Raw genomic sequence first — 57,671 nt, forward strand, 5'->3', positions numbered from 1 at the left:
AGTGACCAGTTGTGGCAGGTGTGCCAGGAACTCGGAATTGCGCAGTCTGTCGGCCGCACCGGTGTGTGCTTCGACAATGCGATGTCGGAATCATTTTGGTCGACGTTGAAGACAGAATTCTATGACCGGAAGAAGTGGGCCACCTGCAACGAAGCACGCAACGCTGTCGCGCAGTGGATCGAGGTGGTCTACAACCGGCGTCGGATTCACTCATCGCTCGGCATGAAGACCCCTGTGGCCTTCGAAAACGCCATCAACAATGATCCCACCAAGCCCAACTCGATAACCCCCAAGGCCGCTTAACTAACTGTCCACGATTTGCGGGCAACCCCATTCGTTGAAAGGTAGGTTTAGAAGCGATGTCCATTAAGGAACCTACAGGTACAGCGCTAAAAACGGGAACCAATCCATCTCAGTCAGGGACGACCCGCTTAACGGGAGAGATTCTTGCCCTGCTCGCCACGCTGGTTCTTGCTGTCTTAGCATTTCAGCTCAACGCTTCAATGGTGACGCCCGCGCTGCCACATATTGCCCGAGTGTTCGAGGTAGGTGATGGAACAGTTGGCCAAGTTTCTTCCATTTTCTTCCTCGCTGGTGCTGTGGCAGGCGTCATCTTGACCCGTTGGTCAGATTTCATTGGACGCAAAAGGACCCTGATGATTGTCCTGACTATCCTCGCGATCGGCACATTGGTATGCATTTTCGCAGTCAATTTTCCAATGCTCCTCGTAGGTCGCTTCTTACAAGGAACATCTGGCGCGATCTTCCAGCTCGTATACATGATCTTGCGGGAAGCTACGAACGAAGCGACCTTCGCGTCCGTCATCGGTGTCATCACTGCGATCAATGGCGGAGTAGCTGGCATTGACGCGTGGGTTGGTGGCTGGCTTACTGAGCACTTTGGTTTCCGTTCGCTGTTTATCGTGATCCTTTGCGCCATTGTTGCCGCAATTGTTGCAACCCAATTCGTAGTAAAAGAACGCCCACTAGAAGAAGTGACGGGCAAAATGGACTGGGCAGGCGGCGCTGTCATGGCCGTAGCACTCATCTTGATTACGTACTACTTCAATTTTGCTGGTACTGATGGCTGGTTTGCCCCTATTCCGCTGTTGCTTCTTGCAGGCACAGTTGCCACGTTCGCGTTGTTCTACTTCATCGAAAAGCGTTCTAGCTCACCGATGTTCAGCATCGATCTGTTGAAGTCACGCACTACGTGGCCGCTCATTGCGACGACCCTGTTGTGTCTTGCCTCAGTATTCGCGGTGATCAATTTCATCGTCACCATTTTGGCCCAAAACTCCAACGTCGGCTTTGGCCTGAGCGCGGACGTTGCTGCCCTGTTGTACCTAACGCCACCAGCACTTATCGGCCTTGTGGCGGCACCGGTATCCGGGTACCTCTCAGGCAAGATTGGGTGGTTCGTCGTTCTTCGCGGCGGAATTATTCTCTCGATGGTCGCCATTTTGGTCATTGCATTGTTCTCTTCCAATCAATGGATCGTTTTCGCAATGATCTGTGTCCTCGGTGTGACATACAACGGCATGATTCTGACCACCATCAACGGACTCGGTGTTGTGCTCGCCTCCCCTGAAGCACCCGGAGCTCTCCCCGCGTTCAACGGCGCTGCTTTCGGTATCGGCGCTTCCCTCGGAATCGGTATTGTTGCACCGTACGTCGGTCTCGGAACGTCCCTCGGCTTCACTGCCGCGTTGTATATCGCTCTTGGGATCGCGGGTCTAGCTCTCGTTTGTTCCTTGATTCTGAAAGCCCGGCCCGGGCAAACGATATAACTCCCCGGCACTGTCCACTAATTTTTCTAAGGAGCACACTATGACTTTGTCTACTTCGCATCGTCCCCTTTACTTCGATTGTGATGCGGGAATCGATGACTCCATGGCACTTGGTTTTCTGCTGTCCAGCCCGGAGATCTCTCTCGTGGGAGTCGGCACCGTAAGTGGAAACACATCAGCCGAGCAAGCAGCCGAAAACGTCTTGCGCATGCTCACGCTCGACGGCCGAGACGATGTTCCGACTGCACTAGGTGGGCACGATTTTCGCACCCACAGCTTTGAAGGAGGTCCCCATGAAATTCATGGGGCCAATGGGATCGGAAACGTTGAATTGCCCGAAACACACCGATCGTTAATAGATCAGTCCGCCCCAGAATTCATCGTGGAACTGTCCAAGCAATACCCTGGTGAACTCGAAATTCTTACCGTCGGTCCGATGACTAACTTGGCGGCCGCGATAGATCTCGATCCGAGCCTTCCTGAGCGAGTTAAACAGGTCACCGCCATGGGTGGCGCCGCATGGCAATCAGGAAATGTTTCCCCGGTAGCCGAGGCGAATGTGTGGAACGATCCGGAAGCCGCGCAACTCGTATTGGAACAGTCCTGGCCGTTAACTCTAGTTCCGCTCGATGTCACTCTTCGTAATGTGCTGGAAGAATCCCACCGCAAGCAACTTCTCGAATCTGATCGGCCACTAGCCCGAGCTATTGGTGAGATGCTTGACCTATATTTTGACTTTTATCTTTCCCAGTACGGACGACGCTGTTCCGCACTGCACGATCCACTGGCAGCAGCAATAGCCGTTGGAAGTGAAGTCCCCATCTACGCACCCGCTGTTCCAGTGTGCGTCGACACCACCGATGGCCCCGGTCGTGGTCAAACCATTGCGGACTTGCGAGGTCAGCTCGCAGGGCCAAAGGATGAAGAAGGTGCAACGACCCGGGTAGCGCTGGAAACCACCGGGGATTTCCCGAACCAGCTGGTTCACCGCCTGCTAGATCAGTAACTGACGTGGCTGGCTGTAACCCAGCCACGGCGTCGTAAAGCAGCGCAGGTCCTACCCCACGTGATTCACTTCTGGAATCTTGTGCACGGGCGTGTCCATCCCTAGATATCGCGCAGCCAACTGGATGGCCAGGTATCGGGAGTAGTGACGCGACTGGTGGAGATTGCCACCGTGGAACCAGAGGTTGTCTACGGTGGTTGGTTTCCACATGTTGCGCAGTTCACCTTCCCAGGGGCCGGGGTCTTTGGTGGTGTCAGAGCCAAGCCCCCAGCAACGGCCTACTTTGTGGGCGGTTTCGCGGTCGACGATCTGTTCCACCCAGCCGCTCATGGAACCGAAACCGGTAGCGAAGATGACAGCCGCACATTCAATGGCTGCACCGTCGGTGAGCACGACGCCATCGGCAGTAAAGTGGTCGATTGAGCAGTATGAATGGAGTTCGATGGAGCCGTTCGCGACGAGCTCGCAGGCACCAACGTCGATGTAGTATCCGGAGCCACGTCGTAGGTATTTAAGGAAGAGTCCGGAGTCGTCGTCACCGAAGTCCAGCATGAAACCGGCGTCTTGGAGCCGCTGGTAGTAATCGGCGTCTTCTTCCCGAATCGTGTTGAAAACCTCCCGCTGCACCTCGGGCAGGAGTTTGTACGGCCACGATGCGAACAGCATATCGGCGGTATCCGTATCGATCCCGGCTTCCACGGCGTCTTCCGAGTAGAGCGGGGCAAAGACATGCTTCATTAATGTTTCGGATCGGGAGACGTGCGTCGATGAGCGTTGCACCATGACCGGGTGCGCACCGTTTTCATACAGGTCAGCGCAAATGTCATGCGCGGAGTTGTTCGCCCCAAGCACCACTACGGTCTTACTCCGATATTTCTCACCGCCGGGGTGTTGCGAGGAGTGCACGATGTCCCCCGTGAACTGTTCCTGGCCGGGGAACGCCGGCATGTTCGGCACACCCGACATACCGGTGGCAAACACGAGTTGAGTTGGCCGCAACTCCACCACGTCACCGTCACGGTCGATCTGAACCTTCCACCCACCGTCCACTTGCTCAGCTTTGGTGCAGGTTGCACTGGACCAATAGTCAAGATCCATGATCCCCACATAGTGCTCGAGCCAATCCCCCATCTTGTCTTTCGGGGTGAAAAACGGCCAGTCGTCAGGGAATGGCAGGTAGGGCAGGTGGTCGTACCAGACCGGGTCGTGCAGGCACAGGGAGTGGTAGCGACCGCGCCACTGGTCGCCGGGGCGCGCATGCTTATCGACGACCAGTGCCGGCACCCTCAACCTCTTCAGACGCGCGGCCAGCGCGATCCCACCCTGACCACCTCCGATGATCAGCACATAAGGTTGTTCAGTGGTTCCTAGCGCTGCAACACGCTCTGCCTTCAGATCTGCCCAATTACGACGATCAGTCCTCACGCCATGCTGCGCACCCAATTCTCGATTACGCCCCCGCTTCTCTCTCCGCTCCTTCAGCTCTCGCGCGCTCGTGAGCAAAGTCCACGCCTTGCCATCACGGATGCGAACGATACCTTTGCCGAGGAAAAGTGGGGTTTCGAAATCGAAACTCACCCGGGTGACGTCCTCAGTTTCGTCAACCTCCTCCGTCACCAGGATCCGATCGACCGGAAGCATCGGCGGATTATGCGCTATCAGTTCCTCGATCTGCGGGATCCCCTCAGCGGTATGGATATTCCAGGTGAAGGTGACAAAATCCCGCCAAAACGAGTCTTCTGCAAAGACCTCCTGGGGCTGAGCGGAACCATCAAGTAGTTTCTGCCAGGCATTGAGCCAAGTCGTAGCAATTCCCACAATCACCCTCCTGTGATCTAGATCATCATTGGGGTGGAGTCTATATTGCATTGTCCTACAGCTAAGGGCGCTTTTATCCAATGGTTACCGCTGCAAAGCAGGCTAAGTTCGTTGCCCGATTCGTGACGTGTACCCTTTGGCTCCACTTAACAAGAACTGTTCAACAATCAGTGTTTCTGTCAGCCTTGCGTGCTACCACCTGTGTCGCGGCTCTTCGAATGCCAAGCATGACATCTTCGATAGCCTTGAGAGTTTCAACTTGTTAATCTTGTTTTCTTTACTCCCGGTCCAGCCGAAGAACTGCCTCATAAACAACGCGCGTCCCCAATTCCAAATCCTCCGCGCGCGACAGTTCTAAAGGAGAATGGCTCACCCCGCCGTTGAGGCTGGGGACGAACACCATGCCAGCGTCGCAGATCGAGCCGACAATCTGTGCATCATGGCTAGCACCGGAATACATGAGGGTATGGCTAGCTCCCACGCTGCGTGCTGCGTCAGCCAGCGCGGTTTGAATCTTGTTGGACAAGAAGGCAGGGGCGACGTCAGAAAGGTACTGAGTTTCCAGCCCAATTCCTCTCTGTTCGCTAATCGCACTAGCCAAATCCGCCAAACCCTGCGCTGTTTCGCGCTGCCGGACGCTATCGATGTCCCTGACATCAACTGACAGGGTGCATTTTCCTGGAATGGTTGTGATACTCCCTGGCTCCACGTTGACTTGTCCGATGGTCACTCGTGTCCCATGGCGTTCACTATCAAGTGCAATGGCTTCAGCGGCAAGGGCAAACTCCGCTGCTGCCATGAATGCGTCTTTTCTCAGGTGCATCGGCGTGCCACCGGAGTGTGAAGCTATGCCAGTAAACGTTATGGAAAAGCGGCAGGACCCAGAGATGAGGTTAACTACGCCGATGTCTAGTCCCTGCGAATCCAAAAACGGCCCTTGTTCAACGTGCAGCTCGACAAAGGAATCCCAATCAGCTGGATTCCAGAGAGCTTCAGCAAGAGCATCCGGGCGGAGTCCGCAGTCCTTCATCGCTTGATAAGCGCTCACACCGTCGTTGTCTTTCAATCGCTGCAAGTCCTGGACTGATGTGCGTCCGGTAACCAAACGGGATCCGATACATGCTTGTCCAAACCGCGCTCCTTCTTCGGTAGCGAAGGCAACGAACCGAATCGGGTGCCGAGTTGTTACATCTTCCTGGGTCAGCCTCTCCGCAACCAGCATTGCCGTCACCACGCCCGCAATGCCGTCATATTGTCCAGCCCGATAGACACTGTCGAGATGTGAACCAACACCAATTGCCGGCAACGGTTGTGCGCCAGGGTATTCAGCGATGGTATTTCCCACTGCATCGGTCCACACTGACAAACCCAGGTTTTCCATAAATTCGACGAATACCTGATGCGATTGCCGTTCTAATGCACTGAACCCGAGCCGTTGTACCCCGTCAGCGCACGCTGGATCGCTGATGGCGGCAAATGTATTAATGAGGTCTGCGAAGGAGGTGGCGGACATAGTTACGCGCCGCCTTCCTCAAGCACATCAACTAGCGAAAGCGCATTCGCACTCGACACAAAACTCACCAGAATATGACCACTTGGCACGTCAGGCTTTTCTGAAGCGACCGAAAATGGGATGCCAGTATGCAAGCTGAGCGCAACTGTCAGCGGAAGATCCTCAGGAGTGCACACAAACTTGGTCGTGCCTTGTGGCACTTGCGCTGCCAATATCCGTGCTGCTTTCCGCAGTATGTTTGGCTCACACTGTCCCTTGGTTTGAGCGCGCTCACCGAAAGAGGCGAGGTCACGGCGCAATTCCTCACTTAGCTGAGCAATCGACAGTTCAAACATCTCGTATCTCCAACTGACTACGTTGACCCCTTAGACAGGATGAAAGCGTCGCATCCATATGTTCCGTCAGGCCCATCTGGATTTGACGCTATCACTCAAAGCAAAAAGCACGCACGAAAATTAACCCCGGTATTCGAAGCGGTGCACCTTCACGTGCTCGGTTGCTGCCCGGCATTGTTCAATGAGAGGGGTCATCACGGCGTCACCTGTTGGTGTTTCTCCCTCTATGCCGAACGCCCAAATTGATGCTGCCGCACCGTATTCACCAGGATGAAATGGCAGCGGATATTCTTCTTCAGGTGGTAGAGCGTGTTCACCGCGGAGGTAGGAGAGCTCAAACTCCAGCGGTTTTCCTTTGTTCTTTCCCACGGGGAGTCGGCGATTATCTTCACGCCGTGGTGAGAAGCCTGGCCAGTCCACACCTTCGAGCCATGTGGTTTCACAATCCATTTCAAAATCGCGTGGCCCGTATGGACCCCCTCAACTCCGAAGTTGACATAGTCAACCACTGATTCCAATTGCAGGTACCACAACCCAAATCCTTCAGGCATGTCGTAGTCGACATCGAGGGTGTCGATATCCCCGGAAAACAGCACGGTGTTTCCCCACGAGCCGCAGTTAAGTTCTGGTCCGCGACAGCCGACATGGTTGATTGAGTCCTCACCAGCGAGGACAAACTTATCCTTGAAGTAATATTGGACGAACTGATTAGCGCGTTCTGGTCCCGCTTCGGGTTGTGTCCAGATAGCCTCGCGCGGAATTCCATCAGAGATAGCATATAAGCAACAACTGTAACCCATGCCACATTATTTTAACGAAAGCTATCTCTCATTGCAGGGCGAGAAAAACTTTTCAAAACTCTACCTTCACCACATACATATCCTTCCGCTCCGCTACCTGCGTGAAGGTATCGGCCACATCAGGAGGCAGTAGCTCACGCTGCCCATGCGGGAGGTAGTGCATGAAGTTGAAATCAATTTCAACGTTCGATATCGCAGGCGACCAATCCCGAACGCAGTAGGGATCCGATAGCTTAAATGGCATCGTGGCAGGCAGCCCGGCACTAGCAAGTACCTGTTCGCTACGACTGGTCACGTCTGGTGATTGAGCATCATAGATGAATTTTCCGCCCGGGAACTGGCGGCCCATGGCGTCGATAAGCGCTGTGGCCTGCTCAATTTCAAAGAGGTACATCACGCCTGCGGCGAGTGCGACGAAGCCCCCGCGGGCGTCCACCTGCTTCAACCACTCGAAATCGAATGCGCTGAAAGGTAGCTCGATGGAGTCGCTGGCGGGTAGCCACCGCTTGCGTAACTCGATGACCTCGGGAAAGTCCAGATTGTAGAGGGGACCGTGCGGAATCTCAGCCAGATCTTCTTCCAGGCGATCCAGCCCGCAGCCGAGATTGACCACCGCGGCTTCAGGATGATTGGCCAGGTAGGTTTTGATTTCCGCTATCGAAGCGATATGTCGCAAACCATAGGAGGCCTGCGAAAATAGCGGCATATCGTTAATGGCCACCCCATGACTGAGTGCGATCTCCCGAGCCTGCTCAGCCCAAGAATCTGAAAACAGTTCGGGCCAGGTCCGCGCAGCCTCCGCGCGACCAATCAGCGGATAAAACAGGGTCTGCTGGGTTTTCGTGAGAGACATATCCACGAAAATACCGCATCTCGAAACAGAACTAACTCACATCAAATGATTTATTGTTAGGTTAGGCTTGCTTTTGTTAGTGTCGCTTTAGTTGATCAAACCGCTGTTTCATTAAAAGGAACCTAAATGAACAAAACTTGCCGGGCTTTGGCGCTCGCCTTTACCGCCGCTTCCATCACCCTCACTCTGACTGCATGTGGAAACGCAGACACCGCCAACCAGAGCACCAGTAACAGCGCCAGCACGGCCGACGCCCAATCCGCCTTCCCGGTCACCATCAAGCACGCCTTTGGTGAAACCACCATCACCAAAGCCCCGCAACGCATCGCAAGCATCGGCTGGGCCAACCATGAAGTCCCCCTCGCCCTCGGTCAAACCCCAGTCGGAATCAGCAAAGCCACATTCGGCGATGACGACAACAACGGCGTTCTTCCTTGGGTCGAAGAAAAGCTGACAGAACTCGGAGCAAACTCCGGCGACAAAGCACCCGCGATATTCGACGAAACAGATGGCGTCCCTTTCGAACAGATAGCCAACACCAAACCAGACCTCATCCTGGCCACCTACTCCGGGATCACGCAGGAGGACTACGACACCCTCTCCAAGATCGCACCAGTAGTCGCATACCCCGAGATGGCCTGGGGTACGTCGCTGGAGGAGATGATCGAGATTAGCTCCCAGGCCCTCGGTAAGGCGGAGGAAGGCAAGAAACTCACGGAAGAGCTGAACAGTAAGATTGCTGCGAGCCTCGATAAGTACCCCAACCTGAAAAACAAGAAGGTCCTGTTCACTTCCTTCGGTGGCAGCTCCGATCCATCCAAGATCGGCTTCTACTCCATCAAGGATCCCCGCATGGGATTCCTCACCAGCCATGGCCTTTCGGCGCCCAACATCGTCACGGAACAATCTGCCACAGCAGAGAAATTCTGGGTTGAAGCTGCTACGGAAAAACCAGAGCAGTTCGCGGACGTCGACCTCATCATCTCCTACTCCTCCGGCGACACATCCGAAGATGAGAAAAAGGTCAAGGAGATGCAAGCCGACCCCCTACTCTCTAAAATCCCAGCTATCAAAAACGGAAACATCGTCTTCCTAGAGCAAGGGCCTCTCGGAGCTGCGGCCAATCCTTCCCCGCTCTCCATCCCATGGGCAATCGACCGTTATTTTGCCGTGCTTAACGACGGACTCAAGTAACTGTGGCAGCCACAGCACTCCGCTCGCCCCGAACCCGCGTCGCCACGGTATTTTTCATCTTGCTGACGCTCACGCTGGCCGCGACAGTATTTTCACTGATGTTCGGGGTCCGGAGTATCACGGTTGCTGAAGCCCTCTCGGCGCTGCGCGGCGCAACAGACACTGCGGGCGAAGCAGCAGCGTGGACACGCATTCCGCGCACCGTTTTGGCATTGTGTGCCGGCGCTACGCTCGCAACCTCAGGGGTGGTTTTCCAAGCGGTGACACGTAACCCGCTGGCTGACCCTGGGATTTTTGGCGTCTTGTCTGGGGCATCTCTGGCCGTGGTCATCAGTATTGCGTTTTTCAACGTCACCCGCCCTTTCCCCACCATGATCATCGCCGCCACGGGAGCCTTCGCCGCTGCAGCATTCGTCTATAGCGTGGGGTCTATCGGCCGCGGCGGAGCGACACCGCTGAAACTCGCTCTCGCCGGGGCAGCCACGGCCGCAGCGCTGTCCAGCTTGACCAGCGCCATCTTGCTACCACGCGCCGAAGTTATGGATGCATTCCGGAATTGGCAGATCGGCTCCGTCGGTGGCGCCAGGTGGGACTCCCTCTCGGTAGCTCTGCCCATGCTCGGCATTGGCTTCATCATTGTTTTTCTGAGTTGCAATGGGCTCAACGCACTTGCACTCGGTGATGATGTTGCCACCGGACTCGGTATCAACCTCACCCGTACCCGGGTATTGGCAACACTGGGCGCGGTGCTCCTGTGTGGCACGGTTACTGCTGTGACCGGCCCAATTGCGTTCGTGGGGCTGATCGTACCGCACCTAATCCGCATGGTCCTCGGCACCGATCACCGTATCTTGCTCCCAGCTAATGCCTTAGCTGGCGCCGTGTTACTCACCCTCGCAGATACCGCTGGGCGCTTGCTCCATAATCCGTCAGAGGTTGCAGTTGGCATCATCATGCCTTTCCTCGGCGCGCCACTGTTCATCTGGATTGTGCGCCAGACAAGGATCCGGGAATTATGACACCACTAGCTACCACCATTCGGCACCATCGCCGACGCGCTACCACCACGACGCTCATCAAGCTGTGCCTCATCGCACTTCTCACCATAGCGTTGTGGCTGGGAAGCCTGATGCTGGGAGATTCCTTCTACTCACTTGCTGATGTCATCGGCGTATTACGTGGCGACACCGTCCCCGGCGCGTCTTTTACGGTGGGTGAGCTACGGCTCCCGCGCGCCACCGTTGCTATCGTCGCTGGTTTTGCCTTTGGGGTTTCCGGGGTCATCTTCCAAACCATGCTGCGTAACCAGCTGGCCTCACCGGACATCATCGGAATTTCAGCTGGCGCAGCCGCTGCGGGCGCCACCATGATCGTGTTATTTCACGCGCCTCAGACTGTTGTCTCGGCAGTGGCCCTGGTGACGTCGTTAAGCGTCGCGGGACTGGTTTATTTACTCTCGATTAAATCGGGTTTCGCTGGTACGCGACTTATTTTGATGGGGATCGGTGTCGCAGCGATGTTGCAAGCGTGGACCAGCTACGTGTTGTCAAAAGCATCCGCCTGGGATTTACCCACTGCTACCCGCTGGCTGACCGGTTCACTCAACAATATGTCCTGGGAGCGAGGCCTTCCACTCATGGTTACCGTCGGGGTCGTGGTACCGCTGTTGCTCATCGGCACCCATAGACTGTCAATCCTCCGGCTGGGGGACGATGTCGCTACCTCACTCGGTTTGCGGGTCAATCTGCTCCGTGGCGCACTGCTTATCGGTGCGGTGACACTGATCTCAGTTGCCACCGCCGCTACCGGCCCAATTTCCTTCGTCGCGTTCATGGCCGGGCCCATTGCCATGCGGCTTTTCCCGCGTGGCGCAAACTTGGTTTTACCTGCTGGAATTGTCGGTGCCTTACTGATCCTGGCAGCTGATTTTGCCGGGCAGTTCCTCGTCGGCACACGCTACCCAGTCGGCGTTATCACCGGCAGCCTCGGCGCGCCGTTCCTGATCTATCTGCTCGTGAAAACTTCCCACTGACACCCCTCGCCACCGCCAAGGAGTGACCCAATTGCCTACAACGCTAACAGCCCGTGCACTGTCTGCTGGATACGGGGCTGATCCCATTGTCAAGGACCTGACTATTTCGTTCGAGCCCGGCAAAATCACCTCCATCGTCGGCCCTAACGGTTGTGGTAAATCAACATTTCTGCGCACCTTAGCCCGGCTTATTCGCCCCACGGCGGGCGTTATTGAACTCGACGGCAAGGCCCTTAATTCCTACTCCTCACGGGAACTAGCTAGGCGGCTTGGGCTGCTCCCGCAGTCTCCCATTGCCCCAGAGGGGATGACGGTGGCTGACCTGGTTGGTCGCGGCCGCACACCCTACCAGGGAATTTTAGGACGGTGGAGTGCCACCGACTACGAGATTGTCGCTGAAGCAATGGCGGCAACTGAAGTTGATGAACTTGCTACTCGCTGCCTGGAAGATCTCTCTGGTGGCCAGCGACAGCGCGCGTGGATCGCGATGGCGTTAGCGCAGCAAACTGATGTGTTGCTCCTTGATGAACCCACCACGTACCTGGATCTCAAGCACCAACTGGAAGTCCTCGATTTACTTACGGACCTCAATAGGCGCCACGGGACCACCATCATCATGGTGCTGCATGACTTAAACCTTGCTGCGCGTTACTCGGACAACCTGGTGGCGATGCGGGATGGGCACCTGCATGCTGTGGGCGCTCCCAGTGACGTACTGACCCAACGTCTTACCCGCGAGGCATTCGACTTGGAAACGCTCATCGTGACCGACCCAGTTTCGGGCCTGCCATCGGTTTCTCCCATCGGCCGACACCACACCACTTATGCAAAGGAGCTTTCATGACCTTCCGACCGTTTCGTGTGCGCGTGGCCCGTACCCAACAGATTTCCCCTCATTTCCAGCGCATCACCTTTCACGGCGTCGAGCACATGGGCCCGAAAGATACGGTCCGCGACCTGCGAATAAAACTCATCATCCCCCACGGTGGCTCCTTGCCGGAGTTGCCTGAAGAAAATTGGTATGCCACCTGGAAAGACCTGGAACCTACCACCCGTGGTGTAATGCGCACCTACTCCATACGAGCGTTACGACGCGCACCGGCAGGCAGGCTGGCAGGCACAGCACACGACGAGCTCGATGTTGACTTCGTCTTGCACCCCGAGGCCGCAGGTCCGGCCTCCTCCTGGGCGCACACCGCGCAGGTCGGCGAGGAAATCATCCTCATCGGCCCGGCGCGTGACGACGACTCTGGCACCGGCATCGAATTCACCCCGGACCCCCACAACCACGTGGTCATGCTCGGTGATGAAACTGCGCTACCAGCGATCGCAAAAACATTGGAGGAATGGCCCGTCGGCAAAACTGGGGCGGTATTCATAGAGATTCCCTGCGAGCTCGACGCGCAGGAGCTTATTGCCCCACCCGGGGTCTCTGTCCAAATGTTGCCCAGAGATTGTGCGGCCCCAGGCTCCCTGCTGTACCAACACCTGGAACAGCTGGTGGTGGAGGTGACCGCTGAGCGGCCTACGCTCCCTGAAACCGAAGACGCTGAATACGACCCGGAGCTGGTCATCTGGGAAACCCCTCGCTTTTCTCGCGCTGGACAATCCCTGGCAGCTGATGCGAGTGCCCCAAGCACGTCACCTTTTGTTGACACTTACTTCTGGATTGCGGGTGAATCTTCCGCCGTGATCCAGATGCGCAGGCTACTGGTTAACAACCAGGTGCCACGCCAACAGATTTCATTCATGGGGTACTGGAAAAGCGGGATTGCGATGCAGGGGTGATCCCCTGTGAGAGCGGGCTGACTGGTTCGTCGATAAGCGGTGTGACGCAATGGTAGTGGAGCTTATAAGGTTGAGGGCGTGCTTATTTTCCTCGTCCTCGCGCTGATCATCGGTTTTGTGGTGCTCTTCCGGAAAGAGCCTCGCTCCATTTGGCCGGGAGTGCTCTTTACTTTTACGTTTTTCATCGTCATAGCGGCGATTGCGATTGGGGTTTCCCTCGCCTTTTCCTGGCTGGCTGGGCCGCTCATTTTGGTGATGGCCGTGGTACTGATGGCCGTGTTGGCGTCCGCCCCACTTGTCTTGGGTGGGTTTTTGCTGGTCAACATGTTCATCGTGTGGCGCAAAGAGGGCAGGTCGGTCGCAGCATTGACCTCCGGCATCATCGGCGCTGCTCTGTTTATCTACACCGGAGTGTTCTATTTCTCCTTCCTTTCCTCAATGATGGAAAGAAACCTCACCCGGGTTGAACTGGTGTTTGTGGCAGCATTTCCCACGGTCGTCTACATTGGCCTGGCTTTCGTGTGCTTCATTACGTACACGATCTTCTACGAGTGGTTTTTCAACCGTTTCGGCAAACGTCCGGACGCTGTCATTGTTCTTGGCGCCCAGGTTCGCGATCCCGACCAGCTCACCCCATTGCTCCGCAGCCGAGTAGACCACGGCATTAAGGTAGCGCAGCGCGCAATCGATAGTGGCAAAGATACTGTGCTGGTATTTTCCGGTGGCCAAGGACCGGACGAGCCTTGCGCCGAAGGAGAAGCCATGGCGCGATACGCGATCTCCCAAGGTGTTGACCCGAGCCGGGTGATCGTGGAGGACAAATCGACCACCACGGAGGAAAACCTTACGTATTCTGCCGAGCTACTCCGCGACCAGGACCGGGTGCCACACGACCCGTGGATCGCGGTAGCAAGTTCCGATTACCACGCCTTCCGCGGAGCGCTGATGATGCGCAAAGCCGGCCTTGATGGCTATGCCACCGGGGCACGGACAGCCCGCTATTTCTGGCCGAGCGCAAAGGTGCGTGAATTCATCGCTATCGTCGTCGATCACAAGTGGTCAGTGATCGCCTTCGGCATCTTAAGCGTGCTGGCGGGGCTCATCATGTCCGATTTCAGCACGCCTTAGCGCCTAGGAAAATAAGGCATCGTATACCCGGGCTGCCACCTCATTGATCTTCGTGGCATAGTTGTCCCGCTGGTTGATTTGGGCACCTTTCACCCCGTCAGCGCTGGTGAGCGCCATAATGGGCGCATGCGCGTCCTGTGCTGTGGCAGGCATGGAGTGCATGTGTGGCACGTGGCCGAGCAGATCAGCCCGGGAGTAATTGCTCAGGGCCTTTTTAATCCGCTCTGCTTCGGTAGCGAACTTCCCGCGAAAGCGTTCAAAGGCGCCCACAAGTTGCTCTTGCCCATTAGACTTTCGCTTCATGTACTCCAACGTGGTGTACCCCAGGTAGCGCAGCCCCTGACCGTCGTATCCACCCAAGCGCAGGGCTTTCGTTTTTGCATCCACATCAGGGGAAAAGCGTGCCCATTCCATGAGGTTACCCTCGCACATCTCGGAATACTGGCTGACCCAATCCTTGAACCAGCGGGCAAGGTTTCCGAAGGCATGGAAGCTGAACAGATCGGTGGCTGTCGGGGTGACAAAGGCATCGCACCCGAGCAAGACAGTGCGGTTAAACGGCCCCAGGCTGGGGCCAACGTCAAAGAAGATCGCATCGTAGCGATCCTGCTCCTCCATTGCTACTGCCAGCTGACCGGCCCAATGGATACGACGAAACGGGCCGGTTTGCCGGCTCAGCGCTGACTGCCACGCGTCACTCATCAAGTCTTCAATCTGCGACAACGCCGGATGCCCGGCCAGGACATCCACCCCGAACCGCTCCGAACGAAACGGGCGAATGTTGGTATTGATCTGCGATTCACCCTCCCGCAGTGGCACGAAGATCGCATACACCGTATTAGCCAAAGAATCTCTCTCCGCAGCTTCGTTGTCCAAGCTGTTGAGGTAAATCCGCTCGGTTTGTTCCTCGCTCAGCATCAGCTGGGTAGCGTTGCACTGCGGATCACAGTCAACGTAAAGGACGCGCTTACCGCGGCTAGCAAAGTAATGGGCAACGTTGGTGGAAAGAGTTGTTTTTCCCACGCCACCTTTATTGTTGAAAAAGCTGATTGTGCGCACCGCGTCGTCCTTTGTTTTTCGTGGTTCAAAGAACCAAATATAACAAAAGTGTCACGAAAAGGCGGCATGAGGGATGCCGGGCAGGTGGACGTCGATAAGCCTGCCCAACAGCGGTGGCTTACCTCACCCCACCGAAGGCCTTCAAAACCGGCTTCACCAGCACAAACAGCACCGCGCTGACAATCAACGCTGCGGCCGACAACGCAATGAAATACGTCCGTTCGGCGGACGCGGAGGTTGGATCATAGTAGCCAGCCAGGGTGCCGGAAAGCGCAGTACCGATAGACAGCGACAACAGGTTCAAAGACATCGCGCGAGCCTTGAACGCGTCAGGCGCCACGCGAGTTGCCATGGAAAGCCCCACCGGAGAAATATGCAGTTCCGCCAAAGTGAAGAGGAACAAAACCAGAACAATCACCCAGAACGGCGTGGAAAGCTCACCGCCACCGGCAAATGGAAGGAAAACCAGCGGCGCGATGCCGATGACAAACGTACCCAGTGCATACTTCAGTGGCGCGGAAGGCTGCCGCTCTCCCATCCAAGACCACAGCCCCGCGAACACGGCGGCAAAGACGATAATGAACACCGGATTGATGGAGTGAATCCATGACGGTGGGATCTCAAACCCCCAGAACGTGTGGTCGAGCCGCTTATCGGTGTACACAGCGAGCACCGTGAACTGCTGTTTGAAGATGGTAAAGAACGTCACCGAACCGATGAACATCGGGATGTAGCCCAGCAGTCGTCGTTTCTCCTCCGGGCGGGTGAGCGGAGAAGTAAACATCTGCGCAAACAGGAACAACGAGGTGAGCACAGCGATGATGGCCACGATATTGGACAGCTGCTTTGCATGCAGGATCTTGAAGTAAAACAGCGCCACGATGATCGCGATGCCCACAACGGTCCCCACCACCAGCAGCGGCATCTTCTCCTTCGGCAGCGGGTTGACCGGGGCGTGGGTTTCTGGAGTGATGGTGTGTTTACGCATCACCGCGTACTGAATCAACCCGAGTGTCATACCGATCGCTGCGGCACCGAAGCCCCAGTGGAATCCGGACCACTTCCACAGCGCACCCGTCACCATCGGCCCGATCAGGGCGCCGATGTTGATCCCCATGTAGAAAACAGAGAAACCGGCGTCGCGACGTGGATCGTTTTTGGCGTACAAGTTGCCCAGCACGGTTCCCGCGGCAGTCTTCAGACAGCCCGCCCCCAAGGCGATGCAGATCAGGCCGATAACCATGCCCGGATACCCTGGGATTACTGCCAGGGATAGGTGACCGATGACGATCACGATGCCCGAGTAAAACACTGTTTTCTCGGCACCCAACAGGCGGTCGGCTACCCAGCCACCGATGATCGCAGACAAGTAGACCATGCCACCGTAGGCGCCGACGATAGCCGTAGCTAGTTTCTTGTCCATAGCCAGTCCACCCTCGGTGGTCTGGTAGTACATGTAGAACAAAAGGAGCGACTGGAGGCCGTAGAAGCTGAACCGCTCCCACATCTCAACTCCGAAGAGGTTGGCGAGGCCCCAGGGATGACCGAAAAACGTGCGCTCTGCGCTACGTTGCATAGCTACTTGTGACATGCAGCTCATTATTCTCCTCTTTCGGGGGTAATGACAAACAGCAATTGTTCTACAGAAAGTTGCGTCTTGCTGTACTGCGGCCGTGACCAGGAACAACTTGGTTCCGCTCCGCGATATCGTGAGGTAATGCCAACTCAGCTACGCAGTCCTGCCCTCCCGCTTGTCGGCTTTGGAACCTTGCTGCTCCTGACCTGGCGGTTCCTTCCGCTTCCTAGGTCTGTAAGTATGCCACTGCTATCGGTAGCTATGGGCGCACTTTGCGGCCGGCGTTGGCCTGCTGTGCCGAGATGCCCGACACTGGCGTCGGCTCGCGCTTTTGGGAGTGACCTTTGCTGGGGGCCTCATCCTCTTTGAGGTGTCCTCGCGCTCAGCGGAGTCCCTCCCGGTAGCGTTTGGCCTCGTCATAACGGCTAGCAGCGTCCTGTCACGGTGCCCGCGCTGGGCTATCATTCCGGCGACCGCCCTGGCAGTGCTGCTGGATTTTGCGCAGCTTCACGACGACCGTCCCGCCCCCATCCTCGTCGCTGCCCTGTTGGCTATGCTGTCGGCTCCCCGGCCGTGGATCGCCACAGCGGCGGGAGCCTGAGCCCTTTCAATTCATGATCACTGCAGGTGTAGACCAGTTCACGGTTGTCACTCCGCTACAGATAATAGGGACCGCCCTTCTCACGAGCGGCGTCTTTTCACTACTTCCGACTTGGAAGCCATTACAAGCGGTGGGACGGCACGGTTTGACGCTCAATCTGGTGGCTGCGGTGGTGGCTACGTGGTTCGGTTCCACCTCAGCGACCTTCACCAGGACGTCCGCGTTGCGAGAGTTGGGGATAGCCCCGCCTCAAGTATTCGATCCGCTCGGCGCTTACTCGCTCTTGCTCCACGGCTGTCCACACTGGCCGGAGTGTGTTGCGTCTTGGCGACACTACGTCATGACTGGGGCCCGTTGGAAAAGCTTTTCACCAGCCAGTAAGCGTAACGGCTTGGGTGGCACTATCTTGGTGGCTATGAGTCGTCAGCTGAAAATCGCCCAGTTTGTAGATAACTATGGGCCAGCGCATAACGGATTATTGATTGCGGTACAGCAGCTGGAGGGCGATCTTTTGAGCCGTGGCCATGAGGTGATTGTCGTCGCTCCGAAGGCAAAGGGACGCAACCCACACCAGGGAAACCCGAATCGGGAGGAAATCCGATTGCCTTCCGTCGTGGTCCCTAAGCTGCCCGTGCGGATTGCCTCGGGGCGTAAATTCACGTCCACTATTAAAAAGATCGGCAAGCTCCAACCCGATGTGATCCATGTGCATGGGTTTGGTCCGATTGGGGTGTTGGGTCTGTGGTCGGCTGTGCGCCATGACATCCCACTCGTGGTCACCTGGCACACCGACTTCGACGCCTATGCCGAGCACTATCCGGCTATCTTGCCGGTGCTGCGTGGAGTTGTGCGACTGTTTGCGCAAATGAACCGCTCCGAGGTCTACGCCCTGAGCGATATCAAGCAAGCACGCCTGGAGTTGGGGGACAACGCCTCCCTCCTCGGATTAATGCGGCGCATGCTCACCGAGGCAAATATTGTCACCGCGCCGTCACCGAAAACTCAAAGTCGCGCGCTGTTACTGGCTCCTGGTGCGGATGTGCGTTGTGTGCCCAATGGCGTCGATAAGCTGCCTGCTGGCCCTGCCCCCATCGAGCGTGGCACCGGCCCACTCATCATGTACGCCGGCCGCATTGCCCCGGAGAAAGGACTCACGCTCCTTTTCGACGCCTTCGAGCTCGTCGCCGAGATCCGGCCAGATGCCCAGTTGATGGTAGTCGGCGATTGGGAACACACTAAATCACTGCGGCGACGCCTCGCCAAGATGCGGGAAAAATACCAGGTGATCCTGCCCGGCGAGCAACCGCATTCTGAGTTGGGTGCGTACTACGCCATGGCCGACGTGTTCGCTTTCCCCTCCACTACTGACACGCAGGCGCTGGTCCTGCACGAAGCCGCCCTAGCAGGACTTCCCATCGTGCTCGCGGACACGGAACTAGACCTAGTGATTGAGCCCGGCATCAACGGCGAATTCGGTGGTGCCACCCCGATTGCTTTTGCCGCCGCACTACTCAAAGTGATTGACCGTCTAGCTGACCCCGCGTGGGCCGATCGCGCCCGCTCCCGCTCCCAGGAACTAGCCGGGCAGTGGAGCTTAGAATCCCAGGCCGAGGCCATGATGCGCATATACGAGGAGCTAAGCGACAGGCACTGAGGTTTCACGAGGCATTAATTAGCACCCGGCGGCGCTTGGATAGCTATTTGCTAGCGAAAATTAAATCCCTACGCCTATCCACTTAAATGACCTGGGGTTTTAGCAATCGAGGTTGATAGGGATTTGTTTCTCGAGGCAAGTCCCTATCAGCTCGCGTCCCAATCCTGAATACGTACTTGGATCAAATTCGGGTTAGCTACCAGAGCGTCGCAGCTTCTCCGCCAACACCTGCGCCAGATGCTGAGGTTTCACACCAGTTCCCTGCTCGATATGGGTCCGACAGGAGAAGCCATCGGCCAGCACAATGCCCTCATGCTCGCGGACTCGCGGAAATACCTCCCGTTCTCCGAGTTCAAAGGACATTTCCGCATGACCGGCCTCATAACCCCAGTTTCCGGCAAGGCCACAGCAGCCAGTGCTGATGGTCTCCTCCGTGATTCCCAACGCTGCCAGGATCTCCGAGGTCCCGGCGCGATCCCCCAAGGAACGTTCGTGGCAGTGCACCTGCGTGAGCGCGGAGATTTCTTCCTGTGCCAGTGGAATGTCCAGTTCTCGTAGCCTTGCCGCAACAAAACTACTCCACGAGACCGTAAGTTCTGACAGTTTTTCCACCAACGGGTCGTCGGAAAGCTCGGCAATATCGTGCTGCAACATGGCAGTGCAGGAGGGCTCTATCGCCACAACTGTCATCCCTCGTTCGAGGTACGGCTTCATGGTCTTGGCCGTTTGGGTCAGGACGCGTTTCACCATCTGCAACTGACCAGTGGAATGGAAAGTGAGGCCACAGCAGACAAAACCTTGTGGGATGATCACCTGGTAGCCGAGTACTTCTAACAGCTTTACCACCGCCTCGCCTGCGGAACTATCAAGGTGATTATTGAAGGTATCCGGCCACAGCACCACTTGCGTCGAATGTTGCTGGCCCTTCCGCCGTGATCCCCATTTCTGCAGGCTGCGTGGCGCAAAATGAATCAGCGGGCGACCAGTGTCCAAACCACCCAAGTGCGCTATGACGGTGCGTAGTCCGGGCGTATGCATGGCCTTATCGACGGCCCATCCAACACCAGGAATCTTGTGCAACAGATGCGCACTCAGTGGCAACCAGCCCATCATGTAGTGAGCCATCGGGCGGATCTTTTTGGCGTAAAATTCGTTGAGAAACTCAGCCTTGTATGTCGCCATATCCACGTTCACCGGGCATTCTGACGCACAAGCTTTACAAGAAAGGCAAAGGTCAAGAGCTTCTTTGACCTCTTCAGCGCGGTAGCCATCTTTGACGGACTCACCGCGGAACATCTCAGACAAGATACGCGCCCGTCCTCGGGTGGAATGCACTTCATCGTGCGTGATCTGAAACGACGGGCACATCGCGTTGTCCATGGATCGACAAGCGCCGACCCCCACGCACCGATTCACCGCGTTAACAAAACTGCCTTTGTCCTTGGAGAACTTATGTGTAGGAACTAGTTCCAATTCCCGCTGTCTCGGGCCCGGTCGTATCCCATCAACTACCTCATCAGCCCACACCAGCACGCCCGGATTAAATACTCGCTCTGGATCAAAGATCAACTTAAACCGTTCGAAGAGGCGCCGCATTTCCTCGTTGTACATGTATTTCAGCAGTTCGCTGCGTGCTCGCCCATCACCATGTTCTCCAGACAGCGACCCCTCATAGTGAGACACGAGCTGAGCGGCTTCATTCATGAACGCGTGAAAAACCGCTACGCCTTCCTCGCTGCCGAGGTCGAAGGAGATCCGAACATGCACGCAGCCCTCTCCAAAGTGGCCAAACGGGATGCCCTGCAACTCATACTTTTCCATCAAGGCGTACAGATCCCGCAGATAGTCTGCCAAGTTTTCCGGTGGCACCGCGGAATCCTCCCAGGAAGGCCATGCCTCTCCGCCATCCGGCAATCGCGTAACAATGCCCGCCGATGCTTCACGAATCCGCCACAGTTCCTTCATCTGTACTGGATCGCTTACCACCACAAAGTCCACGGTGTCCACAGTGCGAGCAACGTCCTCTGCACGCGCCAGTGCCTCTTCAGCACTTGGACCAGTCACTTCGCAGTACAACCAACCACCGGTATCCATACCTTTGCGGATTCCCGGCAGGTTGGCTCCCGCATTCTGCTGGCCATTCTTTGCACGCAGCGCACCCAGCAGGTCACCACCCATCCCTTCGATGGTGGTCACGTTTTCCAAACGGAGAACCGGTGCGGCCTTAGCCGCGGCGAAAACATCAGAAAAACCAAGCACCGCCAAGGCTTTCGCCTTCGGCACTTCCACCAGCTTTACCGTGAGCGACGTGATGATTCCACACGTCCCTTCCGTTCCCGCGAACGCCTTAGCCACATCGAAGCCACGCTCCTCCAACAGGTAGTGCAGCCCATAGCCAGAAACTTGGCGAGGAAACCTTCCAAGAGATTCCCTGATGAGATCCGCATTGTCCTGAACAAGGGAATGTAACGCTGCCTCAATATCGGAGTCACTCGCAGCACCTTTGGAAAGAGTAACTTCCCGACCGTCGTAAAGCAGCACAGTGACTGCCTCGAGGTTTTCGGCCGCAGTACCCCACGCGACGGAGTGTGACCCGCACGCATTGTTGGACACCATTCCTCCGACAGTGCAGCGACTATGCGTGGAAGGATCCGGCCCGTAAGTCAGCCCAAACTCGGCAGCCGCGTCACGCAGCTGGTCACACACCACCCCAGGCTCAATCACGGCGGTCTGCGTCTCCGGATCAATGGACAGGATACGGTTGAAGTGGCGGGAGGTATCAATAATCAGCCCTTCCCCCATCGCATTACCGGCAACTGAGGTGCCACCACCGCGACCGACGATCGGCCAGCCGTTCTCTCGGGCGATATCGAAAGCATCGAGGATGTCTTGTTTGGTGCGAGGTTCCACCACACCTGCGGGCACCCGGCGGTAAATGGATGCGTCCGACACATACGCTGCCCTGGTAGTCATATCCGTCCGAAGTCCCGTGCGAGAGACCTTGGCAAAGTAATTCTGGTCGGTGGTTATGTTATTCACGTGGGGTGAACCTCCTATAGCTTCAGTAACATGTTACAGGGTCTGCTGCTACTATCCAGGGCATGATGATGCGCGTAACTCGAGCCAACACCCTCACCGAACAGGTTATGGACCACGTTCGCAGCGCTATTTTTGACGGCTCCATGACCGCCGACGAATGGTACAGCGTTTACCAACTCGCAGATCAGCTTGGCATTTCCCGCTCTCCCGTGCGCGACGCACTACTTCGACTCGAAGAAGCAGGCCTAATCATGTTCGTACGAAATCGCGGTTTTCAGATCCGACGCACTCGCCCCGAGGATGTCGCAGAAATCTTCGCTCTTCGCCTGAGCATTGAACCTGGAGCAGCCGGTCGCGCCGCGCTTCTTGCGGATACTCAGGCAATCGCCAATCTGCAAGAGCTGCTCAATTCGATGGAACAAGCAGCCCACCAAGGACACTCTGACCACTTTTTCGACCTCGACCAAGCTTTCCACGCGGAAATCCTGCGAGCCGGCAACAGTCCACGGGGCCGTGATTTCATCGACCGGCTCCGAACCAACACACGCCTGATCGGAGCCAGCACCGCTGGATCATCCCGAACTTTGCTAGATATCCATCGCGAGCACCAGCCCATATTCGAAGCGATCGCGGACGGAGATATCGCCGGAGCCCGATCAGCAATGTCCGGGCATGTGACCACCACAGGACAACTCCTTCTGAAGCAAGCAATGCCCGATGCTAAAGCCGAGGATCTGCAACTACTGTGGGAGCAGTTTACTGCTTAGCTTTTTGGTAGTTGAGCACGAAGGCACTTACTGCGCACACCGCTGCGCAGCTGTAGACGATTTTGGAGAACTTCTTCCCCGCCCACAGTACCCACTCCCCATCCAGCGCGACCAGCCCAGCGAACTGCGCTAGCACAATGAACAGACCGCCGGCAAGAAACAGTGCCAGGGAAAGGTAAAACACAACTTTTGCTAGGTGAAATACAGTTGACATGTCCTGCTCCTATCCTGCTGGAATGTAAATCGGAAGCCATCCCATACCGATGACCACTGCCAACAACACCATCGGCACCACGAACCATGCCACCAATGGAACGAACATCTTCGAGGGTTCTGCATCCGCCATAGCCGCAGAGAGATAAATCGGCGCACCAACTGGCGGGGATGCACCCTCAGTCGAGCTGCAGAGAAGAATCACGATTACCGCCAGCGTCGGATCCAGACCAACGGCGGTCAGAGCAGCCATGGCAGGAGCACCAACAGCTGCAGCGGTAGCCGTAGAAGAAAGTGGAGTCGCCACGATGATGGTCAGCACCGCGACCAGAGCGATCATGAGAATCTTCGGCAAATCCAAGCTGCCAAGCAGAGCACTAAGCTCATCGCCTACGCCCAATTCATCCATAATCTCCGCAGCGCCAAGCGCCGCAAAGAGCGAAATACCTACCGTGGCAAACTGCGGAATTTCTTTGACCAAATTCTGCTTCAGCTTCGGAATATCGTTCTTGAGATGCTTAAAGCCTTCAATCACCGCGATCACGGAGATGAGAATTGGCACCCACACGATGATGGACACGGCCTTGAGAGCCTTGTCACCGACATGTTCTGGCTGGGACAGCCACTGAGCCAGTGGCCCAATGGTGATGAAAACCGGGATTAAGATTCCCCAGAAAATCGCCGGGGAGCTCCATCCTTCTTTGAATGACTGCTTGAGAGGAACGTGGGTATCGGCAGTGTCCTTGGGCAAATTGAATTTTTTGGCCCAGTACGCCACAAGGAGGAGTCGGTAGAGCACAGCGTACGCGCCAGCACAGGCAAGGGCTACGTACACACTCGAAGCCGTTGCCCCCATGGCTGCGGGTAGCGCAAGGATGATGAACATCGTGGAGTTCGGCGGCAGAGCCACACCCAAACCGGAGTTGCCTGCTACGAGGGTCGCTGCACGCTCAGATGACCAGCCAGTTTTCTTCATCCACGGCACAGTAACCGAACCGACTGTAGCCGAGTTACCAGCCGTAGAACCTGCGACAAGACCGATTATCGCAGAGCCCAAGGTAGACACATATCCCGCACCACCGCGGACGCGACCGAACATCGAGTTCAAAATGGCAATCAACCGGTCGATCAAGCCAGTCGCATTCACGATTGCGCCCATAAACACAAACGCCAAACCGGCAAACAAGACTTCATTCTGGGCACCAGCAATGACGCCTGCCTTTAACAGGTGGAAAAAGTCTTTTCCTCCCAGCGCGGCGACAGCGACTAAGCCCACCAACAAAGCTTCTGAGATGTCGCGTTTCATCACCACGTTAATCACGACTGCGACGCCGATAAATACCGCCAAGGCAACGATTCCCATATCCCCTCCTCTACATAGTTCAAGCTAAAGTGATGCACATCACCGTAGCATGTTACATGTTGGATGGAGAAAACTTTCTGTTTTTTATTCGCCAGCAAACACCCCCTACTCAAGCGTCACTGCGACGTACCGCCCACGTAGTTGTGTCACCTCGATGGGAATTCCAAAAGTTTCAGTCAATATGTTGGCTAGCTCGTCACTGTGGCCGTGCGCGTGGTCAGGGGTGATGAAGGTGCTGCGGCCCTGGTGCAACAGACAAAGGGTATCCGCGTGATTGAGTGCTTGAGTGAGGTCATGCACGACCATCACTACTGACATGTTGTGCGTGTGGGCTGCCTTGCGGACGAGAGCGAGCACCTCTGCTTGGTTTTTCACGTCCAGGCTGCTGGTCGGCTCGTCCAGGATCAGCACTTTAGGCTGGGTAGCCAGGGCACGGGCGATTGCCACTTTTTGTTGCTGCCCACCGGAGAGCTCGTTGAGATATCTGAAGGCGATGTCATCTAGCCCGAGGGAGGCGATAGTCTGTTCCACCACGGCGTGGTCTTCGGCGCGGGGTCCGAGTAGGAAGTGTGGCATTCTTCCGAGCAGGATCGCGTCGTACACCATCGTGGGTGATGTTTCACTTCGCTGTGGCACATAGGCCACTGTTTGGGCGAATTCGTTGGTGCTGTAGCTGGTGATCTCGCGTTCGCAGACCTCCACAGTGCCGGTTTTCGCCCCAAGTGTTCCCAAGAGGCAGTGGAGCAAAGTAGATTTTCCCGCGCCGTTGTTACCCAAAATCGCGCACACTTTTCCGGCTGGAACATGGAGACTGACGTCGGTAAGCGTCGGCGAGCGGTGCGGATAAGAAAAGGACAGGCCTGTTGCGCGGATCATGGCTGCCTCCGAAGTTGCCGAAGGATAATCATGAGAAACAGTGGCGCACCAAGAAATGAAGTGACGGCGCCAACTGGAAGCACAGTGGGGGCAATGATCAGGCGACTAAACGTGTCCGCAAGCAGCAGCACCAACGCTCCCGCCAGTGCGGAGCCCGGCAGCACATATCGGTAGTCCTCCCCCACTAATCGCCGGACAATGTGGGGTGCGATGAGACCAACGAAAGCGATAACTCCCACGACAGACACCACCATGGCGGTTGCGGCAGCGCCGATGATCAGTGTCCAGGTCCGCAGCCGGATCACGTTTACGCCCAGCGCTTGCGCCACGTCCTCCCCCGCGTCCAGCGCGTTGTAGGACCAGATTTTCCAGACGAAAAACGCGAGCGCCAGCACAACCACCACAGTCATCACGACCAAGTGCGGCCACCGAGCGCGCCCCAGATCGCCAAACGCCCAGAAAACAATCGCCGCGATCTGCAGCTCATCCGCAAAGTACTGAATCAGTGACGTGCCTGAGGTAAACAGCGAGCTCAGCGCCACACCCGCCAGAATGATTACCGATGGCGTGGCAGCCCGTTGTCGCGCGAGCAGCGCAATAACCGCCACCGAAGCGAGCGCCCCCACAAACGCGCACAGCGCCGTCACTGTCGGATTGGTGTCAACCACGCCTGAGCTTTTCGACGACGATCCCACAAAAAACACCACCGAGATAGCAGCCCCGAATGCTGCGCCCTGCGATACTCCCACTGTTGATGAGGACGCCAGCGGATTGCGCAGTACCGCCTGCATCGTTGCTCCCGCTACGGCGAGAGCAACGCCGGCCAACAGCGCCGCTAACGCCCGTGGCAACCTGACGTTCATCAGTACAAGGTGCCCTCGGGTTCCCGGCGCGAAGGCTTCCCATACCCCGAGGAACTGCCTGGATGTCCCACCGATGGACAACGCGAGGAAGAAGGCAGCCGCCGTAGCTGCCATCAGGCCAACGATGACTAATGCTCGGCGGGTGCGATGATGCTGATACCGGGCACGGAGGGCAGTGCGGTCTTTTTGCACGGCGTTCAGTTAGAGTTCCACCTTACCAAAAGTCAGACCTGCGGCCTCAAAATCCGCATACAGCTTTTTACCCAGGAATAGTTCTGTGATTTCGTCGAATTTCTTCACGGGGTCGATATCGTTGAAGGCCTCTGGCGCGAGCACGGTGCCTGCATAGTACGCGTCAGCGATGGCGATCTCAATGTTGGCACCGTAGAAGTTGTACGGCAGCTGGGTGTACAGCTTGCCGTTGTGGAACGCGGCCACTTCGTCGTAAAGCTGCGGGCGGGCGGCCACGTCGTCGCGGATCATGTTCATGTTACTTGCGGTGAGGAAGACGACGTCCGGGTTCCAATTCACCAGGTCCTCGATGTCCACGGTGACAGCTTTGTTCCCTGCCAGAGCTGCGACGTTGTTCGCACCAATCGCAGCTAGTGGTGGGTAGGCGCCGTGGGTACCCGTGATCCCGTGTGGCCCCTTGAAAGAAACCCCACCCACGTAGGTGCTCGGGCGCTGTTCGGCAGGCACTTTTTCGCCACGCGCTTTGAGGTCGTCGCGCATGTCTCCTGTTGCCTTGATGAGGGTGGTTGCGCGTTCCTGCTTGGCAAAGGCTTCGCCAAGAATGTGCAGCGATTGCTCGAATTTGGGGTCGAACAGGTCCTCGTAAAGCACGGTAATGACGGGGATCCCGGTGGTGGCGGTGACATCGTCTGCGGTTTTCGCATCCCACGTGGCCACAATCACTTCTGGGTTTACACCGATCAGCGCTTCCATATCCGGCTCGGCTCCGGGCCCACCTTTGCCAATTGAGGGGAGCTTGCCAAATTCTTCGCGATGCACGTAGGCGTACGGTTTGCTCACTTTGCTGTCACTGTCGATCTGTTCGACGCCCACCAGCTTCTCCGTGATCTGCAGGTAGGTCAGCATCCGTAATGTGCGTGGCCCAGCAGCCACGACGCGCTGGGGTTCCTTGTCGAAGGTGATCTCACGGCCATTGATGTCCGTGACTGTTAGCTGCTGCGCGGTTGCTGCTGGCGGGGTGTCCTCCGGGGAGCCACAACCGGCAACTGTCAACGCGACAACGCTGAGCACCGCAACAAAGGCCTTCTTGAACATGGGTTTTCCCTTCTACTGGTTGAATCCCGGAACCTGCCAAATGGCAAGAACAAAACGCATCGTGACGGTGACGTCAATGGTCTCTCCCCCGCGTTCATTGAAGTAGGAGTCTGCTGCCTCGAACAGTTCATTGCCATACATGCTGGCGTGAACCTGCAATTCCCGATGCACGGTTTCCCGATCCATCGATGTCACGAACTCGCCGCCTTCATACCGCAGCTCAGGGGCGGCTCCTGATTGCCAGAGCGCGACAAGTTTGTCAGCCATCTTTTGCGCGCCACCGTGCGGGTCTTGTTTTGCATTGATGTCCATGCGTTCCAGCAGCACATCAAGCACATCGATGCGTCGATACACCGGCGAGGTGTTCACACACCATCCGCGGGACAGCTCTTGGAGCCGCACAACATCCTCTGGAGTCCGTACCGCCGGGCATTTGCTAGCAATCACCAGGTCGAACTTTTCCTGAGAGATTGGCTCGCGCTGCCAATCCAGTTGTTGGAACTCAACGTTGTCGATGCCAGCAGCGATTGCAGCACGTCGTGCCTGTGCGATCATTCCTGGTGAAGAATCCACCCCGAGCCCACGGGAGATGTGGCCGGCGAGCTGACTGAGATGCCAGCCAGGACCGCAACATACATCAAGCACCGTGCCCGCTTCCGGTATTGCACCAACCTCCGCCAAGGTTTCCAAGAGCAAGTCGGACTGCTTCTGTTGCAATCGAGCTAAGTAACCTTCAGCTTTCGCGTCCCAATAGTCAGTTCGGTCGGCGGCGTTGTGCATCCTACAAGCTCCTACAAGGTTTCGGTCTGGTTCCACCTGCGAGTGGAGGCGGAACTAGACCACCGTTAGAAAAGTTTTTCTTAAACGGTACCTTAATGAGCTTACTAAACCCATTTTGTGAATGTTTATTCACAACATTTGCAACTCGGCTCCTTAATCGAGTTTTGCTCCTCGCAGCAGGATCAAAGAAAGGGTCGCTGCCCCCAACATCAGACCAACAGCAATACTGGAAGAAAACACCACGCTGTGGTCGAACGCGTGGCGTGCGGAAGCGAGAAGCTCCGCACCTGGAGTTCCCCCTATTCGGAGCGCAATCTCGGTTGCTCCGCCGAGCGTTTCCCGAGCGATATCACCCTGATCGGGGCTAATGCCAGCCGGGATCTCGATCGAGCGTCGGTATGCAGCATTAAGCACCGAGCCGAGCACCGTGGTGCCCAAGACCGCGCCGATCTCATAAGCCGTTTCTGATATTGCAGACGCGGCTCCAGCTTTTGCCGGAGGAGCGGCCGCCATGATCATGTCGTTTGAAATGGTTTCGGCAGCTCCTACCCCAATTCCTACCAGGGTGAACGCCGCCACTAGGCCCCAGTCGGAACCAGCATCTCCTGCGACCATTATCATGAAGTAACCGACAGCGTTGAGCAGCAACCCTGCTGTCACCAGCTGGCGGGGACTCAACCACGCTGCCAGTTTCACCACCACAAGCCCAGCCAGGATGGTGGCGGCGGTTCCCGGCAGTAGCAACAACCCTGCCACCATGGGACTGTGCCCGCTGACCAATTGGAAGTGCTGGGAAATGTAGTAGAGGAACCCAACCAGCGACATCATGCTCAGCAGGTTGGCCAGCACAGCACCGGTAAAGTGCCGCTCCATGAACAACCGAACATCAAACATTGGCGAGGCAGCGTGCAGCTGACGGCGAATCAGCCACCACGCACTAATAGCCACTATCACGGCACCCACACCAATCCACGGGCTCAAACCCTGATGGGCCACGTCCTTGATGCCGTAGACCAGTGGCACCATCACTGCCAGCATGAGCAGAATGCTCGGCACGTCGATGGGCCCGGGCTGGGTGTCTTTCGATTCTGGCACCACCAGTGGCGCTAGCAGGACCATGGGAACCAGAATTGGGACGGACATCCAGAAGATGGAGCCCCAGTAGTAGTGCTCCAGGAGGAAACCGCCCACGATGGGGCCAAGAGCGGAGCCACCAGAAAAACAGGAAGCCCAGACCGCAATCGCGAGCCGTCGCTCTTTGGGGACCGTGAAAATATTGCGGATGAGAGACAGCGTCGCAGGCATTAACGACGCCCCAAAGAATCCCATGACCGCCCGGGAGGCAATGAGCAAGGATGCGGTCGGAACAAGTGCAGCAATGATCGAGGTGAGAGTAAAACCAATCCCACCGATCAGCAGCAAACGCCGACGGCCCCAACGGTCCCCCAATGCCCCCATGGGAATAAGCAATCCAGCGAGTATTAGACCATATACATCCACAATCCACAGCTGCTGGTTGCCTGTTGGTTGCAGTGCAGTAGAAATTTCGGGCAGTGCGAAGGCCAACACAGTGTTGTCGACTGAAACCAACAGGACAGGCAGCATGAGTACCACCAGGGCCCACCACCGCATCGCGTACGGCTGTTTGGTTCCAGTTACTGCGGTTTTGACCTCCATGATCCGCTTACCTTCCTCTCATTAGTCACGCCTTAATCACACCCTGCAAACTGTACCGTCCAGACGGTACAGTGGCAAGGCGTTATAATAGTGGAATGTCAGCCAAAGAAAAGCTACTTGACGCGTTCGAAGACATCCTCATCTCCCAAGGGGAAAATTCCGCCACCCTGGACGCGGTAGCCCAGAAGGCCGGTGTTTCCAAAGGTGGCCTGCTCTACCACTTCCCGTCAAAAACAGCGCTGATCACCGGGCTGACAGACCGACTCGAAGAGCGCATGAATGAAGACATTTCCCTCATGCAGCAAGCCCCCGGTGGCGTGGCCGCGTACTACATCCGCACCTCATCAATCATTGACGATGCTTACGCCCGCACTCTCATTGCCGCCACAAAGCTATCGGGGCCACACACTGCACGCATCGTAGAATTGCAGCGCAATGGACAGCGCACCATTTTAGAGTTGCTTACCAAACAAACCGGATCGGTCGCCGCAGCTCAAGCACTCCTATTGATCGGGGATGGCCTGTACCACAATTCACTCATCGACGGCGAATGCAGCACGGCGCGGATGCCCGACCTCGCCACGAATCTCAGTTCCATCAGCGCGTTGCTAGGTGCCGGAGACAGCGCCGACAGTTAGCTCGCTTCTTAGGCTGCCTGGCGTTCCCCACCGGACTTCACGATGGCACGGTACACCACCAGCAAGATCAATCCGATGACCGCGGTGACCACGATCGAACCGCCCGGACGAACATCGAACCGATAGGAAAAGACCATCCCGAGCATCGTGTACGCCACGCCGAGTACAAGCGTGAGCAGGAACGCCGCCTTATAGCTCCTAGCCACGACCAGCGCTGCAGCTACTGGCAGCACCATCAGCGACACCACCAACAACGCACCAATCACCTTGGCGGCCAGTGCTACCGTGATAGCAGCTAGCCCGGTAAAGGTGGCGTTCACCAGGGCAACGCGATGGCCAGAGATTCGGGCGAGCTGCGCATCGACCACCATGTCCATCAGGCTGCCGTAGCTAAGCACGCTAGCTACCACTACCAAGGCGAATGCGAGCGCCGTAGCAGCCACATCACCTGCGGTTACGGCCGTGATGCTGCCGAACAGATAGGATTCAAAGCTCCGTCCGGTTGGCGCCAAATCTGCCAAGATCACGGCCATGCCGAGGCCTGCGCTGAGGGTGACCGCGGTGGCCATATCTCCGTATTGCGGAAAGCGTCGCCTCAGCAGTTCGATCAAGAACGCGCCGAGCACCGCCACGACGACCGCCCCGACCACCGGCGAAAAACCTGCGATCAAGCCCAGCGCAACACCCGCCAAGGAGGTATGTGACAGGGCATCGGCCATCATCGAGGTCCTCCTGCTCACCATCACGATGCCCAGCATGGGAATTGCGATCGAGAGCATCAGCGCAACGAGCATGGTGCGACGCACAAATTCAAATTCAATTAGTAGCTGCAGCATTGATCAGCGTCCCCCGTTCGATGGAAAAGATGTGGTTGACGGGAAGGTTCTTGGTAATCTCCCCGATGTTGTGTGTGACGATCACGATCGCCAGGTTGCGCTGTTTGTGCAGCTGGCGCAGCGTCTGGAAGAACCGCGACCGACTATCGACGTCAACTCCACTTGTTGGCTCATCCAGGAACAGCACGTCCGGTTCGTGGATGAGTGCACGGGTGATCAGTACCCGCTGTTGCAGTCCTCCGGAAAGTTCGGAAAACGGCACGCGAGCATAGGTGTCCAGGCCCATCTGTGCCAGGAATTCTTCTGCAAGAGCGTAGTGACGCTTCCTCGGTATCTTCACCAGTCCAAAATCACGACTCAGGCCCTGCACCACGAGTTCCCGGGAGGTGATGGGGAAGGAAATCTTTTCCATCGCCGTGGTTTGAGGAACGTAGCCGATGCGGTGGAAGTGGGTGCCGCTGGAGGCCGGGGCGTCGAAAAGCAGGCAGCTTCCCGACGCCGGACGGTACGCCCCTGTGAGCAGGCGCAACAGCGTGGACTTACCGCAACCATTTTCGCCGGTAATACACACGATTTCACCGGGCGCAACGCGCAGGTTGATGCCCTGTAGAACTGTTACTTTCCCGAACGCGAAACTTAAGTCTTGAACGTTGATTATTTCTTTCACTGGGGTGTACTTTCTACGGCCAGTGCAGTAGCCAAGTTCTCTAGGTTGAACTGCACGATGTCTGTGTATGTTTCGTGGTCAGAATCGATTGGTCCGTATTCCATTGAGCACAGTGGTAGTGCTACGCCACCAATCTCGTCCGCTATCACTTGGGCGGTTTTCGGATCGCTGCCTAACTCGTAGAACACGACGTTGATTCCGCTTCTCCGGGCCACCCGAATAGCTTCGGTCAGCACCCGGAGCTTCGGAGCTTCATGGGTGGTCAGCCCCTGCAGCGGGTGCTGGGTCAGCTCATAGTCGCGCGCCACGTACGCAAAGGCATTGTGGCTTGTCAGGAACTCTCTGTGCTGAGCCTGCTTGAGCTTATCTTTGAATTGGGCTTGCAGTTGTGTGAGCTTAGCGACGAGCTTCCGCGTCCGTTTATCCAGCTCAGCCTCATGTTCAGGCAGCAGCTGCTTGAGCTGGCCGCCAATCGCGTTGGCGTACCGTTTGGCGTTGACGAGGGACAGCCACGAGTGGGGATCGAAGATACTGTGTTCTGTCTTGGCGGAGCCACCTTCGATCACGGGTTCAGTAGCGATGGTGGCGCCACTGTTGTCCGCGAACCAGTAGGGCAGGATTTCTTCCGATTCGCGGTCGGACACAAAGATCCAGTCCCCTCCTTCCGGGAAGGAGAAAGTAACGTCGCCACTTTCGTGACCCATTTTGATGGCATGCACGGCAGAATCGACCACCTTGGTGTGTTCGCGCTGGGCTAGTGGTTGGCCTTCAGCGTTCATGACGTCGCGGCCGCGTTGGACGAGGTCGTTGGTGGATAGGTTTCCCGGGTCTTTAAAAAATGCCGCCCGCAGTTCCCGCTCGTGGGTGTGGCCGAACATCATGGTGACGTCGGTACCGGCCGGTATGTGTATGCGCCCGATGTATTGAAATTCCCCGAGTGCTGCGGCGCCTTTGTAGTTGATCAGTTCTACATATTCCGAGAGGTTCAGGATTGGTAGCGTCGGTAAGGCTTCTTCTACCTGCGGTAGCCAGGGCTCCATGTTGGCTCCGTTGACCACGAGCAGGTCTGCTTGCGATAGGGCGCGAATGTCTTTGGGAGACGGTTCCCACAGGTGCGGGTCCTGGTTGTGTGGCATGAAGGAGCGGACGTCGGCATCAGGGCCGGCGATTTCACGTACAAGGCTGTAGATGGGGAAGAAGGAGCCGTAGATGATGGCACGTTCTTTGCTGGTTGGGGTGGGTGACCCGCAGGCCACCAGGAGCACTGCGGGGATGAGCAGTGCCGCGATCAGTGCTTTGGGTAGCTTTGTGATCACGTGCATGGGGTGATACTTCCTCAGTAGGGGTGAAACACCAAACTGCCACGGAAAGAGACACCTTCGCGTGGCAGTTCATGTCAGATGCGTTTGGCGATTTCTAGTGCGCGTGTTCCATGAGTTCGTCCACGATCTGCTCCTTGGTTGCCACCTTTGGATCGACGAAGGTTGGGAACTTCTCTTCCTGCTTCATCGCTTCTTTGTCATTGCCGAAGCGGGCGTGGAAGTGCTGGAGGGATTCTTCACCGTGCATTGGCATGAGGAAGATGTACTTGTATTCAGCATCGGATTCGGCCTTGAATACGGACCATTTGAGCTGATGTCCCTTGTAGTCTTGCTCGAAACCCTCGTCGAAGGCGTACTTGATGGGGGTTTCGGTTGGGTTGTCCAGGGTGGCACCGTCCTTGACAAAGGTGACGGTGTCGCCGTCGATGGCGAGCGCGCCGAATGGGACGCCGTAGCGTTCCTTCAACTGTGCTTTGGTCTGGGTGACGTCTACTCCATGTTCCTTGGCTGCTGCTTCAAATTCGGCGTCGTAGGAGGCATCGTCCAGGAATGCTGCCAGGCTTGCGTACTTGCCTTCCCAGTCGGCGAGGCTGGCCTTGTGGGTGGAGGGGCTCTTCGTCTCAGTTGGGGCCATGGAGGTAGCCACCGCGCTGCTTGTCGACGGCGCAGTGCTGGAGTCCTCGGAAGAGGAGCAGCCAACCAGAGCCAAGGAGCCCACGAGGGCCAAAATTGGAAGCTTCAAGCCTGCAATGCTTTTCATTTTTCAATCTTTCTTGGTGTGCTTTACCCCGCAGAACTACACGTTCAATTGGGGTTTGATAAGTACAGACAAACCAATTTATATAGGTTAGCCTGTACTAACTTGCACCTTGCCACTGTTGATGAAAGTTGTCAAATGGCTGTGAGAAAAATCTAAATGAGGGTCACGACCCCGTCCTCGATGACGAGCGCCTGGCCGTCGCGAAGCAGCTGCAGCGGATACTTTTCGCCATACTTCGCAACAATCTCCGCCACCAGCGACACCGGATATGCCGGAACAGTGCCAGAAGCATGCGGAACGACGCACAGCTGCGTCAATCCCAGCCCCGTATAGTCCTTAAGCTCGGGAGCCTTATCCGGCGAGTCCATAGGAAAAATCGGCTCGATCGATGGACCAGCTACCACCGATCCAGCACTCGTGCCGATATACGTGAGCCCACCTTCCACCTTGGCCTTGAGTACATCAAAGGCCCCCGTACTACGAAGAACGTACAGCAGATCACAGGTCTCCCCGCCCGCCACATACACCGCATCAACCCCAGAAAGAATCCGCTCGAAATCCTCAAGTGGTGTGGTTTCCGCCGGGAGATCTATCACGTCGAAGCCCTGTTCCACCAGCGTATTGCGCTCAGTAAGGACCCACGGCGCATCACCGTAACTACGGGCAGCGTCGCCAATGTAGGCAACCTTGCCAGACACAAACTCAGGGAGCCTTGGGTGCAGAAACGAAGTGAGGATGAGCATCATGGCGCCGAGGGTACCGGAAGATCACTTGACTCCGCGTTCCCCGGGATTTCCCAAGTCAAGTAATTCGAGATCTATCTCCTTTATTTTCTTCATGAGAGCTGTTTTCTACCTGACCTTCCCCAAACATTGTGTGATGGATGCGATCTTCCCAAGCCCTTGCTCACCTTTGGGCATCGTCGGCACACTTGATGCACTCCCGGACCCAAAAGACCCCCTTCAATAGAACATGTGTTCTACTCGGAAAGTGTCGTGTCTCCCACTCGCCATATGGTGAAGCCATGAATTTTGAAGAACTTTTGGAATTGGTTCGTATTTTGCGCGATAACCTAACGGACCACGCTTACAAGACAAATTGGCATTCAGCCACACGTATGGACGATGGGGTAATCGCCATGGGATACCCCCAATACGAACCCTGGATATGGAACGGAATCTTCGCCAGCCATTCCCTTCTCTGCGACTTCATGGGAGGGGAATGGGAACATTACCTGGAACTAGACCTCAATAACCATGAATCCATTGCCCAAGCGAACCTCAATGAGCTAACCGATTGGATCTTGCACTTGTGGCGTGGCGAAAGATTTTGCGACGGCCATATCGGACAAGCAACAGAACTGGGCTGCACCTTAATCGCGCAGCGCACCATTGAGCTAGCTGAGGAATGGTTGGCACTTCATCCCCACCCCACGAAGATTCGAGACACTCTTACCCCCGGCTGGTATCAGTCATGAGAGTTGAGAGTCAAAAGTCGCCACCCAAACGGCCGGAGACAGATTCCCTGCAACCGGCCGTCGGTAAGCGTGCTTAGCCCTCGTCCGTGGACAGCGCCGCGACGAACGCTTCCTGCGGCACGGAGACAGAACCGATGTTCTTCATGCGCTTCTTGCCTTCCTTCTGCTTCTCCAGCAGCTTGCGCTTACGAGAGACGTCGCCACCGTAACACTTGGCCAGGACGTCCTTGCGCAGCGCGCGGATGTTCTCACGCGCAATAACCTTCGTGCCAATCGCGGCCTGAACAGGAACCTCGAACTGCTGGCGCGGAATGAGCTCCTTGAGCTTCACAGTCATCTTGTTGCCGTACCACTGCGCATTGTCCTTGTGAACGATCGCGGAGAACGCGTCGACAGGGTCACCTTGCAACAAAATATCCACCTTGACCAAGTCCGACTGCTGCTCGCCGGCCTCCTCATAGTTCAAGGAAGCATAACCGCGGGTTCGGGACTTGAGCATGTCGAAGAAGTCGAAGATGATCTCGCCCAGTGGCATGGTGTAGCGCAGCTCCACACGATCCTCCGACAGGTAATCCATGCCACCCATCTGGCCACGCTTTTGCTGGCACAGCTCCATCGTCGTGCCCACGAACTCGCTCGGCACGATGATGGTCGTCTTCACGATCGGCTCCCACACCTCACGCAGCTTGCCACCAGGCCAGTCGCTCGGGTTGTGCACCATCATCTCGGTGCCGTCCTCCGCCACAACGCGGTAGCTTACCGACGGCGCAGTCGAAATCAGATCCAGGTCAAACTCCCGTTGCAGGCGATCGCGGGTGATCTCCATGTGCAGCAGGCCCAGGAAGCCGAGGCGGAACCCAAAGCCCAGTGCCACGGAGGTTTCTGGCTCCCAGGTTAGGGCGGCGTCGTTAAGCTGCAGCTTCTCGAGCGCGTCGCGAAGGTCCGGGTACTGCGCCTGCGTGATCGGGAAGAGACCGGAATACACCATCGGCTTAGGGTCCGCGTAACCCTTCAACGGCTCCTCCGCGCCGCCGGTGGCCCAGGTGACGGTATCGCCGACCTTGGACTGGCGCACGTCCTTCACGCCCGTGATGAGGTAACCAACCTCGCCCGGGCCAAGTCCCGCGCACTTCTTCGGCGTTGGGGACACGATGCCGATTTCCAGCAGTTCGTGGGTCGCGCCGGTGGACATCATCTTGATCTTCTGGCGCGGCTCGAGCTTGCCATCGATCATACGAATGTAGGTGACCACGCCGCGGTAGGTGTCGTAGACGGAGTCGAAAATCATCGCGCGCGCAGGGGCGTCCGCACCGAGCTCACTCGTTGGCGGCGGCACAAGCTCGCAGACCTTGTCCAAGAGCGCTTCCACCCCCTCACCCGTCTTACCAGACACCCTCAAGACATCCTCGGGCTCACAACCAATAATGTTCGCGATCTCCAGCGAATACTTCTCCGGATCGGCAGCAGGCAGGTCGATCTTATTGAGGACCGGGATGATCTCCAGATCGTTCTCCATGGCCAGATAAAGGTTCGCCAGAGTCTGAGCTTCGATACCCTGAGCTGCATCAACCAGCAGAATCGCACCCTCACACGCCTCAAGCGCACGCGAAACCTCATAAGTAAAGTCCACGTGCCCCGGCGTATCAATCAGGTGCATAACAATCTCTTCACCCTCATGCTTGCCAGACCTCGGAACCCACGGCAAACGCACATTCTGCGCCTTAATCGTAATACCGCGCTCACGCTCAATATCCATGTTGTCCAGGTACTGATCACGCATGTCACGCTGATCAATCACGCCCGTGAGCTGCAAAATCCGGTCCGCAAGCGTCGACTTACCATGGTCAATGTGCGCAATGATGCAGAAGTTACGGATCTGCTGAGGATCCGTAAACGTAGTCTCTGCAAAGTTCTTCGGCATATTTTGGGGCCCTTTCCTCTATAACGCTTTGACACATTACCAGACAGCTGTGCAGGGAAAATTCGGGTTTGGTGGGGTGAGTTCTGCGGGGTTTCGTAGGCCTGAGCGGGGTATGTGGGGTTTGACAATACTGAACTGACGATGATCGCAGGTGACGTAGTTGAAAACAATCGACATCCAGGAGTCATCGTCAACTCACCATCGTCATTTCGGTGTGACCCCTCCCGGACTTGAGGTTTGACGATGATCGCAGGGCCATGACGGGTTTCCTGACCCGGAACTGGGGCTTGACGATACTGAACTGACGATGATCGCAGGTGACGTAGTTGAAAACAATCGACATCCAGGAGTCATCGTCAATTCACTATCGTCATTTCGGAGTACCCCGGCGCTCAGCAATCCGTTTCTTCAGAAGATGTATGAATTTCCCGGAGTGCATGTCCGCCCAGTTTGTGCTGATTCTTGAATACCCGTCGTTCAGGAAGTCTTCTTCGCGACGACGCTCGTTCCGCATGATGGTGATGGGGTCTCCGTATTTGCCTTGGTACTTCTCTTCACCGTTGATTTCGATGGTGAGCCATGAGTCGTAGAGGAAATCGACACGATAAGTTTTCCCGTTGACGACGACTTCAGGGTTTTGTTGCACCTTTGACATGTCGATGCCGGCTTCAATCATGAGCGCTTTAGCTAGGCTTTCGCCGGCTGATTCGGAAGTATCGCCTGCCCATTTCATCACTTTTAGAAACTTCTTTTTACCGTGCAGGTTTCCAATCTGGGACCAGGTTGAATACAGAGCTTTAGCACAGTTCCCTTTCTTCAGGTACGACTCAACTGCCGCTAATCCCTGTGCGAATGATTCAAATCGGCAGATATCTATTACCGTTCGCTCGAGTGTGGTGAGACGGATTCCTTTCCATTCGAGCCAGTCTTCGCGCGGTACATGCATCCGGCGGTACTTCACTCCTGGTTTCCACTGGTGTTTGGGCGGCACGGCGCGGTTCTTCGGATAGCTCAGCTCGATCGGGTAGCGGGTATCCAAAATCCACAACCGCCACAGCTCACCTGCGGCTTTCCCCACGATCATAGCCGTGCCAGCATGCAGACCTACCGCTTTGATGCGGATTCTCTGGCGTGCCGCTTCGGTTAGCTCCACCCAGTCCGATTCGAGTACCCGGAAAGCTCCGTGGACCTGAACCCATCGCTTTTTAAAGAATTCCCGGTCTGAGCCAGGAACTTTTCGAATGTCGTGTACTTCAATTCCATTCCCCCATATGGACATGGTTTCACGCTAGAAGTTTCCAAGGTATTCCGCTACGGTCAAGTCACCGTTCTGTGGATCATTGCATGATCGCAGCCCGATTTGACGATGTTGAAAACTCGATGATCCCTGTTGGTTCAAAATCTTCAATTCCGTGACGTGCAACTATCACCAATCCAGCATCAGCATCGTCACAAAGCACAATGCTTATCCACAGCGTCCCGACCGCCCCTGCACGCGCGGAAAGAGATACCAAGAAAAACCTTGCTTATAGAAGGTAAGGTGGTGGATTATGATCACGGGTTTCCTCCGCAGGCTTACTAGTTTCGCCCGACGGCGTCGTGAAGCAAGGCGTGCGCGTCTCGACGCCGGCCTTGCCCGAATCGGTAACCGCTTAGGACTTCGGCAAGAGGCAGACGGCGGGACAGCTGAACGCGTCGAAGCAGTCTGCGACATCCACCCCACCGCGAGCATGGTCCGCAACATCTATTACGCCCCCGACATGGACGGCCACGCCGAACCTGGCGAGGTCGTGTGGATTCGCCTCGCTGGTGATGGCGTAGAAGCGCGTGACCGTGCCATTTTGGTGGTGGGCCATGGAATGGAAACCATTCTTGGCCTGCCCATTTCCCCAAACACCGATCATAAAGATGAGGAAGGCTGGCTGGACATCGGGTCAGGGAGCTGGGATTCGAGCGGTGCACCGTGCTGGTTGTGCCTCGATAAGGTGATAGAAGTGCCGGAGCTGGCGATCCGCCGGGAGGGAGCAATCGTGCCACGGCGTCGGTTCGAGCGCATCGCCAACAAGCTACGCAGTGACTATGGTTGGGGCTGATTTGTTCCACACACAACGTGGCTGGTAGAGTTTTGCCCGTTATTCACTTTTCACCCGCGTGATCAATCAGGCGGTCAGGACCTTGGGTCCGCTTGCACGTCGGGTTTTTAGTGGCAAACCACGACCATAAAGAGGTAAAAATGGCAAACATCAAGTCTCAGATGAAGCGCATCAAGACGAACGAAAAGGCTCGTCAGCGCAACCAGGCAATCCGCTCCGCAGTTCGCACCGAGATCCGCAAGTTCCGTGCAGCTGTTGAGGCTGGCGACAAGGCTGCAGCAGAGACCCAGCTCCGCGTAGCTTCCCGCTCCCTGGACAAGGCTGTGACCAAGGGCGTCTTCCACCGCAACAACGCGGCCAACAAGAAGTCTTCCATGGCACTGGCTCTGAACAAGATGGACTAGTTTGCTGAATTTGGTAATGCAAACAGCACCTTTTCGCTAGAAAACGTCAGTTTGCTTTACCAAATCCTGCACACCATCTCTAACGCCCGGCCCCTCGAACTTAACGAGAGGGACCGGGCTTTAGTGTTTCTAGAGCAACGCCGTACTGCCTTCGATGACCATCCAGCAGCCGACGGCGAAGAAGAAGATCCCTGCGAACAGGTCGATCCATGGGCCGGCGGCCACGAGGCGACGCCGCACCACTCCTGCCGACACGACGAATACCAGCAGGCTGAAGCCGATAATCGTGCACAATACAATGGCTGCAATGATTTCCAGCGAGGTAGTGACACTGGGGTGGGCTGGCATGAACGGCGACATGATGGAGGCGAAAAACAGCACTGCCTTGGGGTTAGACAGGTTGGTGATCAGGCCTAGTCGGAAGTTGTGCCAGATTGATCCGAGGATGTGGTCGACGGGGATTTCGCTGAGGGTGACTTTGTTTACTCGCTGTTGCCAACCGGAGCGGGCCATGGAGAACCCCATGTAAAGCAGCCATAGGCCACCGAGGAGTTGGATCCACCCCAGGATGGATGGGTTCGCGACGAACAGCGCCGCCGTGCCGAGGACTGTGAGGGTCACCCATAGGAGGATGCCAACGGCAATGCCGCCTACTGCCGCCAGAGCGTGCCGACGCGACCTGGCTGCCAGGCGGAGGAGGAGGAAAAAATCGGGGCCGGGAGTAAACATCCCGGCGATGTTCAAGGCGATGATGGTGCCTAGGTGTGAAAGGGTCATGCGGTTGGTGTACTCGGGTTAAAACACATGACGTCTAGTGTAACTAGCGGTTCGCGAGCTCCGAAATTTGGCGGACCGCACTTTCTACCGCAAAGTCGATGTCCCCACCTTGGCCTTTGGTGCGGGCGTCCAGGTCCGCCATGAGGATCACAGCATCGGACACGGCATCGCCGTTCCAGCGGCGGGCCACTTGCAGGATCGATTTCACTTTAAACGGTGGGACACCGAGGGTACGGGCGAGTTCGTAGTCGTTTGTTCGTCCCCTGATGGCGTAGGATCGGGCCACTGCGATGACCGAGTTCGATAGTGCCGCGGCGATGAGCACAGGTGGCACGCCGAGCTGTAGCGCCCGGCGCGTCGAGGCGACGGCACGGGAGGTTTGGCCGGAGACGGCGAGGTCAGCGATATCGAAGCCACTGACTTCGGCGACACCTTCGTAGTATTTGCGAACATCTTCGACGGTAACGTGTGCGTTTGTGTCCGCCACAAGTTGGGATACCGCGGAGGCTAGTTCTCGTAGGTCTGATCCAACGCCTTCGAGCAGCGCGTGCACCACGTCTGGTGTAGGACGGACGCCGAGGTTACGGAATTCGTTGGTGACAAACCCCTGGCGTTCCCGCGCGTTTAGTTTGTTTGCTTCATGGACCTGCGCCAGTTTTTTCAGTTTGTCCACCGCGGATTTTGTGCGACCTTTTCCGGTGTGGCGGATGATGACGGTGATTCCTGGTGCGACGTTCCGGCAGGCATCGATTAGCAGGTCCATGGGTTCTTTGCCGGATTCGGCGGCGTCGGTGAATACGAGCGCACGGGTGTCAGAGAACAAGGACGGGCTGAACATGTCCACGAGTTCGTAGGGCGTGAGCTGCCCGGTACGGGTGTAGGTGACCTGGAGTTGTTCCCCGGGGGGCAGTTCCACGCGCAGCTTGTCCAGGATGTTTTTCTGGAGGCGTTCGGCCAGGAAGTCTTCTTCGCCAAGGATGAGGTGCACGGGATTGATCACCTGTTCATGGTAGCTAGAAATGGCCGCGCTCGGCGTGTTGGCTGCCATCTTGGTACACACGGACGGGCCCGTCGCGATTGGGGTACAGGATGGGGATGCCTTCTTTAGTTCGGTGTGGCCGCTTCGAAGGCGGTCCGTGATCGTGGACGACCACGGCCTGCACGCCGGGCGGGGCGACGTAGTCCTTCGGGATGGTGTCTAGCTGAACAACGTGGTCAAGGGGAACGGGGGCTGGTCCGGGGCGTGGGATGAGTAACAGCGCGCCGAGGAGCAGCCAGTGGGCTTTGCGGATGTGGATGAGCCAAACGAGCCACCCGGCTAGTAGTAATGCCCAGGGGGCGGGGATGGTGAGCTGTGGGGCGTCGGCAAGCAGGCGTGCGACGAAGGCGATCCACCAAGCGAAGGGTTCCGCGAGTTTCAGTAAGGGTGGGACGGCGACGGCGAGCAGACCGATGATGGTCACGGGAGCGACGGCCGCGACGACCAGCACGTTCGCCAGGACGCTGGCGATCAGCACCCGCCCGGACATCAGCGCGACGATCGGCATGGTCACCAGGTCAGCAGCGATGGCGACGGCCAGCGCACGCAGCAGCACATCAGGGCTTCTCGACGCCCACCTGCCCCGCACCAAAGCCCGATAGATCAGCGGGGACAGCGCCACCAATCCGGCGGTAGCAGCAACCGACAGGGCGAACCCGAAACTGGTGGCTAGGTTCGAATCGACGAGCAGGAGCGCGATGACGGCGAGCGCAAGCCCATGAGCTGGCTCCACCTGGGCGGAGCCAATGATAGCCAGGAGCCCCACGATTCCCATGACACAGGCCCGCAGCACCGAAGGCTCCGGGCCTACAACAGTGACGAATACTGCCAATGTCAACGCCGCACACCCCACCTGCACCCGTGGCCCCAACGTGAGCGTTTTAGCCACCAGCACCGCGGCGACAGTGATGATGGTGATATTCGATCCAGAAACCGCCGTGAGGTGACTCAGGCCCGTGCTGATAAACATGTCCTTCTCGGCCTGCGTTTGGCCGGTCGTATCGCCGAGCACCATGCCGGGGATCAGTCCTTCGGTGCTGGGCCCCAGATAGTGCGCGCATTGGGTGCGATACCACTGCTTCAGGCTTGTTGCCCATGCCGTGATGCCGTCTGCCTCGCGGAGAGTGTGCATGCGGTTGATGGTGAGCAGCACCGGGGAGACTTCAGGATGCTCCGTAGGCCGGGCCACCACATCTGCCTGCACAGTGCTGCCAGTCGGTGGTGGTTCGTCCCTGCTGAAACCGGTGACGATGGCCCTGCCGGTATCCAGGCGCACCATCCATCCCCCGCTCCGCGTCGTGGTTGGAGTGCTGGTGACACGGGCTACGAGCTGTGCCGGGTAAGAATCCGGAGCGGACTGCACGCGGAGCCATGAGGTGACAAGTCCCGCCATCCCCAGTGCCCCGACCACCAGCCCCTGCCCACGCCACTTCACTGCGCTGAGCGCAGCGAGGACCGCCAGCCCCGCCCCTAACCACGGCGACCTAGTCACCACCGTCAGGCCCACCACGAGCCAGGTGATGACAGCTGCGGGCAGGAGGCGGAGCTCCTTCACAACGTCACATCCGGCGCAATCGCGGCATACTTAGCGGGCCCAATTCCCTTCACGTCTTGCAGCTGCTCCACCGAGGTGAACCCGCCGATCTGATCTCGGTGTTTGATGATCGCCGCCGCGGTTTTCGCCCCTACTCCATCGAGTTGTTCCAGGTCTGCGGCGGTGGCCGAGTTCAGGCTGATTTTGCCGGGTTCCGTCCCCGCTGTGACCGGGGGCGCGGCACCGATAGCAGGGACTACGATCTGTTTCCCATCAACCACCTTCTCGGCCAAGTTCAGCGCAACCAGATCTGCGCTAGGCAGGAGGCCCGCTGCTTGCAGTGCTGCGTCCACGCGGGCATCGGGAGCGAGAGTGACCAACCCAGGGCGGGCTACCTCCCCTACCACGCTCACCACCACGGTAGCCGGGGCGGGCGGTGAACTAGTGACCGCCGCGGTGTAGGTGTAATCGGTGGTGGGGGCGTCGCGAAGCAGTAGCCATCCAACGAGTGCTACCACGCAGCTGACGGCGACCCACAGCCCATGCTTGGGGTCGATGGACAATCGGGGTTTCGGGTATTTGACGGCGAGAAGGTCCTCTTCCCCGGTCGGGCGGGTGAGGTCTGTGAGGCGACTGGCGAGATCCATGCCGCTGAAGATAGCTCAGAGCCCACGTGACTCGGGCTCGCAAGCGCTACCAACCTGTGGACAACTAGTGTGCTGTGGAATTCTCCGGAGTCTCCGAATAGACCACGGTCACCGCCAAGGCGCCCGGACCGACGTGGGTCCCGATCGCTTCATCCAGGTCAGCCATCATGTAGGACGTGTCTTCATGCAGCACCGCCTGCATCGTCTTTTGCAACGCACGGGCCGCTTCCCGAGCCTCCGTCTGCTGGATCGCGATGAACACCGGTTTGCCCTGCGCCTTCTCCGCGATCATCTCCACCAACTTGATAAAGGCTTTGGTCTGCGTGCGGGTCTTAGCCGCCAGCTCAAGCTTGCCCTCGCGCAGCATCATGATCGGGCGGGTCGCGAGCGCCGAGGACATCAGCGCAATCGCAGGTGACAAACGGCCCGACTTCCGCAGCTCATCCACCCGGTGCAAATACAGATACAGCTCCGAACGTTCCAAGGTATCCACGGCAGCTTCATAGCAGGTCTCCAGATCCTCGCCCTGCTTCGCTAGCCGTGCGGCCGACATGGCAGCAGCCCCAATCGCCATCCCCGCGGAGTTAGTGTCCACGATGTGGACGTTACCGTCGAACACCCCCGCAGCGGTCACTGCGTTTGTCCAGGTAGAAGACAGTTCTTTCGACAGATGCAGGGCCAGCACCCCATCATCCTTGCCACGCTCCAGCTGTCGTGCATAGGCCGCCGTCAGTTCCAGCGCGGTAAGCCCAGCGGTCGAAGTGGAACCGCCACGGCTCATCACGTGCAACGGCAGCACCGTGATTTCCAAATCCTCCGCAATGTCCTGCGGCAACCCCACAGACGAATCGGTGACAACCCGTACTGGCATCTACATGCCTCGCTTTGGGGCAGACATGTTCCACCCGTCCAAGTACCACTGCGCATCGGACACATTGTCCGAAGTAAACCGGGCTTGCGGAATCACCGGATCCCCCTCACCATCAGCGTCCAGGCTGCCCGGATAGTAGCGTGGGCGAGCCGTGAGCTGTGCCCAGCACGTGTTCTTTAAACCGGAGAAGATCGGGTACTGTTCGTGGCTCAATTCCAAAAGAGCAGAGGTCAGGGCCGCGATCGTGCCCCCATGGGCGACGACGAGGACCGTGGCGTCGTCCCACTCGGAGTAACCGGCCATCAGCTCGTCGATAACCGCGCGCGCCCGCTGCGCCACCTCCAGTCGCGACTCTCCCTCAGGCGGTGCCCAGCTGGCGTCGTGACGCCACAGCGCCCGCGCCCCAGGAAACAGCTCATCCACTTCCTCGTGGTTCATGCCCTGCCAGCGACCAAGGTGAGTTTCACGCAGACGCTTATCGACGACCACGTCACCACCCACCCGGCGCGCTACCGCCTTCGCGGTCTCATGGGCGCGGGACAGGTCGCTGGAGATTATCCGGCCGATCGTCATGTTTTCCAGATAGTCAGCGGCGAGTTCTGCCTGCTTGATACCGACCTCAGAAAGCTCGGTGTCCATCTGGCCCTGCATCCGCCGGGTGGCGTTATACAACGTCTCCCCGTGGCGCATAAGGATGAGCTGACGAGTCACAGCTCGTCCTCGTCCGGCTCGTTCTCTGCCAGTGGGATCTCATCGATAGAGGACACTTCACGCTCGTTGACCTCGGTCTCCCACGCCTTGGGGCGCTCCAGGGTGTCGATGCCTTCGACGTCAATCAGTGGGCAGTCGCGCCACAACCGGTCCAGGCCGTAGTATTCGCGCTCCTGGGTGCGGAAAATGTGAATGACGAACTCGCCGTAATCGAGCAGCGCCCAACGTCCTTCACGCGTGCCCTCACGGCGAATCGGCTCCACCTTATTCTCGGTGAGCTTATCCTCAATCTCTTCCACGATCGCGTTGACCTGGCGTTCGTTGCTTGCCGAGGCAATCACGAACACGTCAGTGATGGTCAGCACGTCAGAAACGTCAATGACGGCAATTTCCTCCGCCAACTTGTCATCTGCAGCCAGCGCAGCGATGGAGGCGAGTCGAATCGATTCTTGAGAAGCAGTCACGAAAGTCCTTTGGTAGTAGTTTGCCCTCTAGTTTTCCACGTCCCCCGGGGTTAAAGCCAGTTGAGACCGCTCAAGACCGATACAGGCCCATTTTGTTAATGAACTGCACCACGCCATCTGGGACCAAGTACCATACCGGGCGACCCGCTGCGGCCCTAGCTCGGCAATCGGTGGAGGAGATAGCCATCGCAGGAATTTCCAACAAGGACACCCTGCCTTTGTGGATCGCCGGGTCAATGTCGGAGGTGAGTTCGTAGCCCGGTCGAGTCACCCCAACGAAGTGGGCGAGCTCGAACATTTTCGGCCAATCCCGCCACGTGACAATCTGGGCGAGCGCATCGGCACCGGTGATGAAGTACAGCTCCGCATCCGGGTAGAGTTCCTGCAGGTCATTGAGGGTATCGATGGTGTAGGTTGGCCCACCGCGCTCAATATCGACGCGGGACACCCTAAACGACGGATTCGACGCCGTAGCAATCACCGTCATCAGGTAGCGGTCCTCGGCGCTGGAAACCTTCCGGTCCGCTTTCTGCCACGGCTGCCCTGTTGGCACGTAAATGACCAGGTCAAGCCCGTATCGGGAGGCGACTTCCGAGCCGGCCACGAGGTGCCCGTTGTGGATCGGATCAAAGGTGCCGCCCATGATCCCGATGCGTTTAAACGGTTGCTCGGTCATGGCCGGGTCTGCCCCGTTCCCTGCAGGATCCACTTGGTGGTGGTCAGCTCCGGCAGCGCCATCGGGCCCCGCGCGTGAAGTTTCTGGGTAGAAATCCCGATTTCTGCGCCCATGCCGTACTGTTCACCGTCGGTGAATGCGGTGGAAGCGTTGATCATGACAGCAGCGGAATCGACGGCATCAGCAAACCGTTGCGCGGTCACGATGTTGTTGGTCACGATCGCTTCGGTGTGGCCAGACGAGTATTTGGCGATGTGCGCGATTGCGCCGTCTACGCCGTCGACAAGCGCGGCTGCGATGTCCATGGAGAGGTACTCCTCCGCAAAGTCCTCCTCCGTTGCAGGCACATCCGCGCCTAGCTTGTCGACGTCTCCATGCACCCGCACCCCGGCCTCTTGCAGAGCTGTGATGAACACGGCTGGGTCAGGCAACGCGGAGTCAAGGAGCACGGTTTCCGCAGCGTTGCACACGCTCACCCGGCGGGTCTTGGAATTCAGCAGGATCGACACCGCCTGCTCAGGATCCGCGTCGCGGTCAATGTAAACGTGGCAGTTACCAGTGCCGGTTTCAATCGTCGGCACGGTCGCGCCCAAGATCACGGCGTTAATCAGACCCGCACCTCCGCGCGGGATCACCACGTCCACCAAACCGCGGGCGGTAATCAGGTCCTGGACGCTCTCGTGGGTCTCACATGGCAGCAACTGCACTGCTTCCGCTGGCACCCCATGCTCCACCAGCACGGACTGCAGAATCTCCACCAAGCATGCATTGGAGTTCCGTGCAGACTTCGACCCACGCAGCAGCGCCACATTGCCGGACTTCAGCGCAAGTCCAAAGGCATCCACCGTGACATTCGGGCGGGCCTCGTACACCATGCCCATCACGCCCAGTGGCACCCGAACCTGCTTCATCTGGATTCCATTCGGCATCACACTGCCGCGCAGTACCTCGCCTACCGGATCGGTGAGCCCCGCCACCTGACGCAAGCCCCCTGCGATACCGGCGATGCGCTCCTCAGAAAGCGCCAGGCGATCAATCAAAGAATCCGCTAGCCCGGCCTCGCGCCCCGCAGCGATATCCTGCTCATTTGCGGCAAGGATGTCAGCGGTGCGCGCCACCAACCGATCAGCAGCCGCCAGCAGGATCTCATTCTTTTGTCCCGAGGTCAGCTGTGCCACCTGACCGGTGATAGCTTTCGCAGCGCGGGCCTTTGCCAAGACTTCTTCGCGTTCCGTCATGGTGGAACAGTTTATCTCAGTATCCGCGACCAGGGATCAATTCCGTGGGCATATCCTCCCCCGCTGCGAAGGCCTTTGCATTAGCCAGCGTCGCCGGTGCCATCAGCGTCTGAATCCGCTCCGAGGTGTTGGCCACGTGTGGGGTGATCACAACATTGGGCATGCCCCACAGCGGGTGGTCAGCGGGCAGGGGTTCTGGATCGGTGACGTCTAACGCGGCGCCAGCGATCTGGCCGTCGGCAAGCGCGGCGGTGAGCGCCTCCGTATCCACCAACGGACCGCGCCCCACGTTGACCACCACGGCGTGCGCCGGCATCTGCGCCAACGTGTCCGCGTTCACCATGCGGTATGTCGCATCTGTCAGCGGAGCTGCGAGAATGAAGTAATCGGCGCGCGGCCACACACCATCCGCACCAGCTACCGTTTCATCTGCCCCTTCCACCGGGCGACCAGAATTGTTCACCGCGATAATGTGGCAGCCAAAACCTTTAAGCATCGGGATCAGGTCGCGACCAATGCCACCTGCCCCAATGATCGCCACGGTCTTGTCGTGCAACCACCCGGTGGTCTCCTCCAGCTCGGGCCGGTCCTCCCACGAAGAGACCTTCTTATGCGCGTGCAGCTGCGCCAGGAGCAACGCCACTGCCGACTCCGCGACGGTTCGCCCGAACACGCCGCGAGCATTGGCCCAGCGCTTCGCTGGATCAACCACCCCGGCTTTTTCGAATCCGTCGATCCCAGCCAGGCACAACTGCACCCATTTAATGTTGTCCGGCAGCTGGGGGAACTGCTTCGGGGAACCGTTGAACACCAGGAAGTCGGCATCTTCCAATTCGGTTTGGGTAAAACCGTGCTCGTTCAGTAGGTCAATGAGGTTGGGCCATGGCGTTGGAGTAATCGCAAATTTCATGGCCCCCACCCTACGCGCGGGTGGCGTAGTTGGACAGGTAATCCGCGTGTACCACCGGCCGATGCATGCCTTCCGGCAGCTCATGCGAATGTTTGCCCAACATCGGTTTTAGGGTGCGGGAATCATATGCGACTTCACCGCGGCCGATAATTTCGCCTTCGGGACCGATGATGTCCACGATCTCACCCGAGTGGAAATCGCCCTCGATCTCTGTGATGCCCACCGCCAGCAAAGACGTGCCACCGGAGGTGACCGCTCGCACCGCGCCCGCATCCAGCTTCAAGGTGCCCGCAGTGTCCGCAGCGTAGAGCGCCCAGAATTTCCAGGCATTCAGGCTGTTTTCCTTCGGGTGGAACACCGTACCCACATCAGCCTTATCCAGCGCCGGACCAATGTTTTCGGCGCTGGTGAGCAGCACCGGAATGCCGCCACGTGACGCCAGTCGCGCAGCTGATACCTTGGTGGCCATGCCTCCGGTCCCCACAACGCCACCCGATCCGGCGATGACGCCCTTGAGGTCGTTGCCATCACGGACCTCAGAGATGAAACGGGCGGTGGGGTCCACAGGGTTCTTGTCATACAGGCCGTCGACGTCGCTGAGCAGCACCAGGGCGTCAGCTCGGACCAGGTTCGCGACGATAGCGGAGAGACGGTCATTGTCACCGAAGCGGGCTTCGGTCGTTGCCACGGTATCATTTTCATTGATAATGGGGACGCTACGCAGCTGGCGCAGCCGATCAATGGTGTTCTGTGCATTGCGGGCCCGGTCACGCTGACCTGCGTCCGCTGCCGTGAGCAGCACCTGACCGATGGAGCGCCCGTACCGGGCGAAGCTGAGTCCCCACTGGTGGGCCAAGTACACCTGGCCGACAGCCGCGGCGGCCTGCCGGGTCGCCAGATCAGTGGGGCGCTGCACCAGCCCCAACGGTCCCATGCCCGCAGCGATCGCGCCGGAGCTGACCACGATGATGTCCGAGTTACGGGACATCCGGGCCTGCAACGCGTCCACGATCCGGTCGATCTTCGCTACATCCACCGTGAAATCCGGGCCAGTCAACGACGACGACCCGATCTTCACCACAACTTTGCGGGCGGTGGCGATCCGTTTCCGCAGCTCAGATTCATGTCCAAAGGCCGGGCCCGCCGACGATTCCACGATTGGGAATTCGGCGGAGACATTGTCGCGATAAGGACCGACCGGCAAGGACTGTTCGTACATAAGGAATTAGTTTAACCCTGCCAACGATCCCGGTCGGCCACTTCCCCATCGCCATAGTCGAATTCGTCGATGAGACCACGGCGGGCCTGGGACGCACGCTTACGCTCCGCAGCGGAGGCGCGGGTTGTGCGCTCCAGGCGGATGTCGGTGCCACGGCCGGTCATGAGGGAATCGGCGCCCGCTGCCGTCATCGGTTCCCACTCGAAGGTGACATCGCCGATGGTGACCTGTGCACCCTCCACGGCACCTGCCTTGAACAGGGCTTCTTCCACACCGGCGCGGGCGAGGCGGTCGGCAAGGTAACCGATGGCTTCGTCGTTCTCGAAGTCGGTTTGGCGGATCCACCGCTCTGGCTTGGTGCCGCGCACGATGAAGGCACCTTCGAACTCGGGGTCCTTTTCCACAACGAACCCTTGTTTGTTGGAAACGGCATCCACGGCCTGCGGGCGGATGATCGTGCGCACCTCTGCCTTGGCCTTCGGGTTTGCTTTGCGATGCTGTTGCACGATCTCAAGCAGCTTGTATTTCAGTGGCTCAAGCCCCTGGTGCGCTGCAGCGGAAATAATGAACACTGGCCAGCCGAACTTTTCCTCGATGTCTTCCTTGAGGAATTCGGCGAGCTCCAGTGCCTCAGGGACGTCAGTCTTGTTCAGCACCACGATGCGCGGCCGGTCTTTCAGATCCCCAAGCCCCACGTCGTGGGACAGCGCAGACTCATACAGGGCAAGTTCGTTCTCCAAGGCCTCAATGTCGGAGATCGGATCGCGGCCCGGATCCATCGTCGCGGTGTCAACGATGTGCGCGAGCACGGCGGTGCGTTCAATGTGGCGGAGGAAATCGAGCCCCAAGCCCTTGCCCTCGCTGGCGCCCGGAATAAGGCCGGGAACGTCCGCGATGGTGAACGTTTCATGCCCCACTTCCACTACACCTAGATTCGGCTGCAGCGTCGTAAATGGGTAGTCACCGATCTTCGGCTTAGCCGCCGACAGCACGGAGATCAGCGATGATTTACCTGCGGACGGAAACCCCAGCAAGCCGACGTCAGCCATGGATTTCAGCTCCAGGATGACGTCGTGTTGCTCACCTGGCTCGCCCTTCAACGCGAAACCAGGGGCTTTGCGGGCGCGGCTCGCCAACGATGCGTTACCCAAGCCACCGTGCCCGCCTTCCGCAGCGATGTAGCGCATACCGTGGGCAGTGAGGTCTGCCATGACCTCACCCTTGTCGTTCATTACTACTGTGCCGGCCGGAACTTCCAAAACAAGATCTTCGCCCCGAGCACCATTGCGGTGATCACCCGCACCGTTTGCGCCACGCTGCGCCTTGATATGCGGACGGTAGTGCAAATCCAGCAGCGTGTGGACCTGCGGGCTAGCTTCCAAGATGATGTCTCCGCCGTGTCCGCCATTGCCACCGTCCGGACCGCCGAGAGGCTTGAATTTTTCACGGTGAATCGACGCACAACCATTTCCGCCGTCACCGGCCATCAAATGGAGGACCACGCGGTCAACGAAACGGTTCATGGAACTTCCTTCTGGTTAAAATGCAGGCGCTTATCGACGCCCAGTATGCACCATTCTAGGTGCCGGAGGGATTCGGTTAATCATATAGGGCCTGCGGAAATTTAGCGTACCGATGGGATTTTCCAGGCCTGAAACGTCCCATCCGTACGCTAAATCTGCGCCCTCACCTGCTGGAAAACGAAACCCGCACCCCAGTTTCCTGGATGGTGCGGGTTTGCGCGTTACAGCTGTATGTTACGCCTCAGCCTCGGCTGGGACGATGTTCACCATGCGACGGTTGCGCTTGGTGGAGAACTGGACAGCGCCAGCCTTGAGAGCGAACAGGGAGTCGTCGCCGCCACGGCCAACGTTCTCGCCTGGGTGGAACTTAGTTCCGCGCTGACGGATGAGGATCTCGCCGGCCTTGACCTGCTGACCACCGAAGCGCTTTACGCCAAGGCGCTTTGCCTCGGAATCGCGACCGTTAGAGGTCGAGGATGCACCCTTCTTATGTGCCATTTGGTTTTCCCTCCTTCAGGAAAGCTATAAAGCCTGCCGGCTTACTTGATCCCAGTTACCTTGACGACGGTCAGTGGCTGACGGTGGCCCTGACGCTTCTTGTAACCAGTCTTGTTCTTGTACTTCAGAATCTTGATCTTCGGGCCCTTGGTGTGCTCGACGATCTCAGCGGAAACGCTGACCTTGGAAAGCTTTTCAGCATCGGTGGTAACAGTTGCGCCATCGACGAGCAGAACCGGGGTGAGAGCCACGGACGAACCTGGCTCACCCTCGATCTTCTCGACCTTGACGAGGTCACCTTCGGCAACCTTGTACTGCTTGCCGCCGGTCTTGACGATCGCATACATAGGAGGGCTACCCCTTTATCTAGAACTCGGCTCGGGCGCTTGCGGTGCACCCGATTGGACAAATGATTTTCTTTGCGTCTACAGCAGCTTTATCAGCCTGTAAACAGCGACTGTCAAAGACTACCCGGTAAACGCCTAAAAGTACAAACCGCGTGCTCGCTAGCCCCGGTTACGCCGTACCGCACGTCGCTTTCCACGTGATTGTTGTGGCTCTTGCGACTTTTGAGGTTCCGGCTGCGCTGGGTTCTGCGCCTCCGAGAGTTTCTTCACGGCGCGACGTCGGCCCCGGCGCGGGGCGGACGCAGCAGGCTTATCGACGCCCTTCTTCTCATTCACCTCTTCCTGAGGCTGATCTGGGGTGGCGAGTTTCTTCACGGCGCGACGTCGGCCCCGGCGTGGCGGCGCAATTTCCGTCACTTCGGTAGTCTCAGCAACTTCTTTCTCAGGTTCCGGCTTCTCGAAGTCAGCTTTACGTGGAGGCACATCTGACTTGGAGTTGCCTCGAGTGGCGCGACGACGACGCGGGGAGGCGTTGTATTCCTCGAGTGCTTCCTCGTACGTTTTCGCTGGCTGGAAATCCTTGCCGGAGGGCTCTTCCGGATCGGTGTCTTCGGCGGTCGCGACGGCTTCGGAAGCGATCTGCTCAATCTCAGCAATGTTTTTCTCGCTGGCAGTGTTCTTCCCGCGGCGGCCGCGGCGACGCTTCGCTGGCTTTTCTGGCTCTTCTACTGCCACAACGGCAGCTGCCAGCTCTTCGATACTTGGAGATTCTTGTTCCTCGTTGTCCTCCGTGGTCTTGAGCATAGCCTTGATAGTTGGGTGCTCTTGTGGCTTGTGCTCCCGGCGCTTCTCAGCGGCCTTCGCAGCAGCCTTTCCGTAGATTGGACGGTCTTCTTCCTGCTCGATCGGGTCGGTGTGCAGGATGATGCCTCGACCTTGGCAGCACTGACACTCGGTGGAGAAGGTCTCCAACAGTCCGGTACCGAGCTTCTTTCGGGTCACCTGAACCAGGCCTAGCGAGGTCACTTCGGACACCTGATGGCGAGTACGATCCCGTCCCAGGGCTTCGGTCAGGCGCCTAAGGACCAGATCCTGGTTTTCGGGAAGGACCATGTCAATGAAGTCAATGACGATCATGCCGCCCATGTCACGCAGGCGCATTTGACGCACGATTTCTTCGGCGGCTTCCAGGTTGTTTTTGGTGACGGTTTCTTCCAAGTTGCCACCAGCGCCGGTGAACTTGCCGGTGTTGACGTCAATGACAGTCATCGCTTCGGTGCGATCGATCACCAGGGTGCCACCGGATGGCAACCAGACCTTGCGAGCCAGCGCCTTATGGATCTGTTCATCGATGCGGTAGAACTCGAAGGCGTCCACGCCACCGTGGTCGTAGGATTCGTACTTTTCCAACCGTTCCGCCAGGTCAGGCGCCACGGAGTTGACGTAGGCGTGCACCGTGTTCCAAGGGCGATCGCCGTCAACGACAAGCTTGTCAAAGTCCTCGTTGAACAGGTCGCGGACCACTTTGACCAGCATGTCTGGCTCTTCGTACATGGTCACTGGCTTAGCACCCCGGGAAGCTTTCTCTTCCTTGGTGCGGTCCTGAATCTGCTCCCACAAGGAGTGCAGGCGGTTCACATCCGCGCTGATTTCCCGCTCGTGGACTCCCTCTGCGGCGGTACGGATGATTGCACCACCATCACCAGGGATGATCTCCTTGAGGATTTCCTTTAGACGCTTGCGCTCCGGCTCGGGCAGCTTACGGGAGATACCCGCGGAACGGCCACCAGGGACGTAGACGAGGAAGCGTCCCGCTAGGGAAATTTGCGTCGTTAAGCGTGCCCCCTTATGCCCCACCGGGTCCTTGGTGACCTGCACCAATACCTGGTCGCCCGACTTCAGCGCCTGCTCAATCTTGCGGGACCGCCCGCCTAGGCCCGCGCTGCGCCAATCAACCTCGCCAGCGTAGAGCACACCGTTGCGCCCCTTACCGATGTCAATGAAGGCAGCCTCCATGGACGGCAGCACGTTCTGCACCCGACCAAGGTAGATGTTGCCCACCATGGTGGTCTGCGTCTCGGAGGTCACGAAGTGCTCCACCAGCATGGAGTCCTCCAACACACCTACCTGTGTGACGCGCCCCAGGCCGTCTTCGCGCTCCTTCTCACGGACCACCATCACGCGCTCAACCGACTCACGCCGTGCCAAGAACTCCGCCTCGGACACGATGTGGCGCTTCTTGCGGCCTTCTTCACGACGCTCCGTCCGCCGACGCCGCTGCGCCTCCAAACGCGTGGACCCCTTGATACCAACCGGCTCCTCAGGGACCTCCTCCACAACCGCTGGGGTTTCCTCCGCACCACGGCCACGGCCTTTGCCACGACGTCCACGACGCTTCGGTGCACTTACTTCTTCATCATCATCAATTGGTTGAGCCTCAACGACGGGCTCAGGAGCCTTGAAAATCGGAGCGATAAAGACATTCTCCGGAGCCGGGGTGATCGCAGGCTCCACATCAGCCAGCAGCTCCTCCTCAGGCTCCACCTCGAGGGCGGCCAGCTCTCGCTCAACCTTCTCCTCGATCTGGCTAATCTCATTAGCCACGTTCTTTTCCACGCGACGACGCAACGCGTCATCTGCAGGATCGTCCTGCTCCTTCTTCGCTACCCGCTTGGCGCGACGCTTCGGCTTCTCTTTTTTAGGATCCTCTTTTTGGGGTTCCTTAGCGGCTGCCAGTGCATCCAGCACTTGCTCGGCTTCTGCGCGCGACAGCGACGATTGCGCCACCTTCTTAATCCCCACTGCGCTCAGCTCGGCCACCAGCTCCTTGGACGTGATTCCCAACGCCTTAGCCAGCACATGCACCCGGGTTTTCTCACCCAATTGCGTTCTATCAATTTCTGCAGCACCGTTTACCACGGTCAACTCCTATGTTTAATTTAAGCCACGCTTCCCGGGCGCTGGCACCCAGATAAGGTCCGCCGCCGCGCAGGTCACGCGCATGTTTTACATTGAAAAGCCTGAATCGTATCCGTTCAGCGAATCCCTGGATAGAGAGCGAACTAGAGTACGTGGTTCCTATTGTGACACACCGAACCGATCTCCTGCATTAACGGCGGCGCTTGACTATGAAAGTTAATCCCACCCCTGGGAAATGCTCGACGCTATGAGTCTGAACCAGGCACGAGACACAGGGATGAGAACTTTTTTGCAGCTACAATTTAAAGCTTCATTTACATCAACTTTATTTGACAGCGACACTCGGAACGTTAAACATTCACCACCCCGACGGACGTCACAAAAATACCTGAGCAGGGGCCACTGACACCGCTTCCCCCACCGTAGGCCACTTAAGATTCCCACCCTAAAGTTACCCCCACATTGGGGGCTTTTTCTCCCTGCGAATTATTTCTCACCTAAAACTATAACAATCTAGCAACTATTAAAAACCCAACAGGCATCCACATTGAACAATGTCCACCACTCGGTAAACTGCAGGTAAACCGTTAACCATTTGCTTAAGTAACAAATCTTACATCCATTAACATTGGTTACTTATTTTGTGACCAAGTCAACATGTCTTACTTGCTTTTAAGGTTTCTCTACGCGGATCCTATAACTCGATCACATCAAACTAATTTTTCTGAAAGGAACCACCCGTGAGGCTCTCCGCTCTCGCTGCCGGACTGTTGGCCATCGGCCTGACCGTGTCCCCAGCACACGCAGCAACCACCGTTGACACCTACCCAGAGACCCCAAAGCTGAATCCACAGCTCCCACTCATCCACACCCTCCACGGCTCTGACTCCATCAAGCCAAACATTCAGAACCCTCACCCAGTGTGCAACGCCTGGGAAGACTACCGCACGGTCGCCTACAAGGTCACCGACTCCTTCACTCCTGCGGGAACCGTGTCCACCACCAACCACACCCAAGATGACATCAACTTGGAGCAAAGCCTTTCTAAGACCCAGGCCATCAAGCTCAATGTCCAGGGCGACCAGACCAGCAGTGTCAACGCAAACGCGGGTTACTCTCAGAAGGGTGCGTCCTTCGGTATCGCAGCCTCATTTGCTCAGAAAATCGGCCTTTCCGCGTCCTACGAACTGTCCTGGCAGGTCGGCCAAAAGATCGGCCCTTACAAGGTTCCAGCCGGTTCCACCGGCGAAGCCACCTACGGCTTCCGCACTGTGACCTTCTCCGGCACGCAGCAGTACTGCAAGCTGGACGGCACCTGGTCCAACCCGACTCCTTGGGTTGCTATCACCCCGGTCAAGAACGAAGTCCAGGTTCGCACCTACGACACGTTGGCCGGTGCACACCCGGACATCACCCCATCTGACCTGGCAGACGAGCACGCTACTGCTCCTGTGGATCCAGAAACCAATGAGACTGTCGACGCAGCTGATCCAACTCCAGAAGAGATCACTGACTTGACGGGCGTGGTTCCAGTGGACGAGGAAATCAACACGAACCTCGATTTGCAGCCACACTTCACCGTCTCTTCTGCAAAGGCTCCTGGCTACGCTGGTGTCGTGGCGGTCAAGGCTAAGAACGTTGGTGACAAGCGCTACTTCAACGAAAATGGTGTCACTACCTTCCGCGTTGATATCTACACGGCTGAAGGCCCTGAAGAGGTTGACCGCGTCATCACCGGCTATGGCAAGAACGGCGCGCACATCCGTGACCTCGGGTTTGACCGCGCAAAGTCTGTCCGTTCCTTCGAGATCACGCTGTCTAACCCCGTCGAAAAGGGCGATGACCAGATCATTGCCACACTGCACTTCGGCGACGGCCTCACCAAGCTCGGCCGTTTGAAGAACAACATCGTGATCACCCAGACCGCCCGCGTCGAAGGTGACAACTCCGTGAACAACGACGCAAACGTTGACTCCCGCGAACACACCACTGATGACTTCGGCGAGACCAACGCTGGCTTGTTCTAACGTCACTCTTTCCGTGGCCTCTTGCCTTTGTGGCAAAGAGGCCACATTTTTAGTTCCACAGTGCATGTTTTCCGTTAACCTGTCGCTTATGGGTCCTGTTCGAGCGCATCTACGACCATGGTCATGGTCACTCTTGGTGCC

Annotated in this window: 54 protein-coding genes; 17 read left to right on the forward strand and 37 right to left on the reverse strand. The window is 57.5% G+C overall.

Features of this window, described 5'->3' with window-relative positions:
• The 3 genes from ACZ6ZO_RS04905 to ACZ6ZO_RS04915 form a co-directional block, all read left to right on the forward strand.
• Nucleotides 1-303 (forward strand): transposase (locus ACZ6ZO_RS04905; protein ID WP_465291002.1); only part of this gene is annotated, 303 nt, incomplete at its 5' end.
• Between the two features lie 56 nt (nucleotides 304-359).
• Nucleotides 360-1,790 (forward strand): MFS transporter, encoded by a 1,431-nt coding sequence (locus tag ACZ6ZO_RS04910; protein ID WP_465291004.1) that lies wholly within the window; start codon nucleotides 360-362, stop codon nucleotides 1,788-1,790.
• Between the two features lie 40 nt (nucleotides 1,791-1,830).
• Nucleotides 1,831-2,796: a nucleoside hydrolase gene (locus ACZ6ZO_RS04915; protein WP_465291006.1), complete on the forward strand. Its 966-nt coding sequence runs from the start codon at nucleotides 1,831-1,833 to the stop codon at nucleotides 2,794-2,796.
• A 51-nt stretch (nucleotides 2,797-2,847) separates the two neighbouring features.
• Here ACZ6ZO_RS04915 and ACZ6ZO_RS04920 read toward each other — a convergent pair whose 3' ends face one another.
• From ACZ6ZO_RS04920 to ACZ6ZO_RS04940, 5 genes are all read right to left on the reverse strand, one after another.
• Nucleotides 2,848-4,665, reverse strand: a complete 1,818-nt coding sequence (locus tag ACZ6ZO_RS04920) for an NAD(P)-binding domain-containing protein (protein WP_465291008.1) — start codon at nucleotides 4,663-4,665, stop codon at nucleotides 2,848-2,850.
• Nucleotides 4,666-4,891: 226 nt separating this feature from the next.
• A complete protein-coding gene (locus ACZ6ZO_RS04925; protein WP_465291010.1) occupies nucleotides 4,892-6,127 on the reverse strand; it encodes an allantoate amidohydrolase in 1,236 nt (411 codons plus the stop codon).
• 2 nt (nucleotides 6,128-6,129) lie between these two features.
• Nucleotides 6,130-6,462, reverse strand: coding sequence for a hypothetical protein (locus ACZ6ZO_RS04930; protein WP_465291012.1), 333 nt, complete (start codon nucleotides 6,460-6,462; stop codon nucleotides 6,130-6,132).
• Between the two features lie 120 nt (nucleotides 6,463-6,582).
• Nucleotides 6,583-6,912 (reverse strand): DUF6928 family protein, encoded by a 330-nt coding sequence (locus ACZ6ZO_RS04935; RefSeq protein WP_208767898.1) that lies wholly within the window; start codon nucleotides 6,910-6,912, stop codon nucleotides 6,583-6,585.
• Between the two features lie 402 nt (nucleotides 6,913-7,314).
• Nucleotides 7,315-8,115 carry a class I SAM-dependent methyltransferase gene (locus tag ACZ6ZO_RS04940; protein WP_465291015.1) on the reverse strand — a complete coding sequence of 267 codons (801 nt, stop codon included), beginning with the start codon at nucleotides 8,113-8,115 and terminating at the stop codon, nucleotides 7,315-7,317.
• Nucleotides 8,116-8,241: 126 nt separating this feature from the next.
• On the opposite strand from ACZ6ZO_RS04940, the gene ACZ6ZO_RS04945 reads away from it, so the two are divergent.
• From ACZ6ZO_RS04945 to ACZ6ZO_RS04970, 6 genes are all read left to right on the forward strand, one after another.
• Nucleotides 8,242-9,309, forward strand: coding sequence for an iron-siderophore ABC transporter substrate-binding protein (locus ACZ6ZO_RS04945; protein ID WP_465291017.1), 1,068 nt, complete (start codon nucleotides 8,242-8,244; stop codon nucleotides 9,307-9,309).
• A gap of 98 nt (nucleotides 9,310-9,407) precedes the next feature.
• Nucleotides 9,408-10,328: a FecCD family ABC transporter permease gene (locus ACZ6ZO_RS04950; protein ID WP_374065020.1), complete on the forward strand. Its 921-nt coding sequence runs from the start codon at nucleotides 9,408-9,410 to the stop codon at nucleotides 10,326-10,328.
• A complete protein-coding gene (locus ACZ6ZO_RS04955) occupies nucleotides 10,325-11,341 on the forward strand; it encodes a FecCD family ABC transporter permease (protein ID WP_465291019.1) in 1,017 nt (338 codons plus the stop codon). Before ACZ6ZO_RS04950 ends, ACZ6ZO_RS04955 begins: the two co-directional genes overlap by 4 nt.
• Before the next feature lie 31 nt (nucleotides 11,342-11,372).
• Nucleotides 11,373-12,185, forward strand: coding sequence for an ABC transporter ATP-binding protein (locus tag ACZ6ZO_RS04960; RefSeq protein ID WP_182385635.1), 813 nt, complete (start codon nucleotides 11,373-11,375; stop codon nucleotides 12,183-12,185).
• Entirely contained in the window at nucleotides 12,182-13,129 is a 948-nt protein-coding gene (locus ACZ6ZO_RS04965; RefSeq protein ID WP_465291022.1) for a siderophore-interacting protein, read from the forward strand. Before ACZ6ZO_RS04960 ends, ACZ6ZO_RS04965 begins: the two co-directional genes overlap by 4 nt.
• A gap of 78 nt (nucleotides 13,130-13,207) precedes the next feature.
• Complete coding sequence (locus ACZ6ZO_RS04970; protein ID WP_465291024.1) at nucleotides 13,208-14,257, forward strand: ElyC/SanA/YdcF family protein; 1,050 nt, start codon at nucleotides 13,208-13,210, stop codon at nucleotides 14,255-14,257.
• 3 nt (nucleotides 14,258-14,260) lie between these two features.
• Here the strand turns inward: ACZ6ZO_RS04970 and ACZ6ZO_RS04975 are convergent, their stop codons facing one another.
• A complete protein-coding gene (locus ACZ6ZO_RS04975; protein ID WP_182385632.1) occupies nucleotides 14,261-15,316 on the reverse strand; it encodes a ParA family protein in 1,056 nt (351 codons plus the stop codon).
• 118 nt (nucleotides 15,317-15,434) lie between these two features.
• Nucleotides 15,435-16,907, reverse strand: coding sequence for a peptide MFS transporter (locus ACZ6ZO_RS04980; protein WP_465291026.1), 1,473 nt, complete (start codon nucleotides 16,905-16,907; stop codon nucleotides 15,435-15,437).
• A gap of 322 nt (nucleotides 16,908-17,229) precedes the next feature.
• Here ACZ6ZO_RS04980 and ACZ6ZO_RS04985 point away from each other — a divergent pair, with 322 nt between their 5' ends.
• Together ACZ6ZO_RS04985 and ACZ6ZO_RS04990 are read left to right on the forward strand one after the other, a co-directional pair.
• Entirely contained in the window at nucleotides 17,230-17,493 is a 264-nt protein-coding gene (locus tag ACZ6ZO_RS04985) for a hypothetical protein (RefSeq protein WP_182385630.1), read from the forward strand.
• A 145-nt stretch (nucleotides 17,494-17,638) separates the two neighbouring features.
• Nucleotides 17,639-19,147 (forward strand): glycosyltransferase, encoded by a 1,509-nt coding sequence (locus tag ACZ6ZO_RS04990; RefSeq protein ID WP_465291029.1) that lies wholly within the window; start codon nucleotides 17,639-17,641, stop codon nucleotides 19,145-19,147.
• 192 nt (nucleotides 19,148-19,339) lie between these two features.
• Here ACZ6ZO_RS04990 and ACZ6ZO_RS04995 read toward each other — a convergent pair whose 3' ends face one another.
• Nucleotides 19,340-22,120, reverse strand: a complete 2,781-nt coding sequence (locus ACZ6ZO_RS04995; protein ID WP_182387514.1) for an FAD-binding and (Fe-S)-binding domain-containing protein — start codon at nucleotides 22,118-22,120, stop codon at nucleotides 19,340-19,342.
• 128 nt (nucleotides 22,121-22,248) lie between these two features.
• On the opposite strand from ACZ6ZO_RS04995, the gene ACZ6ZO_RS05000 reads away from it, so the two are divergent.
• On the forward strand, nucleotides 22,249-22,953 hold the full coding sequence (locus ACZ6ZO_RS05000; RefSeq protein WP_182385628.1) for a GntR family transcriptional regulator: 705 nt from the start codon (nucleotides 22,249-22,251) through the stop codon (nucleotides 22,951-22,953).
• Here the strand turns inward: ACZ6ZO_RS05000 and ACZ6ZO_RS05005 are convergent.
• The 7 genes from ACZ6ZO_RS05005 to ACZ6ZO_RS05035 all read right to left on the reverse strand — a co-directional run bounded on the left by ACZ6ZO_RS05005 (nucleotide 22,943) and on the right by ACZ6ZO_RS05035 (nucleotide 30,012).
• The gene (locus ACZ6ZO_RS05005) at nucleotides 22,943-23,167 is read right to left on the reverse strand and encodes a hypothetical protein (protein ID WP_182385627.1); all 225 of its coding nucleotides are present in this window, start codon (nucleotides 23,165-23,167) and stop codon (nucleotides 22,943-22,945) included. The genes ACZ6ZO_RS05000 and ACZ6ZO_RS05005 overlap by 11 nt on opposite strands.
• Nucleotides 23,168-23,176: 9 nt before the next feature.
• Nucleotides 23,177-24,529, reverse strand: coding sequence for a TRAP transporter large permease subunit (locus ACZ6ZO_RS05010; RefSeq protein WP_182385626.1), 1,353 nt, complete (start codon nucleotides 24,527-24,529; stop codon nucleotides 23,177-23,179).
• Nucleotides 24,530-24,634: 105 nt separating this feature from the next.
• A complete protein-coding gene (locus ACZ6ZO_RS05015; protein ID WP_465291032.1) occupies nucleotides 24,635-25,405 on the reverse strand; it encodes an ABC transporter ATP-binding protein in 771 nt (256 codons plus the stop codon).
• A complete protein-coding gene (locus tag ACZ6ZO_RS05020) occupies nucleotides 25,402-26,460 on the reverse strand; it encodes a FecCD family ABC transporter permease (protein ID WP_182385624.1) in 1,059 nt (352 codons plus the stop codon). Before ACZ6ZO_RS05020 ends, ACZ6ZO_RS05015 begins: the two co-directional genes overlap by 4 nt.
• 9 nt (nucleotides 26,461-26,469) lie before the next feature.
• Nucleotides 26,470-27,555 (reverse strand): ABC transporter substrate-binding protein, encoded by a 1,086-nt coding sequence (locus tag ACZ6ZO_RS05025; RefSeq protein WP_465291035.1) that lies wholly within the window; start codon nucleotides 27,553-27,555, stop codon nucleotides 26,470-26,472.
• 12 nt (nucleotides 27,556-27,567) lie between these two features.
• On the reverse strand, nucleotides 27,568-28,335 hold the full coding sequence (locus tag ACZ6ZO_RS05030) for a class I SAM-dependent methyltransferase (RefSeq protein ID WP_465291037.1): 768 nt from the start codon (nucleotides 28,333-28,335) through the stop codon (nucleotides 27,568-27,570).
• A 153-nt stretch (nucleotides 28,336-28,488) separates the two neighbouring features.
• The gene (locus ACZ6ZO_RS05035; RefSeq protein ID WP_465291039.1) at nucleotides 28,489-30,012 is read right to left on the reverse strand and encodes an MFS transporter; all 1,524 of its coding nucleotides are present in this window, start codon (nucleotides 30,010-30,012) and stop codon (nucleotides 28,489-28,491) included.
• A gap of 95 nt (nucleotides 30,013-30,107) precedes the next feature.
• Between ACZ6ZO_RS05035 and ACZ6ZO_RS05040 the strand changes: the two genes are divergently transcribed.
• On the forward strand, nucleotides 30,108-30,650 hold the full coding sequence (locus ACZ6ZO_RS05040; protein ID WP_465291041.1) for a TetR/AcrR family transcriptional regulator: 543 nt from the start codon (nucleotides 30,108-30,110) through the stop codon (nucleotides 30,648-30,650).
• A gap of 8 nt (nucleotides 30,651-30,658) precedes the next feature.
• Here the strand turns inward: ACZ6ZO_RS05040 and ACZ6ZO_RS05045 are convergent, their stop codons facing one another.
• The 5 genes from ACZ6ZO_RS05045 to ACZ6ZO_RS05065 all read right to left on the reverse strand — a co-directional run bounded on the left by ACZ6ZO_RS05045 (nucleotide 30,659) and on the right by ACZ6ZO_RS05065 (nucleotide 34,981).
• Nucleotides 30,659-31,486, reverse strand: a complete 828-nt coding sequence (locus tag ACZ6ZO_RS05045) for a metal ABC transporter permease (protein WP_182385619.1) — start codon at nucleotides 31,484-31,486, stop codon at nucleotides 30,659-30,661.
• Nucleotides 31,467-32,153, reverse strand: a complete 687-nt coding sequence (locus ACZ6ZO_RS05050) for a metal ABC transporter ATP-binding protein (RefSeq protein WP_208767917.1) — start codon at nucleotides 32,151-32,153, stop codon at nucleotides 31,467-31,469. The genes ACZ6ZO_RS05045 and ACZ6ZO_RS05050 overlap by 20 nt, the downstream gene beginning before the upstream one ends.
• Nucleotides 32,150-33,475: a metal ABC transporter substrate-binding protein gene (locus ACZ6ZO_RS05055; RefSeq protein WP_465291044.1), complete on the reverse strand. Its 1,326-nt coding sequence runs from the start codon at nucleotides 33,473-33,475 to the stop codon at nucleotides 32,150-32,152. The genes ACZ6ZO_RS05050 and ACZ6ZO_RS05055 overlap by 4 nt, the downstream gene beginning before the upstream one ends.
• Nucleotides 33,476-33,569: 94 nt before the next feature.
• Nucleotides 33,570-34,235 carry a ZinT/AdcA family metal-binding protein gene (locus ACZ6ZO_RS05060; RefSeq protein WP_182385616.1) on the reverse strand — a complete coding sequence of 222 codons (666 nt, stop codon included), beginning with the start codon at nucleotides 34,233-34,235 and terminating at the stop codon, nucleotides 33,570-33,572.
• A 152-nt stretch (nucleotides 34,236-34,387) separates the two neighbouring features.
• Nucleotides 34,388-34,981, reverse strand: coding sequence for a Type 1 glutamine amidotransferase-like domain-containing protein (locus ACZ6ZO_RS05065; protein WP_182385615.1), 594 nt, complete (start codon nucleotides 34,979-34,981; stop codon nucleotides 34,388-34,390).
• 278 nt (nucleotides 34,982-35,259) lie between these two features.
• Between ACZ6ZO_RS05065 and ACZ6ZO_RS05070 the strand changes: the two genes are divergently transcribed.
• Complete coding sequence (locus ACZ6ZO_RS05070) at nucleotides 35,260-35,712, forward strand: DUF6508 domain-containing protein (RefSeq protein WP_465291047.1); 453 nt, start codon at nucleotides 35,260-35,262, stop codon at nucleotides 35,710-35,712.
• Nucleotides 35,713-35,785: 73 nt separating this feature from the next.
• On the opposite strand, the gene lepA is transcribed toward ACZ6ZO_RS05070, so the two are convergent.
• Both lepA and ACZ6ZO_RS05080 read right to left on the reverse strand, forming a co-directional pair.
• Complete coding sequence (lepA, locus tag ACZ6ZO_RS05075; protein WP_465291049.1) at nucleotides 35,786-37,633, reverse strand: translation elongation factor 4; 1,848 nt, start codon at nucleotides 37,631-37,633, stop codon at nucleotides 35,786-35,788.
• A gap of 370 nt (nucleotides 37,634-38,003) precedes the next feature.
• Nucleotides 38,004-38,912: a hypothetical protein gene (locus ACZ6ZO_RS05080; protein WP_208767922.1), complete on the reverse strand. Its 909-nt coding sequence runs from the start codon at nucleotides 38,910-38,912 to the stop codon at nucleotides 38,004-38,006.
• Between the two features lie 271 nt (nucleotides 38,913-39,183).
• Between ACZ6ZO_RS05080 and ACZ6ZO_RS05085 the strand changes: the two genes are divergently transcribed.
• Nucleotides 39,184-39,726, forward strand: a complete 543-nt coding sequence (locus tag ACZ6ZO_RS05085) for a type II toxin-antitoxin system PemK/MazF family toxin (protein ID WP_182385611.1) — start codon at nucleotides 39,184-39,186, stop codon at nucleotides 39,724-39,726.
• A gap of 140 nt (nucleotides 39,727-39,866) precedes the next feature.
• Nucleotides 39,867-40,130 (forward strand): 30S ribosomal protein S20, encoded by a 264-nt coding sequence (rpsT, locus tag ACZ6ZO_RS05090; protein WP_182385610.1) that lies wholly within the window; start codon nucleotides 39,867-39,869, stop codon nucleotides 40,128-40,130.
• Between the two features lie 129 nt (nucleotides 40,131-40,259).
• Here the strand turns inward: rpsT and ACZ6ZO_RS05095 are convergent, their stop codons facing one another.
• The 15 genes from ACZ6ZO_RS05095 to ACZ6ZO_RS05165 all read right to left on the reverse strand — a co-directional run bounded on the left by ACZ6ZO_RS05095 (nucleotide 40,260) and on the right by ACZ6ZO_RS05165 (nucleotide 55,449).
• Nucleotides 40,260-40,907: a LysE family translocator gene (locus tag ACZ6ZO_RS05095; protein ID WP_182385609.1), complete on the reverse strand. Its 648-nt coding sequence runs from the start codon at nucleotides 40,905-40,907 to the stop codon at nucleotides 40,260-40,262.
• Between the two features lie 43 nt (nucleotides 40,908-40,950).
• Nucleotides 40,951-41,904, reverse strand: coding sequence for a DNA polymerase III subunit delta (gene holA, locus ACZ6ZO_RS05100; RefSeq protein WP_465291211.1), 954 nt, complete (start codon nucleotides 41,902-41,904; stop codon nucleotides 40,951-40,953).
• 16 nt (nucleotides 41,905-41,920) lie between these two features.
• Nucleotides 41,921-43,501: a ComEC/Rec2 family competence protein gene (locus ACZ6ZO_RS05105; RefSeq protein ID WP_465291053.1), complete on the reverse strand. Its 1,581-nt coding sequence runs from the start codon at nucleotides 43,499-43,501 to the stop codon at nucleotides 41,921-41,923.
• Nucleotides 43,498-44,127: a ComEA family DNA-binding protein gene (locus ACZ6ZO_RS05110; RefSeq protein ID WP_465291055.1), complete on the reverse strand. Its 630-nt coding sequence runs from the start codon at nucleotides 44,125-44,127 to the stop codon at nucleotides 43,498-43,500. Before ACZ6ZO_RS05110 ends, ACZ6ZO_RS05105 begins: the two co-directional genes overlap by 4 nt.
• 64 nt (nucleotides 44,128-44,191) lie before the next feature.
• Complete coding sequence (locus tag ACZ6ZO_RS05115) at nucleotides 44,192-44,998, reverse strand: DegV family protein (RefSeq protein WP_182385605.1); 807 nt, start codon at nucleotides 44,996-44,998, stop codon at nucleotides 44,192-44,194.
• Nucleotides 44,999-45,709, reverse strand: a complete 711-nt coding sequence (locus ACZ6ZO_RS05120; protein WP_465291057.1) for a histidine phosphatase family protein — start codon at nucleotides 45,707-45,709, stop codon at nucleotides 44,999-45,001.
• Nucleotides 45,706-46,173 (reverse strand): ribosome silencing factor, encoded by a 468-nt coding sequence (gene rsfS / locus ACZ6ZO_RS05125; protein ID WP_182385603.1) that lies wholly within the window; start codon nucleotides 46,171-46,173, stop codon nucleotides 45,706-45,708. The genes ACZ6ZO_RS05120 and rsfS overlap by 4 nt, the downstream gene beginning before the upstream one ends.
• A 70-nt stretch (nucleotides 46,174-46,243) precedes the next feature.
• Complete coding sequence (gene nadD / locus ACZ6ZO_RS05130; RefSeq protein WP_182385602.1) at nucleotides 46,244-46,849, reverse strand: nicotinate-nucleotide adenylyltransferase; 606 nt, start codon at nucleotides 46,847-46,849, stop codon at nucleotides 46,244-46,246.
• The gene (locus ACZ6ZO_RS05135) at nucleotides 46,846-48,087 is read right to left on the reverse strand and encodes a glutamate-5-semialdehyde dehydrogenase (protein ID WP_465291060.1); all 1,242 of its coding nucleotides are present in this window, start codon (nucleotides 48,085-48,087) and stop codon (nucleotides 46,846-46,848) included. Before ACZ6ZO_RS05135 ends, nadD begins: the two co-directional genes overlap by 4 nt.
• Before the next feature lie 16 nt (nucleotides 48,088-48,103).
• Nucleotides 48,104-48,997: a D-isomer specific 2-hydroxyacid dehydrogenase family protein gene (locus tag ACZ6ZO_RS05140; protein ID WP_465291062.1), complete on the reverse strand. Its 894-nt coding sequence runs from the start codon at nucleotides 48,995-48,997 to the stop codon at nucleotides 48,104-48,106.
• Nucleotides 48,998-49,007: 10 nt separating this feature from the next.
• Complete coding sequence (gene proB / locus ACZ6ZO_RS05145) at nucleotides 49,008-50,111, reverse strand: glutamate 5-kinase (protein WP_407926308.1); 1,104 nt, start codon at nucleotides 50,109-50,111, stop codon at nucleotides 49,008-49,010.
• Nucleotides 50,112-50,227: 116 nt separating this feature from the next.
• Entirely contained in the window at nucleotides 50,228-51,739 is a 1,512-nt protein-coding gene (obgE, locus tag ACZ6ZO_RS05150) for a GTPase ObgE (RefSeq protein WP_182385598.1), read from the reverse strand.
• A gap of 234 nt (nucleotides 51,740-51,973) precedes the next feature.
• A complete protein-coding gene (gene rpmA, locus ACZ6ZO_RS05155) occupies nucleotides 51,974-52,237 on the reverse strand; it encodes a 50S ribosomal protein L27 (RefSeq protein ID WP_182385597.1) in 264 nt (87 codons plus the stop codon).
• Between the two features lie 41 nt (nucleotides 52,238-52,278).
• Entirely contained in the window at nucleotides 52,279-52,584 is a 306-nt protein-coding gene (rplU, locus tag ACZ6ZO_RS05160; RefSeq protein WP_465291064.1) for a 50S ribosomal protein L21, read from the reverse strand.
• A gap of 159 nt (nucleotides 52,585-52,743) precedes the next feature.
• Nucleotides 52,744-55,449, reverse strand: coding sequence for a translation initiation factor IF-2 N-terminal domain-containing protein (locus tag ACZ6ZO_RS05165; RefSeq protein WP_465291213.1), 2,706 nt, complete (start codon nucleotides 55,447-55,449; stop codon nucleotides 52,744-52,746).
• 794 nt (nucleotides 55,450-56,243) lie between these two features.
• Between ACZ6ZO_RS05165 and ACZ6ZO_RS05170 the strand changes: the two genes are divergently transcribed.
• Nucleotides 56,244-57,530, forward strand: coding sequence for a hypothetical protein (locus ACZ6ZO_RS05170; RefSeq protein WP_182385594.1), 1,287 nt, complete (start codon nucleotides 56,244-56,246; stop codon nucleotides 57,528-57,530).
• Nucleotides 57,531-57,671 lie beyond the last annotated feature (141 nt).

This window comes from Corynebacterium sp. NPDC104732, from assembly GCF_055583565.1.

Coding starts and splice junctions, on each gene's coding strand:
- ACZ6ZO_RS04910 (WP_465291004.1), top strand. CDS start 360: ATGTCCATTAAGGAACCTACAGGTACAGCGCTAAAAACGGGAACCAAT.
- ACZ6ZO_RS04915 (WP_465291006.1), top strand. CDS start 1,831: ATGACTTTGTCTACTTCGCATCGTCCCCTTTACTTCGATTGTGATGCG.
- ACZ6ZO_RS04920 (WP_465291008.1), bottom strand. CDS start 4,665: ATGCAATATAGACTCCACCCCAATGATGATCTAGATCACAGGAGGGTG.
- ACZ6ZO_RS04925 (WP_465291010.1), bottom strand. CDS start 6,127: ATGTCCGCCACCTCCTTCGCAGACCTCATTAATACATTTGCCGCCATC.
- ACZ6ZO_RS04930 (WP_465291012.1), bottom strand. CDS start 6,462: ATGTTTGAACTGTCGATTGCTCAGCTAAGTGAGGAATTGCGCCGTGAC.
- ACZ6ZO_RS04935 (WP_208767898.1), bottom strand. CDS start 6,912: ATGGATTGTGAAACCACATGGCTCGAAGGTGTGGACTGGCCAGGCTTC.
- ACZ6ZO_RS04940 (WP_465291015.1), bottom strand. CDS start 8,115: ATGTCTCTCACGAAAACCCAGCAGACCCTGTTTTATCCGCTGATTGGT.
- ACZ6ZO_RS04945 (WP_465291017.1), top strand. CDS start 8,242: ATGAACAAAACTTGCCGGGCTTTGGCGCTCGCCTTTACCGCCGCTTCC.
- ACZ6ZO_RS04950 (WP_374065020.1), top strand. CDS start 9,408: ATGTTCGGGGTCCGGAGTATCACGGTTGCTGAAGCCCTCTCGGCGCTG.
- ACZ6ZO_RS04955 (WP_465291019.1), top strand. CDS start 10,325: ATGACACCACTAGCTACCACCATTCGGCACCATCGCCGACGCGCTACC.
- ACZ6ZO_RS04965 (WP_465291022.1), top strand. CDS start 12,182: ATGACCTTCCGACCGTTTCGTGTGCGCGTGGCCCGTACCCAACAGATT.
- ACZ6ZO_RS04980 (WP_465291026.1), bottom strand. CDS start 16,907: ATGTCACAAGTAGCTATGCAACGTAGCGCAGAGCGCACGTTTTTCGGT.
- ACZ6ZO_RS04995 (WP_182387514.1), bottom strand. CDS start 22,120: ATGACTACCAGGGCAGCGTATGTGTCGGACGCATCCATTTACCGCCGG.
- ACZ6ZO_RS05000 (WP_182385628.1), top strand. CDS start 22,249: ATGATGATGCGCGTAACTCGAGCCAACACCCTCACCGAACAGGTTATG.
- ACZ6ZO_RS05005 (WP_182385627.1), bottom strand. CDS start 23,167: ATGTCAACTGTATTTCACCTAGCAAAAGTTGTGTTTTACCTTTCCCTG.
- ACZ6ZO_RS05010 (WP_182385626.1), bottom strand. CDS start 24,529: ATGGGAATCGTTGCCTTGGCGGTATTTATCGGCGTCGCAGTCGTGATT.
- ACZ6ZO_RS05015 (WP_465291032.1), bottom strand. CDS start 25,405: ATGATCCGCGCAACAGGCCTGTCCTTTTCTTATCCGCACCGCTCGCCG.
- ACZ6ZO_RS05025 (WP_465291035.1), bottom strand. CDS start 27,555: ATGTTCAAGAAGGCCTTTGTTGCGGTGCTCAGCGTTGTCGCGTTGACA.
- ACZ6ZO_RS05030 (WP_465291037.1), bottom strand. CDS start 28,335: ATGCACAACGCCGCCGACCGAACTGACTATTGGGACGCGAAAGCTGAA.
- ACZ6ZO_RS05035 (WP_465291039.1), bottom strand. CDS start 30,012: ATGGAGGTCAAAACCGCAGTAACTGGAACCAAACAGCCGTACGCGATG.
- ACZ6ZO_RS05040 (WP_465291041.1), top strand. CDS start 30,108: ATGTCAGCCAAAGAAAAGCTACTTGACGCGTTCGAAGACATCCTCATC.
- ACZ6ZO_RS05045 (WP_182385619.1), bottom strand. CDS start 31,486: ATGCTGCAGCTACTAATTGAATTTGAATTTGTGCGTCGCACCATGCTC.
- ACZ6ZO_RS05055 (WP_465291044.1), bottom strand. CDS start 33,475: ATGCACGTGATCACAAAGCTACCCAAAGCACTGATCGCGGCACTGCTC.
- ACZ6ZO_RS05060 (WP_182385616.1), bottom strand. CDS start 34,235: ATGAAAAGCATTGCAGGCTTGAAGCTTCCAATTTTGGCCCTCGTGGGC.
- ACZ6ZO_RS05065 (WP_182385615.1), bottom strand. CDS start 34,981: ATGATGCTCATCCTCACTTCGTTTCTGCACCCAAGGCTCCCTGAGTTT.
- ACZ6ZO_RS05070 (WP_465291047.1), top strand. CDS start 35,260: ATGAATTTTGAAGAACTTTTGGAATTGGTTCGTATTTTGCGCGATAAC.
- lepA (WP_465291049.1), bottom strand. CDS start 37,633: ATGCCGAAGAACTTTGCAGAGACTACGTTTACGGATCCTCAGCAGATC.
- ACZ6ZO_RS05080 (WP_208767922.1), bottom strand. CDS start 38,912: ATGTCCATATGGGGGAATGGAATTGAAGTACACGACATTCGAAAAGTT.
- ACZ6ZO_RS05085 (WP_182385611.1), top strand. CDS start 39,184: ATGATCACGGGTTTCCTCCGCAGGCTTACTAGTTTCGCCCGACGGCGT.
- rpsT (WP_182385610.1), top strand. CDS start 39,867: ATGGCAAACATCAAGTCTCAGATGAAGCGCATCAAGACGAACGAAAAG.
- ACZ6ZO_RS05095 (WP_182385609.1), bottom strand. CDS start 40,907: ATGACCCTTTCACACCTAGGCACCATCATCGCCTTGAACATCGCCGGG.
- ACZ6ZO_RS05110 (WP_465291055.1), bottom strand. CDS start 44,127: ATGGATCTCGCCAGTCGCCTCACAGACCTCACCCGCCCGACCGGGGAA.
- ACZ6ZO_RS05115 (WP_182385605.1), bottom strand. CDS start 44,998: ATGCCAGTACGGGTTGTCACCGATTCGTCTGTGGGGTTGCCGCAGGAC.
- nadD (WP_182385602.1), bottom strand. CDS start 46,849: ATGACCGAGCAACCGTTTAAACGCATCGGGATCATGGGCGGCACCTTT.
- ACZ6ZO_RS05135 (WP_465291060.1), bottom strand. CDS start 48,087: ATGACGGAACGCGAAGAAGTCTTGGCAAAGGCCCGCGCTGCGAAAGCT.
- ACZ6ZO_RS05140 (WP_465291062.1), bottom strand. CDS start 48,997: ATGAAATTTGCGATTACTCCAACGCCATGGCCCAACCTCATTGACCTA.
- obgE (WP_182385598.1), bottom strand. CDS start 51,739: ATGAACCGTTTCGTTGACCGCGTGGTCCTCCATTTGATGGCCGGTGAC.
- rpmA (WP_182385597.1), bottom strand. CDS start 52,237: ATGGCACATAAGAAGGGTGCATCCTCGACCTCTAACGGTCGCGATTCC.
- rplU (WP_465291064.1), bottom strand. CDS start 52,584: ATGTATGCGATCGTCAAGACCGGCGGCAAGCAGTACAAGGTTGCCGAA.